This window comes from Aquibium sp. ELW1220, assembly GCF_030398385.1.
Lineage (GTDB): Bacteria > Pseudomonadota > Alphaproteobacteria > Rhizobiales > Rhizobiaceae > Aquibium.
Genome location: NZ_JAOAOQ010000037.1, coordinates 1 through 53888, shown reverse-complemented (window position 1 = coordinate 53888; position 53888 = coordinate 1). Strand labels below are relative to the sequence as shown.

The following is a 53888-nucleotide window of genomic DNA, read 5'->3' as shown; positions in this document are numbered from 1 at the left end:
CGCCTCGAGATGGGCACGCCCGTCCTTCGACAGAAAACCACCGCGAATCATGCACCCAGCAGAATCGCTCGCCAAACGATCGTCAACGCCATTTCTTCGGGGGTTCGGGGAGTCGGGGTATAACTGCCCCCGTATTTTTACCCCAGATCCACCGCCCTGCCCGTTCGGGCGCTCTCTTCGGCGGCGGCGCCGATGAGGACGGATTTCAGTCCGTCGTCGAGCGAGACTTCCGGGCGACCGCCGTGGCGGACGAGATCGAGGAATTTCTGGTGCTGGAAGAAGGTGGAGCCGTGGTGGTCGCCGGCGGCGAGGATGGTCTCGTCGACATGGATTTCCTCGCGCACGGGCTGCTTGGTGGTGCGGGGCGAGATCACCACTTCCGACATCCGTTCGCGGCCGTCGGGCGAGAAGCGGGCGGGGCCCGGCACGAAGGCCTCGATGCGGGCGGCGTCGCCGGTGACGGCGACCTGCTCCTGCCACCAGGAGCCTTCGGCGAACATGCACAGATCGAGCATGGCACGGACGCCGTTGGCGAAATCGACGACGACGAAGGCGTTGTCGAGGATGTCGGGGGTGCGGCCGTCGTAGCGTTCGTCGAGGAAGTTCACGTCCATGGCGCCTGAGGCGTAGACGCGGACGGCCTCGGACTGCGCGAGCAGCCGCATCAGGTCGAAGAAGTGGCAGCATTTCTCGACCAGCGTGCCGCCGGTGCGGGCGGAGAACCGGTTCCAGTCGCCGACCTTGTGCAGGAAGGGGAAGCGGTGCTCGCGGATGGAGATCATCTTCAGCCGGCCGGCCGTGCCGGCGGCGAGCTCGGCGCGCAGGCGCTCGACCGGCGGCATGTAGCGGTATTCCATCGCCACCCAGACCGGGGCGCCCCTGCCCTCGGCGAGCTTCAGGACCGCGCGGCAGTCGTCCACAGTGGCGCAGAGCGGCTTTTCGACCAGGATCGGCAGGTCCGTCGCCAGCACGTCGCGCAGGATGGCGGCATGGGTGTCGTTGGGGCTGGCGATGACCAGCGCGTCGCAGAGGCCCGACGCAAGCAGGTCGCGGTGGTCGGCGAAGGCGCGGCAGCGCTCGCCATAGGGACCGGCCGCAAGTTCGCGGCTTTCCAGATGCGGGTCGGAGACGGCGGTGATCTCGGTGCCTTCGAGCAGGCCGATGTTGCGCATGTGCTCGCGCCCCATCATGCCCGAACCGATGATGCCGTAGCGGATGGTCATCGGCCGCACGTCAGAGATCGAGGACGGGAAGGCCGAGCGATCGGGCAGCGGCGTCGAGAGCATTCCGGTGGTCTCCATAGGCGAGCGCCATGTGATGCTCGAGCGCCGCGCCCATGATGCGGTCGAGCAGGATCCTGGCCGGCGTGTCGAAGCGGACGACGCCGGAGGTTCCGGTGAAGGCCATCGGCCGCTTCAGCATCTCGCCGCCGCCTATGACCGCGACCGGACGGCCGCGCGCCTGGCTGATGCGGAAAAAGGTGACGCGGCCGGGCTTCAGCGGGAATTCGTAGAGCAGCGGCATCTTCCGGTTGGTGTGGATCGTGGCGCGGGCCAGGGCGTCGGGATCGGCCATCGAGACCGGGGCCTGGCCGCAGTGCCAGACGACGCCGGTGTCGTCGTCCGCGTCGAGGTCGACGAGGTCGGTCAGGAAGGCCGGCGCATCGGCGATTTTCTGGAGCAGCAGCGTCGTCAGCGCGCCGTAGACGTCGGCCTCGCAGGCGCAGGGTACCCGCGCCTCGCCCATCATCGACACCGGCCCGCACACCGCGCCGCCATATTCGGTGAAGGTCTCCGGCCAGCAGCGGATGGCGAAGGCGTCGTAGCGGCCCTCGGCCCGCAGCGCCTCGATGGCGGGTTTCAGGCGCAGCGAACGGTCGAGTTGAACCTGGTCGACGGCGTCGAGGCCGGCAAGGTCGGCGCTGGCCGCCGCGCGGGTCTGCGCGAGCGTCTCGGGGGAGACGGTGCCGGCGCGACCGAAGAGATCGGCGAGCTCGAGTTCGTCGACGGTGGCGCCAGCGAGCGCGGCGATGTCGGCTGCGTCGTAGGAGCAGGTCGGAAAGCCGTCGGGATGCATGCCGATGCGGGCGATGCGGGCGCCGCGTATCGACTGCGCGGCAGCGCGGCCGGCCGCATCGTCGCTGCTCGCCGCACGTGTCTCGACGGCGACGGACTGCCTGCCGCCGGAGAGCAGTTCGACAAGCGCCGTCCCGACATCGGGCGCGGCCGGCGCGGCATACAGGTGGCCGAAGGCGCGGTCGGCCAGGCCGAGGGCGTGGGCGGCAAGGTTCAGTCCGCAGAAGGAATTCAGCCGCAGCCGGCCGCCCGCGCGCGGCTCGGGGATCGACCAGATCGCCAGTGGCTGCGAGAAGGCGTTCGACGCCTCCGCCACCATGCCGGCATCGGTGAAGGTGACCTGCAGCACGAGCAGCCGGTCGATGCCCTCGCCTTTCAAGGCAGCGATTGCCGCGCGGGTGGCGTCGGCGTCGAACAGCAGCGTCCGTGGCCCGACCGTCTCGATGCCCGCGCCATCGAGCGCGGCGAGCATGGCGGCGAGGTTCGCCTCGGCGAAGGGCACGTCGAAGGTCGGCCGCCCGAGCGGCAGCAGCCCGACGCGCCCGATGGTCGCGCTTGCTTTACCCGGCATGACGGTCCCCTAGATGGTTCGGCATCGAGGCGCGGAGGCGACGAGGATGCGGTTGTGGTGGGCGGTTCTGGCGATGGGCCTCGTGCTCGCGGCCCCGGCGCGGGCCGAGGAAGCGGACAGGCGGCTTCTGGCGGAAGGCGGACGCACGGTGCTGATACGGCATGCGACGGCGCCCGGCACGGGCGACCCGGCCGGCTTCGACCTCGCCGACTGCGCCACGCAGCGCAACCTCTCGGACGAGGGCCGCGCCCAGGCGCGGCGCATCGGCGAGCGCTTCGCCGAATGGAGCGTTCGGGTGGACGCGGTGCTGTCGAGCCGCTGGTGCCGGTCGCTGGAAACGGCGCGGCTCGCCTTCGGCGCCGACCGGGTGGAGCCGTATCCGCCGATCGACTCCTTCTTCGGCGATCGCTCGACCGAGCCCGCGCAGACGGCGGCCGCGAAAGCGCGGATCGCCGGCTTCGACGGTGAAGGCGTGCAGGTGATGGTCACGCATCAGGTCAACATCACCGCGCTGACCGGAATCGTGCCGCGCCAGGGCGAGGCGATCGTCGTCGAGCCTTCCGGAAACGAGATTGCCGTCGTCGGCCGCATCCGCTTCGACCAGGCCGCCGCGGAGTGAGAAACGGGCCGCGGAAGCGGGTGCTTTGCTTCGGTTGCACTTTGCCTGTATCCAGACGTTCCAACCGGAGGATTCATGATCCGCACCATCCTTGCCGCAGCCCTGCTGCTGTTCGCGCTGCCGGGCTCGATGGCCCGGGCCACCGAGGCCGGCTGGGCGCTGCTGCGCGAAGGCGGCCACGTCATCCTGCTGCGGCATGCCTACACGCTCGGCACCACCGACGCGGAGGCCTTCGACTTCGAGGACTGCGCCACGCAGCGCAACCTCTCGGACCGCGGCAAGCTGCAGGCGCGCAAGATGGGCGCGCTCATGGCGGCGCGCGCCGCACCGGTGGAGAAGGTCTATTCGAGCAGGCTCTGTCGGGCCCTGACGACGGCCGAGCTCGCCTTCCAGCGGATCCCGATCGAAGTGTTCCCGCCTCTCGATCCACCCCTTGGCAATGCCGAATACGATGCCGGGTCGCGCGAAGCCGTCCTGGATATCGTGCGCAACTATCGTGGTTCGGACAACATCGTGATGGTGACCGATCTGCCCACCATCCAGGCGCTGACCGGCCGCGCGGCCCGCGAGGGCGAGGCGCTGATCGTCCGGCCCGGCAACGACATGCTGCCGGTGCAGGCGCGGATCATCTTCAACTGACGCCGGACGCCGTGCGGCGCGCGCCTGCCCTCGAACGGACTGCGTCTTCTGCGGCATCGGCCTAGAGCCCCATCCCGCCATAGACGTGCCGGAAGGACGCATCGGCGGGCCGGAAGCCGGCGCCGTCGGGTCCAAAGGCCGGGTGGCGGTACCAGGGGAGCGCTTCAGCATCGGTCAGGGCGTTGAGGTCGCGCATGTAGCCGACCGCGCCGCCTTCGAGCCCGGTGCGCATCGCCGGCCAGTCGGGAAAATGGCCGAAGGCTTCCAGCCAGATCGCGCGGCCGGCAAGATAGCCGGACGCGCCGGCCCTGTAGGCATGGGTGAGGATGTTGCGGAAATCGGCCTTGCCGGCACCGGCCGACAGCATCACCCAGGGCCGGCCGGCGAGCCTACCGAGTTCGTCGAAGACGGTCTGGACGTCCTCCCAGCCCTCGCCGCCGACGCCCGGCGCGTCGCCGGCATTGACCGGGCTCTCCAGCTTGAAGACGTCGACGCCGTAGTCGGGCCTGGCGAATTCCTCGACGGAGGCGAGCACGTCGTCGGCCTTCTTGCCCTTCATCTCGACATAGTCGGTCGTCTGGTGCGCGTCCTTTGCGAGCGGATAGACCAAAAGCTCGAAAAGGAAAGGAATGTCAAAGCGGTGGCAGGCCTCGCCGATGCGCCGCACGAAGTCCTTCTGATGTCGATTCACCGTGTCGCCGGCATCCGGGCGGTACCAGGCGAGCACCTTGACCGCGTCGGCGCCCATGCGCTTGATCTTCTCCACCGACCAGTCGTCGATTTCGGACGACAGGCGCCCCTCCCGCGTCTCGACGAAGATCGAATCCTCCAGCGTGACGATCAGGCCCTTCTGCGCGGACAGCCTGCCGATGCCGCGCGGGATGGCGTAATGCGGATCGAGCAGCATGGCAGAGGACTCGTCCTGCAGCGTCTCGATCAGCAGGGTCTTGAAGGCGGCGACATCCTCCCAGGGCGCGTCCTTGAGGCCGTAGTGGCGGGCGATCGGGTTCTTGATCGGCGGACGCTGGTCGACCGCCGTCATCTTGAAGCGGCCGGCGGCATCGGCCATGCGGCGCATGCCCCAGAGCTTGCCGGGCGAAAGGTCGATCATGTCCTGCTCCTCAGGAAGGCTTCGGCCTCGGCGCGGTCCGGTGTTCCGGTCCGGCCGCCGAAGCGCGTGCATTTGAGCGCGGCGACGGCGCTGGCGAAGCGGATGGCCGCGCGCGGGTCCTCCCCCTCGCCGAGAGCCAGCGCAAAGGCGCCGTGCCAGACGTCGCCGGCGCCGAGCGTGTCGACCACCTCGACCGCGAAGGCCGGCTCGTGGGCGAGCGTGCCGTGCTCGAAGAAGGTGACGCCGGCGGCACCGTCGGTGACGCAGACCCAGGCGCCGGTCTCGTCCCGCGCCGCCGCGAGCGCGGCGTCGAGGTTCTCGATCCCGGTCAGGTCGCGCAGGCCCTGTGCCGAGAAGGCGACGTGCGAGGCGAGCCGCAGCGCCTCCCCGGCCTCGCGCACTGGGGCCTCGGCGTCGAGGACGCCGGGGATGCCGCGATCGCGCGCCGCCGCCATGGCGACGGCCGCTCCCTGCGGCCAGCGGGTGTCGGCCAGAATCGCGTCGACACCGTCGGGGATGCGACCCTCGAGCCAGCCGCCGTCGAAGCTCAGCGCCAGGTCGCGGAAATTGACGATCTGCCGCTCGCCGGCGGCGTCGACGTAGATCGAGGAGAAGGACGAGCGCCCGGCGGCGATGCGGCGCACGAGGCCGCAATCGACACCTTCGGCCTCGAGGCCAGAGACGATCAGGTCGCCGATCCGGTCCTGCCCGGTCCGCGCGGCGAGCAGGGCCCGGCCGCCGAGGCGCGCGACCGCCGCCGCCGCATTGGCAGCACAGCCGCCGCCGACGATGGCGGCGTCGCGGGCGCGGTACTTCTCTGCTTTGCGGGGCAGCGCGTCGATCGACATGACGATGTCGATCACGGCGACCCCGACGGTGAGGATGGTGGTCATGTCGCCAGCCGAAGGATCACGGTCCGCCTCGCTGCGGACGGACGAAGGATACCGAGTCTTATATAAGTTACAAGACTTGACGTCACGCGGCGAGGAGCGATTTCGCCGGCGCGGTTCGCGTTCCGGTGGATGATTGGGACTTTGACTCCGCGGCAAAACGGATTAGAGAGCGCGACAGACCGTCCCCCCACACTCTTGAGGTACTCACACCGTGTCCACGACATTCGAAAAGGTGGCCGACATCATCGCCGACACGAGCGAGATGGACCGCGACACCATCACGCCCGAAAGCCATACGATCGACGATCTGGGCATCGACAGCCTCGACTTCCTCGACATCGTCTTCGCGATCGACAAGGAGTTCGGCATCAAGATCCCGCTCGAAAAGTGGACGCAGGAGGTCAACGACGGCAAGGCCTCGACCGAGGAGTACTTCGTGATGAAGAACCTCTGCGCCAAGATCGACGCCCTCGTGGCCGCCAAGTCGGCCTGATCCATCTGCGGGGCTGCCCGGTGAGGCAGGGGCTTCGCCGGCGTCACGCAGCCGGAACCGGCGGGCTTGACGCATGCGAGCCGCGACGTCACATGATCCGCGTATGAACCAGCACGACGCAATCATCACCGGCATCGGCATCGTCTCTTCGCTCGGCGAAGGACCCGAGGCGCATCTTTCCGCCCTTACCGCGCCGCAGCCCAGGCCGGTGCTCGATACCGAGCGCTTCGTGCCCTACACCGTCCATCCGCTACCCGAGATCGACTGGGGCAGCCAGATCGCCAAGCGCGGCGACCTGCGCCAGATGGAAGCCTGGCAGCGGCTGGGCACCTATGCCGCGGGGCTGGCGCTCGACGATGCCGGCCTGAAGGGCGACGAGGCGCTGTCGGCGACGATGGACATGATCGTGGCCGCTGGCGGCGGCGAACGCGACGTGGCGGTGGACGGCGACATCCTCGAGGCCTCGCTGCAGCGCAACGACCGCGGCGTGCTGATCAACGAGAAACTCACCACCGAACTGCGGCCGACGCTGTTTCTCGCGCAGCTGTCCAACCTGCTCGCCGGCAACATCTCCATCGTCCACAAGGTGACGGGCTCGTCGCGCACCTTCATGGGCGAGGAAGGCGCCGGTGTCTCGGCGATCGAGACGGCGGTGGCGCGCATCCACGCCGGGCAGTCGAGCCACCTGCTCGTCGGCGCCGCCTTCAATACCGAACACCCCGACCACCTGCTCGGCTACGAGGTGGGCGGCGCGCTGCACCGCGACGCCTGGGCGCCGGTGTGGTCGCGCGGCGGGATGCACGGCGGCGGCGTGGTGACGGGCTCCGGTGCGGCCTTCCTGGTGATCGAATCGCGCGCCCATGCGACCGGCCGCGGCCGGGCAGGCTACGCGGCGGTCGGCAAGGTCGCGTCGGGGCGGGCGCGGCGCGGCAGCGAGGATCTCGCCATGGCGATCGGTGCGATGATCGACGCGCTCGGCGGTTCCGCCCTGCCCGTCATGTCCGGTGCATCCGGCGCACATTCCGCAACCGCGGCGGAGAAGACGTCGCTCGACGGCCGCGGCCTGCAGTCGGTGCGGGGCTTTTCCACCCTGACGGGTCACCTGAAGGAAGCGCAGTTTCCCTTCGCGGTGGCGCTGGCGGCGATCGCGGTGCGCCACGGCGCGACGCTGGCTCCGTTCGACCCGGCGTTCGACGCGCCGGTGCAGGTACAGGACGGCGTGCTGGTGACGACAGTTGGCTCGCGCCGCTACGAGGGCGCGGCCGTCGTCTCGGCCGCTTGAGCGGGCTGGCGGAACCGACAAGGAGAATGCCATGCGCAGCATGACGGACAGTTTCGGACGGCCGATCGTGGTCGTCACCGGCATCGGCATCGTCACGTCGCTCGGCGTCGGCAAGGACGAGAACTGGGCCGCGCTGACGGCGGGGAAATCGGGCATCCACCCGATCACGCGCTTCCCGACCGACCACCTCAACACCCGCATCTCGGGCATGGTGGACTTCCTGGCCTCGAGCGGCCGCAGCGCCAGCGCGCTGACGCATGAGATGGCCGAGCTCGCCGGCCGAGAGGCGACCGGCCAGGCGGGCATCGGCGGCGATTTCGGGGGGCCGCTGTTTCTCGCCGCCCCGCCGGTGGAACTGGGCTGGAACCAGCGCTTCGATCTCTACAGGCGCGGCAGCGCCGATCAGCAGGGCTATGCGCGGCTGCTGGCCGCGGCGCATGCCGTGCCGGGCGAGGTCTACGAGGACGACACGCAGTTCGGCGCGGTGGTCGACCGGCTGGCCGACACCTTCGGCACGCGCGGCCTGCCGATCACCACGTCCACCGCCTGCGCGTCGGGCGCAACCGCGATCCAGCTCGGCGTCGAGGCGATCCGCCGCGGCGAGAGCGACCGGGCGCTGGCGATCGGCGCCGACGGCTCGGCTACGGCCGAGGCGCTGATCCGGTTTGCGCTGCTGTCGGCACTGTCGACCCAGAACGACCCGCCGCAGAAGGCGTCGAAGCCCTTCTCCAAGGACCGCGACGGCTTCGTGCTGGCCGAAGGCTCGGCGGCGCTGGTGCTGGAATCGCTGGAGGCGGCGACGGCGCGCGGCGCCACCATCCTCGGCGTCATGCGCGGCTGCGGCGAAAAGGCCGACGACTTCCACCGCACGCGCTCGAAGCCCGACGGCTCGCCGGCGATCGCGGCGGTGCGCGCCGCACTCGCCGACGCGGGCATGGCGGAAGACGAGATCGACTACGTCAACGCGCACGGCACCTCGACGCCCGAGAACGACAAGATGGAGCATCTGTCGCTGTCGACGGTGTTCGGCGAGCGCATCCGCTCGATCCCGGTGTCGTCGAACAAGTCGATGATCGGCCACACGCTGTCGGCGGCGGGCGCGATCGAGGCGGCGATCTCGCTGATGACGATGCGCGAAGGCGTCATTCCGCCGACGATCAATTACGACAATCCGGACCCGGCGATCGACCTCGACGTGGTGCCGAACGTCAGGCGCGAGCGCGCCGTCGCGAGCGTGCTGTCGAACTCCTTCGGCTTCGGCGGCCAGAACGCCTGCCTTGTCATGACCCGCGAACCGGTCTAAGCGGACCAGCCTTCCAACGGGGTCCGCCTTTTCCATGCGTGCACTGCAACTCGTCGACGAACGCCGCCTTGAGACCGTCGACCTGGCACCGCCGCCGCCGCCGGGCCTCGGCGAGGTGACGGTCGCGGTCCGGGTCGTGGCGCTGAACCACATCGACGTCTGGGGCTGGCGCGGCATGGCCTTCGCCAAGCGCAAGATGCCGCTGACGGTGGGCGCCGAGGCCTCCGGCGTGGTCGATTCCGTCGGTCCGGGCGTTTCGGGACTGCTGCCGGGACAGCTGGTGTCGATCTATGGCGCGCGGACCTGCGGGCTGTGCCGCCATTGCCGCGCCGGGCGCGACAACCTCTGCGAGAACGTGGCCGGCGTGCATGGCTTCCATCTCGACGGCTTCGCGCAGGAGAAGATCAACCTGCCGGCACGCCTCCTGGTGCCGGCCCCGCCCGGCGTCGACGACGTGGGCGCGGCGCTGGCCCCCGTGACCTTCGGTACCGTGGAACACATGCTGTTCGACAATGCGAAGCTCGAGCCAGGCGAGACCATCCTCGTCCATGCCGGCGGCTCGGGCATCGGCACGGCGGCGATCCAGCTCGCCAAGCGGATGGGCTGCACGGTGATCACCACCGTGGGCTCCGACGACAAGATCGACAAGGCGAAGGCGCTGGGCGCCGACCACGTGATCAACTATCGCACCGACCGCTTCGAGGGCGTGGTGCGCAAACTGACGAAAAAGAAGGGTGTCGACGTCGTCTTCGAGCATGTCGGCGCCGACACCTGGGCCGGCTCCATGCTGTGCCTGAAGCGCGGCGGACGGCTGGTGACCTGCGGCTCGACGTCGGGCGTATCGACGTCGATGAACCTGATGCAGCTGTTCCAGCAGCAGCTGAAGATCCTCGGCTCCTTCGGCTGCCGGATGGAGAACATGGCCGACGCCATGCAGAAGATGGCCCGCGGCATCGTCCATCCGGTGATCGACACCGAGATCGGCTTCGACGGCATCGGCACCGCGCTTGAGCGGATGGAAGGTCGCTCGGTCTTCGGCAAGATCGTGCTTCGCGTTTCGTCCTGATGCCGTCGCGGGGCGCTGGCAGGTTCAGGCCGCTCGCCGCGCGCGCGCTGCGCGTGATGCGACACCTCAATTACTGGATCGTGGCGCAGTTTGCGCTGACCGTGCTGCGGATCCTGCGCCTCCTGCCTGCGACCGCCTCGCTCAATTTCCTCGATCGCAACGCGCGGCGGATCGGCCCGCTGATGGGCCGCCATCGCGCCGCCCTTTCCAACCTGCGCGCCGCCTATCCGGAGAAGGACGAGGCGGAGATCCAGGCCATCGCGCTCGACATGTGGGGCAACATGGCGCGGCTGGTCGGCGAATATGTCTACATGGAGCAGCTGACGCAGGCCGATCCGGCGACGGGGCTGCCGGCCAACATCGAGATCGTCGGCGAGGATCTGTTCGTGCGGCTGCGCGAGGAGAAGGGACCGCACATCTTCTTCACCGGCCATCTCGGCAATTTCGAGATCCTGCCGACGGTGGCGGCGGCCTACGAGCTGGAAATCAGCGCGCTGTTTCGGGCGCCGAACAATCCGTTCCTGGCCGCGCAGCTGTTGGAAACGCGCAGCGAGAGCATGGGCGACCTCGTCGCGTCCGGCCGCGGCTCCGCCTTCACGCTGGCGCGCATCCTCGACAATGGCGGCAATATCGGCCTGCTGGTCGACCAGAAGTTCTCCGGCGGCATCCAGACGACCTTCTTCGGCCGGCCGTGCCAGACCAACCCGCTGCTGGCCAAGCTGGCGCGCCACTATGACTGCCCGGTCCATCCGGCCCGCTGCGTGCGGCTGCCCGACAACCGGTTCCGGCTTGAACTGCACGAGAAACTGGAGCTGCCGCGCACGGAGACCGGAACGGTCGACGTGAATGCGACGGCGCAGCTCCTCAACGACGTGGTCGAGGGCTGGATCCGCGAGGACCCCGGGCAGTGGATGTGGTTCCACCGCCGCTGGGAGATGCGGCTCAGGCAGCGCTTCCGCCGGCCGAAGCCGCGGGATCCCAAGCGCGGACGAGGCTAGTAGTAGTTCATCACCGCGTGCCGTGCCTCGGCAAAGAAGAGCCAGCGCTCGACGAGCAGCCCGGCGACGAAGCCGAGGCAGGCCAGCGCCGCGGCGACAGTGGCCGGCGTTCCCTGCGGTGCCGCGAGGAGCACGGCGAGCCCCGCCGCCGGAACCAGCAGGCCGAGGCCGAGCGCGATGCGCCAGAGCTTGGCGGCATGCTTGCGCGCGACTTTGAAGCCCATCTCGCGGGTCAGGTAGTTCTCCGTCATGTGCGGACGCTCGAGCAGCCGCACGGTGCCGATGGCGCCGAGGCCGGTCGCCGTCGCGGGCGTCGAGGCGGAGGCGAGCGCGGACTGGCGGCGCTTCCAGGCGCGCTTGAGGACCCACGCGACGGCGAGAAGCAGCAGGGCAGCAAGACCCGGCCCGCGCGGCGCACCGCCCCCGAGCGCTGCAAAGAGCGTCGCCAGCAGCGCCCCTCCGGCGAGCGAGAAGGCGACGTAGCAGGCGGGCGTCAGCGGCGTCGCCCAGGCTTCGACCGTGCGAAGCGAGGCATAGATCATGGCCGTGCAGTAGACCGTGGTGACCGCCATCGCGGCGCCGACAAGAGCGAGCGGCAGCCAGAACCGGTCGGCGAAGAGCGCCAGCGCGGCTGCGAGCGTCAGCGGCACGAAGGTCGCGACCGCCATGACGCCCTCGCGCGACAGCCAGCTCGAGCGCCATTGCGAGAATGCGCGCCAGGCGCGCTGCGGATTGCCGAGGTGGAGCGTCGACGACAGGAGCCCGCCGCCGATCAGGGCGAGAGCGAGGACATGCGCGAGCTTGGTGGCGAGGGCCGCGGGATCGAGCAGGCCAAGGCCCAGCATGACCGCGAGGCCGTAGCCGAGGCCCGAGCAGACCGTGAAGAGGATGATCGAGGGGGCCGGATGCATCAGGCGACTCCGGCACGCCGGTCGAACGGTGTGGCGCAAGGTTGCGGCAAGACGGTACGTATCACGTCAGATCCTGTCCAGCATGCCGTCGAGCCAGGCGAAGAAGCCCCGGGCGCCTTCGGTGTTTTCGGCGAGCGGCAGGGCGGCCATGCCGGCAAGCGGCTGGCGCGGCCGCGGCGGGAGGTACTTGTTGACGGGCCGGGTGCCCTGCTCCGGCATCAGGTCGATGCCGCCGCGCGCTTCGACCATGCGCGAGACATCGGAGGCCGGATCGGCGAAATTGCCGAAATGGCGGGCATTGGCCGGGCAGGTGCGCACGCAGGCTGGCACGCGGTCCACCTCCTCGAAGGTCTCGTTGTAGATGCGGTCGATGCAGAGCGTGCACTTCTTCATGACGCCCGCGGCCACGTCCATCTCGCGCGCGCCATAGGGACAGGCCCAGGCGCAGAGGCCGCAGCCGATGCACTTGTCCTCGTCGACGAGCACGATGCCGTCGGCGGCGCGCTTGTAGGAGGCGCCGGTCGGGCAGACGGTGACGCAGGGCGCGTCCTCGCAGTGCAGGCAGCTCTTCGGAAAATGGACGATGCGCGCATCGCCCGCCTCGCCGACGATCTCGCCGCCCTGCGGCACCACCTCGAACGTGTGGATGCGGTTCAGCCAGGCGCCGGAGACGTCGGCGCCGTAGGGCTGCTGGTCGGAGAGTGCCGCGCCATAGCCGCCGGTGTTCCACTCCTTGCAGCTGACCACGCAGGCATGGCAGCCGACGCAGACGTCGAGATCGATGACGAGGCCGAGTTTCTTCGGGGTGGGGAGGGAAGGCAGGGAGGTCATGCGGGCGTGGCCTTCCGGAGTGGGGAGTGCGGGATACCCCATGCCGGTTCAAACGCAGTGCGTGGGATATCCCCACGTTCTTCAAGCGCAGTGCATGGGATACCTCCACGCTCTTCAAGCGCAGTGCGTGGGATACCCCCACGCTCTTCAAGCGCAGTGCGTGGGATACCTCCACGCTCTTCAAGTGCAGTGCGTGGGATACCCCCACCCCTTACCCCTCCCCTCAAGGGGGAGGGGGAGCGCCGACGTCTCAGGTCCCCCTCCCCCTTGAGGGGAGGGGTGAGGGGTGGGGGTGTGCCGGGCGAATACCTGGCAATCGCCTGCTCTACCGCCGCCCGTCCGCCGCGCATAAACCTCCCGCTCACTTGCTCCACTCCTGCCCGTAGCGAAGCTCCGCCGGCCTCGTCCCGGGCGCAGCGACGGCTGAAAACTGCGGCTCGGCCTCCTCCCCCCGCTCGGCCTTCTCGATGCGGACGCGCAGATCGTACCAGGCGGCCTGGCCGGTGATCGGGTCGGAGTTCGACCAGCGCATGCCGTCGGACTTCGGCGGGAGCAGTTCGTTGATGAGGTGGTTGAGCAGGAAGCCGCGCTTCGCTTCGGGGGCGTCCGGCGACAGGCCCCAGGCGCCCTTGCGCTTGCCGATGGCGTTCCAGGTCCAGAGCGTGGCGCCGTTGACCGCTTCCATGCGGGCGACCTCGACCTTGATGCGGCCGTGCGGCGAGATCACCCAGGCCCAGTCGCCGTCGACGAGGCCAGCCGCGTCGCAGACGGCGCCGGGCACGTAGAGCGGGTTCCTCGTGTGGATCTGGCGCAGCCAGGCGTTCATCGAGCCCCAGGAATGGTACATCGCCGCCGGTCGCTGGGTGATGGCGTGCAACGGGAAGGCGTCGCGGTCGATCGCGGCCTCCTCCAGCGGGCGATACCATGAAGGCAGCGGGGAGAAGACGGCGAGGATGCGCGCGCGATGGGTTTGCGGCGCCACCGGCTCGCGCAGGCCCTGCGCCGACAGGCGGAACTTCTGCAGCGTCTCCTGGTAGAGCTGGAAGGTGACGGGCTGCGGCGTGTCGAAGAAGCCCATCTTCACCGCGAGATCCTGGTAGGCGCGGTTGGCGTGCTTGAAGAACAGCGCCTCGGGCGGCAGATGGTGGACGAAGAAGGAGCCGTTCTCGACATAGCGCTCGAGCTGGGCCGGGTTGGCCGCGCCGCGGCCGGTGCGGTCGCCGTCGGCGCCGCGGAAGCCGGCGAGCGGGCCGATGCCGGGGCGGCGCTCGTGGCGGACGATGTAGTCGGCATAATCGCGGTAGAGCGGCGTGCCGCGGCTGTCGGCAAAGCCCGGCAGACGCAGGCGCGCGCCGAGATCGAGCAGCACCGACTGGAAGCCGCGGACGTCGCGGTCGGGCTCGACGACCGGCCAGCGGATCGCGTCCTGCACGGCATCGGGCTCGGAGATCGGCCGGTCGAGCATCGAGATGCAGTCGTGCCGCTCGAGATAGGTCGTGTCCGGGAGGACGAGATCGGCATAGGCGACCATCTCCGACGAATAGGCGTCGGAGACGATGATCTTCGGGATGCGGTACTCGCCGGTTTCGGGATCTTTGTCCTCCAGCATGCGGATGACGCCGCCGGTGTTCATCGACGAGTTCCAGGCCATATTGGCCATGTAGAGGAACAGCACGTCGATCGGATACGGGTCGCCGGCATGGGCGTTGGAGATGACCATGTGCATCAGCCCGTGGGCCGAGATCGGCGCGTCCCAGGAGAAGGCCTTGTCGATGCGCGCCGGATTGCCCTCGGCGTCGACCAGCAGATCCTCCGGGCCGCGCGGAAAGCCGAGATGCGGGCCGGCGAGCGACTGCGAGGAGCCGAAATGCTCGGCCTTGCCGTGCGGGCGCGGATGCGCCTCGACGGGCTTGGGATAGGGCGGCTCGAAGCGGAAGCCGCCGGGGCAGTCGACGGCGCCGATCAGCACCTGCAGCATGTGCAGCGCGCGCGCGGTCTGGAAGCCGTTGGAATGGGCCGAGATGCCGCGCATGGCGTGGAAGGAGACCGGCCGGCCGACGAAATGCGTGTGCGTCTGCCCGCGCATGTCGGTCCAGGCCTGCTCGACCGTGATCGCCTCCTCGAAGGCGACACGGCCGATCTCGGCGGCCAGGCCGCGGATGGTGTCGGCGGCGACGCCGGTCTCGGCGGCGACGGCGTCGGGTGCGTAGCGCTCGTCGAGATAGGTTTCGGCCAGAAGCTGGAAGGACGGGACGGCGGCGCGGCCGTCGTCGAGGGTGAAGCGGCCGGAGAGCGCGGGGCGGATGCCGGGGCCGTCGGCCGCGGCCGTTCCTGTCGCGGTGTCCCAGACCAGCGCCCTGCCCTCGCCATCGCGGGCGAAGAGGCCGTGGTCGGCCGTGCCAGGCGCGTCGATGACCAGCCATGCGGCATTGGAGTAGCGGACGAGATAGTCGACGTCGATGAAGCGCGCCTTGAGCAGCTCGTGCACCAGCGACAGGATCAGGAGCCCGTCGGTGCCGGGCCGCACGCCGATCCAGTTGTCGGCGATCGAGGAATAGCCGGTGCGGACGGGATTGACCGAAACGAAGCGGGCGCCGCGGCTTTTGAGCTTGGAGATGCCGATCTTCAGCGGGTTCGAATCATGGTCTTCCGCGACGCCGAACATGACGAAGAGCTTCGTGCGGTCCCAGTCGGGCGCGCCGAACTCCCAGAAGGCGCCGCCGATGGTCATGATGCCGGCGGCGGCCATGTTGACGGAGCAGAAGCCGCCATGGGCGGCGTAATTGGGCGTGCCGAACTGCTGCGCCCAGAAGCTGGTGAGCGCCTGGCTCTGGTCGCGGCCGGTGAAGAAGGCGAGCTTCTTCGGGTCGGTGCGGCGCACCTCGCCCAGCCAGCCGGTGGCGATCTCGAAGGCTTCGTCCCAGCCGATGCGGCGGAATTCGCCCGAGCCGCGCGGCCCCGTCCGCAGCATAGGGCCGTCGAGCCTCGCCGGCGCGTGGTGCTGCATGATGCCGGCGGAACCCTTGGCGCAGAGCACGCCGCGGTTGACCGGGTGGTCGCGGTTGCCCTCGATGTAGCGGATCTTCCCGTCCTTGAGATGGACATTGATGCCGCAGCGGCAGGCGCACATGTAGCACGTGGTCTTGCGCAGCGTGTCGCCGACGGGTTCGGACAGCGCCAGGCGCGGTTCAACGGTCATGCAGGGCCCTCATGCGGTGAAGTCTTATACAAGACCGCGCCGCATGGGAATTGTCAGGTTCGGCTATTCGATCCCAGCCCTCACCGGATCGGTCTCCTGGACCAAAGAAAAGGCAGCCGCACGGAGGTCGCGCGCGGCCGCCGGTCCGCCTCGGGAGGAAGCGTTCAGTTGGTCACGACGATCTGCGCGTTGCCGGCGCCGACCTCCTTGACCAGGGCGTAGAGCCGGGCCGCGTTGGCGGTGTGCAGGCGGACGCAGCCATGCGAGGCCGGGCGGCCGAGCTGCTTGACGTAGTTGGTGCCATGGATGGCGTAGCCGCCGCGGAAGAAGATCGAATAGGGCATCGGCGACATGTCGTATTTGCGCGAATACCACATCTTGTGCATGCGGGTGGGCTTGTACTGGCCGCGCGGCGTGATGTAGCCGCTGCGGGCCGTCGAGACGGGCCAGGTGTAGAGCACGCGGCCGTGCTTCGAGACCGTCATGGTCTGGCTCGACACGTCGACCCGCGCAACCAGCGCGCTGGCGAAGCTTGCGGATGCGGCGGCGACCAGCATCGCCGCGGCGGCCGTAACCATCAATACGAACTTTCTCATGACGTAACCTTTTAATGTTGCCGATGACGCTACGGTACGTCGCCGGACGTGAACTGTAAGTGAACAGTTTTACACTGCCGCAACAGATCGTTACCGAGCGGTTTCCGGGCGGTTTGCGAGCGGTTTCAGGGCGGCGGGCGCTGCGCCACCATGCCGCTGCCGCTGGGCCAGCCGTTTCCACAGGCTTGCGCTTGCAAAGGGCGCGCCGGACCTGCTCAATTCGACCATCATGAATGAACAGCTCTTCCGCGCCATCGAGGCCCGCACCGACGACCTCGTCACCCTCACCTCGGACCTGATCCGCTTCCCGACCGTGAACCCGCCGGGCGACGCCTACACGCCGTGCGCCGAGTTCATCGGCGAACGCATGCGGCGGTCGGGCTTCGAGACGACGCTGATTCGCGGCGAAGGGGCGCCCGGCGATTCGGACCGCTACCCGCGCACCAACGTGATCGCGCGGCGCGAGGGCGGGAAGCCCGGCCCGACGGTGCACTTCAACTCGCACATCGACGTTGTGGAGGCCGGCGAAGGCTGGACCGTGGATCCGTTCGGCGGCGTGGTGAAGGACGGCCGCGTCTACGGGCGCGGCGCCTGCGACATGAAGGGCGGGCTCGCCGCGTCGATCATCGCGGTGGAGGCCTTCCTCGAGGTCAATCCGGACTATCCGGGCGCGATCGAGGTGTCGGGCACGGTGGACGAGGAGTCCGGCGGCTTCGGCGGCGTCGCCCATCTCGCCAAGCTCGGCTACTTCTCCAAGCCGCGCGTCGACCACGTCATCATTCCCGAGCCGCTGAACAAGGACCGGATCTGCCTTGGCCATCGCGGCGTGTGGTGGGCCGAGATCGAGACCAAGGGCACGATCGCGCATGGCTCGATGCCGTTCCTCGGCGATTCGGCGGTACGCCACATGGGCGCCGTGCTGCATGCCTTCGAAGAGGAGCTGTTCCCGGCGCTCGACCAGAAGCAGACCCGGACGCCGGTGGTGCCGGAAGGCGCGCGGCGCTCGACGATGAACATCAACTCCATCCATGGCGGCCAGACCGAGGACTTCTTCCCCGGACTGCCCTCCCCCAACGTGCCGGATTCCTGCCGCATCGTCATAGACCGGCGCTTCCTGCTGGAAGAGGACATCCAGACGGTGAAGGGCGAAGTGCTGTCGATCCTCGAGCGGCTGAAGCAGGACCGGCCGCGCTTCGACTACGTGGTCAAGGACCTGATGGAGGTTCTGCCGCTGATGACCGAGCGCGACGCGCCGGTGGCAGCGGCGATCGCGGCGGGCATCCGCGAGGTGCTGGGCAAGGAGCCGGACTATGTCGTGTCGCCGGGCACCTACGACCAGAAGCACATCGCGCGCATCGGTCATCTGCACGACTGCGTGGCCTATGGCCCCGGCATCCTCGACCTCGCCCATACGCCCGACGAGTGGGTGGGGATCGCCGACATGGTGGAGTCGGCCAAGGTCATGGCGATGAGCCTCGACAAGCTGCTGCGCGGCGGCTGAGCGCCAGTCACTGACGAAGATTTGAACGCATGTTGACTGGACCGAAACCTGTTTGTCGTTTGAACAGAAGCTCATACGGGCAAATGGGGGTCTCCATGAAACGCAACGCAATCGCGGCCACGCTGGTCTTCTGCGCCCTTGCCACGCTGGCGCCGATGGCAGCCGAAGCAGCCACGGTCGTGGCGCGGGTCAACATCGCCCAGCAGCAGATGACGGTGACCTACAACGGCCTGCCGATGCACACCTGGCCGGTCTCGACCGCCCGGCGCGGCAAGGTCACGCCGGTGGGAAGCTGGAAGGCGAAGTGGCTGTCGAAGAACCACAAATCCAGTATCTACGACAACGCGCCGATGCCGTTCTCGATCTTCTATAACGGCAACTACGCCGTCCACGGCACGACGAGCATCTCCAAGCTCGGCCAGCCGGCCTCGGCGGGATGCGTCAGGCTGCATCCCGACAATGCCGCGATCCTGTTCGAAATGGCCAAGCGCGAGGGGCTCGACAACGTGATGATCGTCGTCGAGCCGTGAGGGCGGCGGCGGGCGAGCCTCAGGTCTTCGAATAGCCGTAGGTGTCGCCGCCGCGCGCGATGGCGCGCTGGTAGGCCGGGCGGGCGCGAATCGCCTCCAGCCAGCGGTGCAGCACGGCGACGTCCTGGCCGTCGGCGATGCGGGTGAGACCTGCCTCGACCGGAAAGCTCATGGCGATGTCGGCGGCCGAGAAGGCACTGCCGGCGAAGTATCCATCGCGGGCGAGTTCCGACTTCCAGAGTGCCAGGTGGTCGGCGAGCTGCGGGTCGATCAGCTTGCCGTTGACGCCGCCGGAGATCATGCGCGCGATCGGGCGCAGGAAGAACGGCATCTGCGAGGGCAGCCGCGAGAAGATGAGCTTCATGACGAGAAGCGGCATCGCGGACCCTTCGGCATAGTGCATCCAGTAGGTGTAGCGCAGCCGCTCGTCGGTGCCGGCGGCGGGGCGAAGGCTCTCGCCGCCATATCTTTCCACGAGATATTCGGTGATCGCGCCGCTTTCTGCGACGACGCGGCCGTCGTCCTCGATCACCGGCGACTTGCCGAGCGGGTGGACGGCCTTCAGGCTCTCCGGCGCGCGGTACTCCCTGGTGCGGAGATAGGTCTTCACCTCGTAGTCGAGGCCGAGTTCCTCGAGCAGCCAGAGCGCGCGATGGGCGCGGGACTTTTCGAGGTAGTGGACGGTGATCATGACTGCGGTCCCGCGTGGCTGAAAGTCGCGGCCCTTCTACAGGATCGCCGCCGCTCGATCCATGCGTCCCGTGGCTCATGCGCCATCGGCAGTTGCCCGCAAAGGCGGCAGGACAGGAGGCGCGCGGCGAAAAATCGGCGACAGAGGGCTGGTCCAAGCGAAACGCGATTTACTCCCGCTAAAAATCGCGCTTTGATCGCGCACCGATCCGGCAACAATGGGAGCAAAAACAATGACTGCCTGGAAAAGCATACTGGCTGCGACGGCGCTCGCGCTGGCCTCGTCGACCGCGGCCTTCGCCGCACGCACCGACGTGGTGGTGGGCGTCGTGCTGGAGCCGCCGCATCTCGATCCGACGGCCGGCGCCGCGGCTGCCATCGACGAGGTGGTCTATGCCAACGTCTTCGAGGGCCTGACGAGCATCGGCCCCGCAGGCGAGGTCGAGCCCGCGCTGGCCGCGAGCTGGGAGATTTCGGACGACGGCAAGGTCTACACCTTCAAGCTGCACGAGGGCGTGAAATTCCACGACGGGTCGGACCTCACCGCCGAGGACGTGAAGTTCTCGCTCGACCGCGCCCGCGCCGAGGATTCCACCAATGCCCAGAAGGGCCTGTTCGCCCAGATCGATTCGGTCGAGGCCGTCGACCCGACCACGGTCAAGGTGACGCTGAAGCAGCCGCAGGGTTCGTTCCTCTACAATCTCGGCTGGGGCGACGCCGTGATCGTCGCGCCCGAGAGCGCCGAGGGCAACAAGGAAAAGCCGATCGGCACCGGCCCGTTCAAGTTCGACAACTGGGCCAAGGGCTCGTCGATCACCATCGTCAAGAACCCGGATTACTGGGGCGAGGCAGTGGCGCTGGACAAGGCCGAGTTCCGCATCATCCCGGATGCCGCGGCGGCCGTGCCTGCGCTTTTGTCGGGCGACGTGCACGCCTTCCCGAACATGCCGGCCGGCGACGCGCTGCCGCAGATCCAGTCCGATTCCCGCTTCGAGGTGGTGATCGGCGCGACGGAGGGCGAGACGGTTCTTGCGACGAACAACAAGAAGGCCCCCTTCGACAATCTGAAGGTGCGCCAGGCGATCGCGCATGCGCTCGACCGCGACGCCATCATGGCGGCCGGCTCGTCGGGCCTGGGTACGCCCATCGGCTCGCATTTCTCGCCCGCCAACGAGGCCTATGTCGACCTGACCGGCACCTACCCGCTCGACCTCGACAAGGCCAAGGCGCTGCTGAAGGAGGCCGGCTATCCGGACGGCTTCAAGGCGACGCTGAAGCTGCCGCCCCCGGCCTATGCCCGCGACGGCGGCCAGGTGATCGCCTCGCAGCTGCGCGAGATCGGCATCGAGCTCGAGATCATCCCGGTGGAATGGGCGCAGTGGCTGGAACAGGCCTTCAAGGGCAAGGACTACGACCTGACGATCGTCTCGCACACCGAGCCGAACGACATCGGGATCTATGCCCGCAAGGACTACTACTTCAACTACGACAACCCGGACTTCGACAAGGTGATCGCCGAGCTCGACGTCGCCTCCGACCAAGCCAAGCGCAACGAGCTGTTCAAGCAGGCGCAGGAGATCCTCGCCAAGGACGCGGTGAACGGCTTCCTGTTCCAGCTGCCGAAGGTCGGCGTCTGGGACGCCAAGCTCGAAGGCATGTGGGAAAACGCGCCGATTCAGGCCACGGACCTGACCGGGGTGAAGTGGGCGGATTGAGGACAGGCGTCCGCCCGCTCGCCGGCGGACGGACACCGGACCATCACGGAGGGCGGCCTCGCGCCGCCCTTCTTCGGTTGGACTGCCGAGCGCTTCCTGCGACATCCGTCTCCCCGCGTGCCGGAAGACGGAGATTTCCCGAAACGACATGATCGCCTTTCTCGCCAAACGCCTCTCGGTCGGCCTCGTGACGCTCATCGTCGCGTCCGTCGTCGTCTTCGCCGTGCTGGAAGTGCTGCCGGGGGATCCCGCGCAGCTGATGCTCGGCATGAACGCGACCGACGAGGCGGTGGCGACGCTTCGCGAGCAGATGGGGCTCGACCAGCCGCTGCTCGTCCGCTACGCGAGCTGGATCGGCGGGTTGCTGACGGGCGATTTCGGCCGCTCCTTCACCTATTCCTCGCCGGTTCTCGACCTCATCGCCGAGCGCGCCGTGGTGTCGCTGCCGCTGGCGCTGATCGCGCTGGCGATGTCCACCGCCATCGCCATTCCCGTCGGCCTGTTTGCCGCCGCGCGGCGCGGCAAGGCGGCCGACACGGTCACCATGGGTGCCGCGCAGATCGGCGTCGCCGTGCCGAACTTCTGGTTCGCGCTGATCCTGATCTACGTCTTCGCGGTCTGGCTGCGGCTGGTGCCGTCCGGCGGCTTCCCCGGCTGGGAGGCAGGGGTCTGGCCGGGCATCAAGGCGCTCCTGATGCCCGCCGTAGCGCTCGCCCTGCCGCAGGCCGCCATCCTGTCGCGCGTCACGCGCTCGGCGCTGCTCGAGGTGCTGGGCGAGGACTATATCCGCACGGCGCGCGCCAAGGGCATGCCGCGGCGGCACGTCCTGTGGCGGCATGCGCTGCGCAACGCCATGATCCCGGTGCTGACGATTCTCGGCCTGCAGTTCGCCTTCCTGCTCGCCGGCACGATCATCATCGAGAACGTGTTCTACCTGCCCGGCCTCGGCCGCCTCGTCTTCCAGGCGATCACGCAGCGCGACCTGATCGTTGTCGAGGGCGTGGTGATGCTGCTCGTCGCCTCCGTCATCCTGGTCAACATCGTGGTCGACATCTGCTACGCGCTGGTCGATCCGCGCCTGAGGTCGAACGCGTGAGCGCCGAACCGATTACGCCTGCGGCATCCGAAGGGTCCTTCCTGTCGGCAGCCCTCTCCAACCGTTCCTTCGTGGCGGGCCTCATCATCACCGGCCTGATCGCCGCGATGGCGATCGTTTCCTTCGTGTGGACGCCCTACGACATCACGCGCCTGGAAGTGGCCAACCGCATGCAGGGCTTGTCCTGGGAGCACCCGTTCGGGACCGACCATTTCGGCCGCGACATCCTGACCATGATCATGATCGGCTCGCGCAACTCGATCGCGGTGGCGATCGTGGCGGTGGGCATCGGCATGGGCATCGGCGTGCCGCTCGGCGCCTGGGCGGCGGCGCGGGGCGGGCTGGTCGACGAGGCGCTGATGCGCTTCAACGATCTCGTCTTCGCCTTCCCGGCGCTGCTCTCCGCGGTGCTGATCACGGCGATCTTCGGCCCGGGCGCGATCAACGCCATCATCGCCATCGGCATCTTCAACATCCCGGTGTTCGCCCGCGTGGCACGCGCCGGCGCGCTGGCGATCTGGCCGCGCGAGTACATCCTGGCGGCGCGTGCGGCCGGCAAGGGCAAGGCACGCATCACCATCGAGCACATCCTGCCCAACGTCGCGTCCATGCTGCTGGTCCAGGGCACGATCCAGTTCGCGCTCGGCATCCTGGCCGAAGCCGGCCTCTCCTATGTCGGGCTCGGCGCGCAGCCGCCGGCGCCGTCCTGGGGACGCATGCTGTTCGACGCGCAGACGCGGATGATGGTGGCGCCGCACCTGGCGCTGTTCCCGGGCTTTGCCATCGTCGTCACCGTGCTCGGGCTCAACCTGCTCGGCGACGGCCTGCGCGACGTGCTCGACCCCCGACTGAGGCGCGAACGCTGATGGCGCTGCTCGAGATCGAGAAGCTGTCGCTGTCGATCGGCCGCGTGCCGATCCTGAAGGCCGTCGACCTGTCGATCGGCGCCGGCGAGACCATGGGGCTGGTGGGCGAATCGGGCTCCGGCAAGTCGATGACGGCGCTGACGCTGATGCAGCTGCTGCCCGCCGCGGCGAAGGCCACCGGCCGCGTCACCTTCGACGGCATCGACATCCTGGCCGCTCCGGAGGCCGCGATGTGCCGGCTGCGCGGCAACGACATCGGCATGGTGTTCCAGGAACCGATGACGGCGCTGAACCCGGTGAAGACGATCGGCGAGCAGGTGGCCGAGGGCATCCGCTGGCACACCGGCGCCAGCCGCGCCGACGCCGAGGCTTCCGCCCGGCGCATGCTCGACCGCGTCGGCCTGCCGGAGGCGAAGTTCCCGCTGACGCGCTATCCGCACCAGCTGTCGGGCGGGCAGCGCCAGCGCGTCGTCATCGCCATCGCCTGCGCCCTGAAGCCGAAGCTGCTGGTGGCCGACGAGCCGACGACGGCGCTCGACGTCGTGCTGCAGAAGCAGATCCTCGACCTCCTGCGCGGGCTGGTGGCCGAGGACCGGATGGGGCTGCTCCTGATTTCCCACGACCTCGCCGTCGTCACCGACATGGCCGAGCGCATCACCGTGCTGCGGCACGGCGAGGTGATGGAGGAAGGCGAGACGGCGCCGACGCTGGCCGCCCAGGTGCATCCCTACACGCGCCAGCTGGCCGAAGCCTCCATGCACGTGCCGGCGCGGCCGAACCGCCATGCCGCGCACGCGGCGGGCGACAATCTGCTCGAGGTGGACGCGGTGGTGCGCGACTATCCCGGCCGGCGACGCTCGCTGTTTTCGCCAGCGGAGAAGTTCCGCGCGGTCGACCATGTGTCGTTTTCGATGAAGCCCGGCCAGTCGGTCGCCCTCGTCGGCCGCTCGGGCTGCGGCAAGTCGACGCTCGCACGGATGATTCTCGCGCTCGACCGGCCGACCGGCGGCGACATCCGCTTCCGCGGCACCTCGCTGACGGCAAAGAGCGAGGCGGAACTGAAGCCGTTCCGGCGCAACATGCAGGTGGTGTTCCAGGACCCCTACGGCTCGTTCAACCCGCGCCACACGGTGGAGCGGCTGGTGGCCGAGCCGCTGCATCTCCTCGACAGGCAGCCCTCGCCTGCCGAGCGGCGCGAGAGGGTGGCCGAGGCGCTGCACGAGGTGGGCCTGCGCCAGCCCGACATGGACAAGTATCCGCACGAATTCTCCGGCGGCCAGCGCCAGCGCATCTCGATCGCGCGCGCCATCATCACGCGGCCGAAGCTGGTGGTCGCCGACGAGCCGGTGTCGGCACTCGACGTGTCGATCCGCGCGCAGGTGCTCGACCTCTTCGCCGAACTCAACCAGAAGCTCGGCGTCGCCTATCTGTTCATCACCCACGACCTGACCGTGGCGCGCGCCATCACCGACGAGGTGATGGTGATGCATGACGGCAGGATCGTCGAGACCGGCCGTACCGACGCGGTGCTGGACGACCCGCAGTCCGACGCCGCGAAGGATCTGGTGGCCGCGGCACCCGACCTGAAGCGGGCGATCCGGCGGCGGATGGTGGAGCAGGGGTAGCGGAGAAGAGGCTGATCGCGGCGCCGCAGCCCTGTCGTCTGCGTGCGGCGGTCAATCCTCGTCTTCGCGATACAGGCGGTCGAAGTCTTTGGGTCTCATGCGACGCAAGCTCTTCGACCGTTCCGGATCGAAGCGCCGATCGTTGGGATCCATACCATTGCGATCGGAGGATTTGCGGCCGACCGCGGAGACGAACTGCGACAGCTCGGCATTCTGCAATGCGCGTTTCTCCGAAAGGTTCAGCCTGCGAGGCTTTTTTCGACCACATTGCCCCCCGCATCAACGCCGACGCCGCTGCACCGGCAAGTCGGTCCATGAACGACGTTCGAAACCGCGAAACCGCATTGCGCACCCTGTCCGGACTTGTCGCTCACGCGTTTCCGGCGACGATCTCCTTCGCATCGATGTCGAGCACTTCGAGCGTCCGCTTGAGCAGCCGGACCTCGTGCTCCGACAGGTCCTCGTCGGCCTTGGCGATCTCGGCGAGATGGCGGCCGAGCTGGATGCGGCGGTCGCGGTCGAGCGTCTGGAACAGGGCCAGCGCCTGGGCGCCGGTGGTCTCGTAGCCGTAGTCCTGCAGGTAGCGGATGACGCCGACGAGGCTCTCCCTGGGGATGCCGAAGGAGTCCGTGCAGATGCGCTTGAAGGTGGCGAGTTCCTTCTCCTCGACGGAACCGTCGGCGAGGATCATGCGGAAGAGCAACAGCAGCTCGGCGGTGAGCACCGGATCGTCGGCGACGCGGCGGATGCCGGGATCGCCTTCGAAGAGCTGCATGATCCGCGACAGGAATCCATCCGCCATCGTCGTCCCCTCTGGGTGTGTCCCGGCAGAGTAGCGGGATTCCGTCGAAGGGGGAACGGGCCGCTCGGGCGAGACGCGGGATGGCGGCTGACCCGTCCCATGCCCGCGTCATTGCGGAAGACGAAACGCGCGAAGCGCGGAGCGTCTGTCCGGAATCCATTCCGTGACGCCCGNCGGAAGACGAAACGCGCGAAGCGCGGAGCGTCTGTCCGGAATCCATTCCGTGACGCCCGAAGGGTCAAGCTCCTTCCCGCGGAGGTCACGGAATGGATTCCGGATCCGGTCGCCTTCGCTGCGCTCGGCAACCGGTCCGGAATGACGCGGCGGCCGGGAGGACATGCGGGGACAGTCCACCCGGTTCGTGGCCGTTGCGACAGGAATCCATCCGCCATCGTCGTCCCCTCTGGCTGTGTGCCGGCAGAGTAGCGGGATTCCCGCGGAGTGGGAACGGGGCGCTCGGGCGAGACGCGGGACGGCGGCTGCCCCGTCCCATGCCCGCGTCATTCCGGAAGACGAAACGCGCGAAGCGCGGAGCGTCTGTCCGGAATCCATTCCGTGACGCCCGAAGGGTCAGGCTCCTTCCCGCGGAGGTCACGGAATGGATTCCGGATCCGGTCGCCTTCGCTGCGCTCGGCAACCGGTCCGGAATGACGCGGCGGCCGGGAGGACATGCGGAGACAGTCCACCCGGTTCGTGGCCCTTGCGACAGGGAACCGGGCAGTATCGTCGACCCAAGTCGATTGTGCCCTTATGTCGTCTGCAGGCAGAGGGGGCGCGACGGAGTGCGGACGATGGGGGCGGAGGCGTTCGCTCCAGGAAGACGTGTCGGAACCTTTGCCGTCCCGGGCCGCCTGCCCTATCCTGCCGCCGACGGAGGTGAACGGGATGGATGGCGAGGCCGGGAAGAATTCGACGGTACCGGCCGGCTATGCGCCGGAGTTCCGCCGTCGCGCGGTGCGCGCGGAGCATCGCGGGCTGGTGGCGTCGATCGTCGGCTATCGCGAGACCGGCACCGGGCTGAGCGGCGCCGTGGAGATGGCGCCGCTGGTGGTGCCGCTGGTGATCTCCTTCGCGGATCCCTTCGAGATCGCCTTCGGCCGGGCGCCTTCCGCCGACGACCGCTACGGCAGCTTCACCTCCGGCCTGCATCCGGGCTTCGTGACGATCGGTTCGAAGGGCAGCGCGGAGTGCATCCAGGTGGATTTCACGCCGATCGGCGCCTTCCGCTTCTTTGCCCTGCCGATGCGCGCGATCGCCAGCCGGATGGTGACGCTCGACGACCTGTCCGACGGCGGCCTGCGCGACCTGCGGCTGCGGCTCGCGGACGAGCCGGACTGGGAGCGGCGGTTCGATTTAGTGGAGGGCTTCCTGTCCGCCCGGCTGGCGCGCGGGCCGCAGCCCGACCAGGCCGTCGCGCATGCCTACGGGCAGATCCTGTCGAGCGGCGGGACGATGCGCATCGGCGACGTCGCGCGCAGGCTCGACTGGAGCCGCAAGCACCTGAACCAGCGGTTCCGCGAGGAGATCGGGCTCGGGCCGAAGGCGGTGGCGCGGATGGCGCGGTTCAACCGCGTGCTGGCGCTGGCGAGAGCCGGTGCCTCGCGCGACTGGGCCGACATCGCGGCCGCCTGCGGCTATGCCGACCAGGCGCATCTGGTGCGCGAATTCCGAGACTTCGCAGGAGCCTCGCCGACCGCGGTTGCGCTGCCCGCCCGGGCGCCCGTGGTCGCCTGACGGCGGAATTCCGCCGAGGTACCATTTCTTCAAGACCGGGCATGGGCGCCGGTGCGACATGGCCGCGTCGGCTCCAACACAGGAAACCAGTTCATGACCGCCATCGAAGCCCCCCGCCTCTACCCTGCCCTGCGCTTCCGCGACGCCGAAAGGATGATCGCCTTCCTCTGCGACGCCTTCGGCTTCACCGTGCATGCGAAATACACGAACGACGCCGGCAAGGTGATCCATGCCGAGCTCGCCTTCGGCTCGTCGATGATCATGTGCGGCGACGAGAAGGACGACGCCTTCGGCGCCATGGTCGGCGCAGCCGACGGCCGGAGCGGCAAGGCGCTCTACCTCGCCGTCGACGATGCGGACGCCGCCTTCGAGCGGGCGCGGGCGGCGGGCGCCGAGATCCTGCAGGGGCTGGTCGAGCGCGACTATGGCAGCCGCGAGTTCATCTGCCGCGACCCGGAGGGCAACGTCTGGAGCTTCGGCACCTACTGGCCGAAGGCGCACGAGCCCGCCGGCTGATCGCGCCGGGCGATCGCGCAATCGCCGCGCCGCGCCCCGTATCCTTCCGCGCGCGGCCCCGCTATAGAGGCGCCATGAGCGACGAGAAGAAGAGCGGGACGCCGAAGGACAGCCATTACGCCAGGCTGCGGCGCACCCATCGTGACCAGAACGGCCCGGCCGGTGCGCCCGTGCGGCGCGCGGGACCGCCGATCGCCGGCGAGGCGCCGCCGGACGGGCTGGTGCGGCTCTACGGACTGCACACGGTGCGGGCGGCGCTCGACAATCCGAAGCGCCGCATCACCCGCCTGATGGCGACCAAGAACGCGCTCGACCGGCTGGGGGTCGGCGATCCGGACGCCCTGCCCTTTCCGGTCGAGATCGTCGAGCCGCGCGCCATCGACCGGCTGCTCGGCAGCGACGCCGTGCACCAGGGCGCGATGATCGAGGCGAAGCCGCTGAAGCCCAAGGCGCTGTCGGCGCTGTCGGACACGCCGCTGATCCTGGTGCTCGACCAGGTGACGGACCCGCACAATGTCGGCGCCATCCTGCGCTCGGCGGTGGCCTTCGGCGCCGGCGCTCTGGTGACGACGTCGCGCCACAGCCCGGCCGAATCGGGCGTGCTGGCCAAGGCGGCCTCGGGCGCGCTGGAGCACATCGACATGATCGAGGTGAAGAACCTCGCCGCCGCGCTGGACGAGATCCACGCCGCGGGCTTCACCAGCATCGGCCTCGATTCGGATGGACCTGCCGTGCTGGAAGGGACGCTCTCCGGCGACCGCCTGGCGCTGGTGCTCGGCGCCGAAGGCAAGGGCCTGCGCCAGAAGACGCGCGAGACCGTGACCGCGCTCGCCCGCCTCGACATGCCGGGCGCGATCCGCTCGCTCAACGTCTCCAATGCGGCGGCCGTGTCGCTCTACGCCGCCCGCAGGCACCTCGACGGCGCGGGCTGAACTGCCGCGACGGACGCGATTGCCACATTTCGGCAATGCGACGGCCTCAAATCCGAACAGTTTGTTACCCAAACTGTTAACCCTACGGAAGAGGAGGCAGACGCATGACCCTGCATGTCAGACAGTCCGACCGATCCCGCGCCCGCCCCACGCAATGGACGCCCTGGGGCGCCATGCCCGCGACGCGCGAACCCCTGTGGGACAGGGCGCTGGCCGACAAGGCCGCCGCGCGACCGCAGGCCCCTCGCCTTGTGACGATCCGTCCCTCGCGCGGCGCGGGCTCCCGCTCGGGCGGCTGAACCGGTGGTACGGACGACCGGGTCTCGCTGAAGCCGCGCCCCCTCACCGCCGTCATCCCGGGCGAAGCCGAAGCGAAGCGGAGGCGCAGACCCGGGATCCATGCCTCGGCATTCGTCGAAAAGCGAGACGACGGAGAAAGGTGCCGGCGGCTTGGAATCTCCGGCGCCGTCACGCTCGCCCGCGACGTCGAGGCATGGATCCCGGATACGTCGTCCTTCGCTGCGCTCGGACGCCGTTCCGGGATGACAAAGGTTAGTGGGCGTGGCGATGACGAAGGTGGGGGCGCGGCTTCGGCTGCGATCACCGCGGCAGGGCGCCCGCCACGCCCTCACCGTCGTCATCCCGGGCGAAGCCGGAGCGAAGCGGAGGCGCAGACCCGGGATCCATGCCTCGGCGTTCGTCGGAAGGCGAGACGACGGAGAAAAACCGCCGCCGCCGGGAATCTCCGGCGCCGTCATGCTCGCCCGCGACGTCGAGGCATGGATACCGGATACGTCGTCCTTCGCTCCGCTCGGACGCCGTTCCGGGATGACGAAGGTTAGTCCGCGCGGCGATGACGACGGTGGGGACGCGGCTTTGGCTGCGGTCCCCGCGGCAGGCGCCGTCCTCTCCGTGATCATTCCGGGGCCGCGCAAACTGCGGCCGGCAGCCTCGGAGCCGCCAGCCGGTCCGACTCCCCCTGCTGCCTCGCAGCCTACTCCGCCGCCGCCCCGTAGTCGACATTGCCGCCGCCGTAGCGGCGGACGCGGACATTGGCCTGTTCGGCGTGGCCGACGAAGCCTTCCAGCATCGACAGGCGCGAGGCGTAGCGACCGACGAGCGCGCTCGCCTCGTCGGTGACGACGCGCTGATACGTACACGTCTTCATGAACTTGCCGACCCAGAGGCCGCCGGTGTAGCGGCCGGCGCGCCTCGTCGGCAGGGTGTGGTTGGTGCCGATGACCTTGTCGCCATAGGCGACGTTGGTGCGCGGGCCGAGGAAGAGCGCGCCGTAATTGGTCATGTTGGCGAGGAACCAGTCGGGGTCGCGCGTCATCACCTGGACGTGCTCGGAAGCGATGCGGTCGGCCTCGGCCAGCATTTCGTCCTCGCTGTCGCAGACGATCACCTCGCCATAATCGCGCCAGGCCGCGCCCGCCACGTCGGCGGTGGGCAGCACGCCGAGCAGCCGCTCGATCTCGGCCATGGTGTCGCGGGCGAGCTTTTCCGAATTGGTCAGCAGGATGGCCGGCGAGGTCGGGCCGTGCTCGGCCTGGCCGAGCAGGTCGGTGGCGCAGATCTCGCCGTCGACGCTGTCGTCGGCGATGACCAGCGTCTCGGTCGGGCCGGCGAAGAGGTCGATGCCGACGCGGCCGTAGAGCTGGCGCTTGGCCTCGGCGACGAAGGCGTTGCCCGGGCCGACCAGCATGTCGACCGGAGCGATGGTCTCGGTGCCGAGCGCCATGGCGCCGATGGCCTGGACGCCGCCCAGCACGAGAATCTCGTCGGCCCCGGCAAGATGCATGGCGGCGACAATGGCCGGATGGGCACTGCCCTTGAAAGGCGGCGCGGAGGCGACGACGCGCTTGACGCCGGCAACCTTGGCGGTCAGCACGCTCATGTGGGCGGAGGCGACCATCGGATATTTGCCGCCAGGCACGTAGCAGCCGACGGCGTTGACGGGGATGTTGCGGTGGCCGAGGAAGACGCCCGGCAGGGTCTCGACCTCGATGTCCTTCAGCGCCGCCTTCTGGTGTTCGGCGAAGTTGCGCACCTGCGCCTGGGCGAAGCGGATGTCGTCGAGGTCGCGCTTCGAGAGCGCCGAGAGCGCCTTGTCGATGTCGGCATCGGACAGGCGGAAGCTCTCGGGCTCCCAGCGGTCGAAGGTGCGCGACAGGTCGCGCACCGCAGCGTCGCCGCGCGCCTCGATGTCGGCCAGGATGCCTTCCACCGTGACGCGGACCTTGCTGTCGGCCTCGGCGCGCTCGTCAGCGCCCCTTGCGGTCTTGAGATGGCGGATCATGGGTGTCTCCTCGAAAAGAAAAATGCCCCGGCACGCCGCGCCGGGGCGATGACGGAGGACGGTCTCGCGTCAGCCGATGTCGCTCGCCTCGCGGCCGCGCGTCAGCTGCGAGATGGTGACGGCGAGGATGAGGGCGCCGCCGTTGAACACGTTGGTCACCCAGAGCGGGATGCCGAGCATGGTGAGGCCGGTGATGCCGGTGGCGAGGAAATAGACGGCGACGATGGCGCCCCAGGGGTTGAAGCGGCCCGGCAGGATGGTGGTGGCGCCGAGGAAGGCCGCGGCGAAGGCCGGCAGCAGGAAGTTCAGCCCCGAATAGGGATCGGCCGAGCCGAGCACGCCGGCATAGAGCACGCCGGCGGCGGCGGCCAGAACGCCCGAGGTGACCAGCGCGCCGAGCCGGACGCGGTCGACGGCGATGCCGTTCAGCCGCGCCACCTCGCGGCCGCGGCCGACGAAGAGGAGCCGGCGCCCGAGCGGCGTGAAGTCGAAGACGTAGGACATCAGGATCGCCGCGGCGATGGCGTAGTAGAAGGCGTAGGGGACGCCGAGGAAGCGGCCGCCGACCACGGCCATGACCAGGCTGTTGTCGATGCCGCCGATGGTGGACGAGTTGGTCATCCACTGGACGAGGCCGGTGATGAGCGACGTGGTGCCCAGCGTCACGACCAGCGAGGGGATGCGCACGTAGATGATGAAGAAGGCGTTGACCAGCCCGACCGCGGCGCCGGCGCAGAGCGCCAGCGCGATCGCCAGCCCGATCGGCAGGCCCTGCCAGACATTGAGCACGCCGATGACGCAGGAGGACAGCGTCAGCGTCGCGCCGACCGAGAGGTCGTAGTCGCCGGCCGTGAGCGGCACGATGATGGCGAGCGCGAGCAGGGCGGCGGGCGCATAGGAGGCGAAGAGAATGGCGAAATTGCCCCAGTTCAGGAACGAGGTCGGCATGGCCGCCCCGAAGCCGCCGATCAGCAGCAGCCAGACGAGGATGAGCGCCACCCGTTCGAACAGGCGGGTGAGGTTGGCGCCGGAGCCTGCGGCGGAGGCGGTGGTAACGGGGGTATCGGTCATGACGGTGTTCCGTTGACGGGCGAGGACGCGGCGGCGCGATCGAGCGAGGCGTAGCAGGCTTCGGCGATGCTCTCCTTGGAGATCTGCTCGCCGACCAGTTCCTCGCAGACGGCGCCGCGGGCGAAGATCAGGACGCGATCGCAGATGTCGGCCAGTTGCTCGGCGTCGGAGCTGGCGCAGATGACCGACATGCCGCCGGCCGCCGCCTGGCGCAGCGCCGCGAAGATGTGCTGGCGGGTGCCGACGTCGACGCCCTGGGTGGGCTCGTCGAGCAGGAGCAGGCGCGGCCTGCGGTTCATCCAGCGCGCGATCAGCACCTTCTGGGCATTGCCGCCGGAGAGCGCCGACAGCTTGAGCAGCGGATCATTGGGTCGCACCTCGAAGGCCTCGCCGAGCTGGCGCGCCTCGCGCTTCATGCGGCCGTTGCGGAGCAGGCCGCCGGTGAAGAACCGGCCGAGATCGGGCAGGAACATGTTGTCGACGATGGGCAGCGAATCGACGCCGCTGGCGCCCTGCCGGTCACCCGGAAGCAAAGCGAGGTCGAGGTCGATCGCCCGGCGCGGCGTCAGATCGGCCAGCGCCGTGGCCGGGCCGTCGTCGAGGGCGAGCGTGCCGCCGGTGACCCGCCGGGCGCCGAAGGCGAGATAGGGCAGTTCCTCGTAGCCGGAGCCTATGAGGCCGGTGAGGCCGACGATCTCGCCCTCCCCCACGGTCAGGCTGGTCGGCCGCAGCGTCCGGCTGGCGACACCATCGAGGCGCACGCGCGGCCTGGCATGGGCGGCATGGACGGCGCGGACGGGTGCTGCGCGGGCGAGCTTGCGGCCGACGATCATCTCGACCATCTGCTCGTGGGTGGCCTCGCGCGTGACGAGGCTGCCGGCGACATCGCCGTCGCGCAGCACGGTGGCGCGGTCGGTGATGGTCATCACCTCGTCGATGTCGTGCGAGATGAAGACGACGCTCGATCCGTGCGCGGCGATGCTGCGCACCAGGGTGAAGAGCTTCTCGACGCCTTCGCGCGGCAGGAAGGGCGTCGGCTCGTCGAGCAGCACGAGACCGGGGCGGCCGGTAGCCTCGCGGGCGACGCGGACCTCCTCGAAGGCGCGCACGATGGCCAGGAGCGCGCGGTCGACGGCCGAGAGCCGGTCGATGCGCTCCTCGGGATCGAGCGGCACGTCGAAGCGGGCGAGCGCATCGCGCGCGGCGCGCCATTCGGCCGACCAGTTGATGACGCCGCGACCGATGGCGGTGAGGTCGGACAGGCGCAGGTTTTCCAGCACCGTCAGCGAGGGAATGAGGCCGAGATTCTGGTGGACGAAGCTCATGCCGAGGCGGCGGAAGTCGCCCGGTCTCAGCGGAAGCGAGACGGGCTCGCCGTTGAACTCCATGACGCCGCCCGGATCGGGCGCGTGGAAGCCGGCGAGGATCTTGACGAGTGTGGACTTGCCCGAGCCGTTCTTACCGAGCAGCCCGTGCACCTCGCCGGGCGCGACCTCGAAGGACACGCCCTTGAGGGCGCGGGCGCCGCCGAAGGTCTTGGCGATGCCGTCGAGGCGCAGAACCGGCGGCGCAGGCTGCGCCGCCGGGGTTTCATGTGTGGTCATGTCCGGCCCTTCTTCGAGCAGGCGCCCGCTTACTTGTCGAGGCCCCAGAGCTTGCGGAAGCCTGAGACGTAGGCGTCGCCATAGCCGGTGTCGAACTGCGCCGGCGTGCCGGCGTCGGCGACGTTGTCCTTGTCGAAGATGTAGAAGGGCACGTTCAGCGCCTTGGGGCTCTCCATGCCGCAGGCGTCGCGCAGATGGCCGTCGACGGTGGCATAGGCGATCCAGTCGAGGCTCTCGCCGATGTTCATGTCGACGAGGCCCTGGGCGATGAAGTCGAGCACGAAGGGCGTACCGTTGAAGGTCGCGACCTTCACCTGGCCGACCTTGCCGGTGAGGCGGGTGGCCGGGACGACGAACTGCGACATCGAGTCATAGATCGGGATGATGACGTTGATGTCCGGGTTGGCCTGGAGGGCCGCCTGCACGGCGGGCTGGATCTTGGTGGCCCATTCGGTGACGCCGACATTGATCTCCTGCACGATCTTGCAATCGGGGCAGTTGGCCGCGAGCATCTCGTCGATGCCGGCCGTGAGCGGGATGGTCGGCGGCACTTCGCGCGAGACGATGGTGAGGATGTTGGCCTTGCCGTCGGTGTTGGCGATGGCCCAGTTGGCGAGGATCTTGCCGACTTCGTTGAACCCGATGGTGAGCGACGACGACACGTCCGGATGCTGGTCGAAGGACGGATCGTAGAAATGCGACGTCATCACCTTCACGCCCGCATCCTTGGCGGCCTTGACCTGCGGCGCCACCGTGCCCGGATCGATGCCCGAGATCAGGTCGATGATGTCGAAGCCGTCGCGGATGGCGAATTCGAAGCCCTGCACCCACTGGCTGGGCTGGCCCTGGTTCTCCCATTCGACGACTTCGAGGCCGAGCTCGCCGCCGACCTTCTTCATGCGGTCGATGATGCCCTTCAGGAACGGGTTGGCGCTCGAGTTCGGGATCGACAACATCTTCTTGCCGGCCGCGCAGGCCTTGGCGTCGAAGGGCTCGCCGGGTGCCGTGAAGACCGGCTTCGACAGATAGGGCTCGAGGAACGTCTTGGCGGCGGCCACGCCGGAAGCGTCCTGGGCGGAGGCTGCCCCTGCGCCCAGAGCGACGGAGGCCAGCAATACGAGCGGATAGAGGCGTCTCAGCATGTTCTACTCCCGTTGAACGGACACGAGCCGGTTCCCGATGGCGCGGTCCATTTATGAATACGCATTCAAATGTTGCGCATCAGCCAATCCGAGTCAATCATGATCCGCGCGCGGGGCGATTGAATCGGCAGCCGATAGGGATTACCGATCATCACCCCCGATGGGCGGAGCGACATGATCATGCGACAGATGAATACGGTCGAAAGATGAGCGAGACCGCGGACCTCCCCCTGCCCGTTCCGGACCCGGCATCGGCCTCGGCACGGCGGGTGCAGTCGCGGACGACGTCGTTCGACGTGGCGGCACTGGCCGGTGTCTCGCAGTCGGCCGTCTCGCGGGCCTTCACGCCCGGATCGAGCATCGCGCCGGCCAAGCGGCAGCGGATTCTCGAGGCTGCGCGCAAGCTGAACTACGTGCCGAACTCGATCGCCAGCAGCCTGACGACGAAACGCACCAACATCGTCGCGCTCATCCTGGGCAACCTGGCCAATCCGTTCTACGTCGAGGTGCTGCGGACCTTCATCGACCGGCTGCAGGCGCAGGGCCGGCAGATCCTGACCTTCACGGTGGAAAACGGCGCCGACAGCGACGAGGCCATCCTGCGCGTGCTGCGCTATCAGGTGGACGGCGTCGTGCTGACCTCGGCGCAGCTGTCGACGCGCATGACCAGCATGTGCCACGACCGCGGCATCCCGATCGTGCTGTTCAACCGCTACATTCCGGGCAGCGACGCGTCGGGCGTGCGCTGCGACAATGCCGGCGGCGGGCGGCTGATGGCGGAGGCCTTCCTGGCCGCCGGCGCGCGCAGCTTCGCCATGATCAAGGGCGATCCGAAGGGCACGACCAGCCAGGACCGCGCCCGCGGCTTCACCGAACGCCTGCTTGAGGCGGGCGTGGCGCGCAGCGCGATCCGCGAGATCGAGGGCGCCTCGACCTATGACGGCGCATTCAGCGCGGTGCTGGCGGCCTATCGGCGCGAGCCGGACCGGCTGCCGGACGCCATCTTCGGCATCAACGACATCATGGCGATGGGCGCGATGGACGCGCTGCGCCAGCGCATGGGGCTGAAGATCCCGCAGGACGTGATGATCGGCGGCTTCGACGACATCCCCGAAAGCCGGCGCCACCCCTACCAGCTGACGACCGTGCGCCAGCCGGTGGAGAGGATGGTGGACGAGGCGCTGGCGATCCTGCATCTCGACGAGCCGGCGCTGCCGATCGAACCGGGCATCGACCGGCAGGTGCCGGGCCGGCTGGTCTGGCGTGGGACGATTCCCGCTCCGGCGCTGCCGGGGGCCTGAGGCCGACGGCGGGCGCTGTGACCCTCGACGGACGACGCACGCTCAACCGAAGCGCCATCGCGGCAGATCCCCGCACCGCGAGCGGTGCGAGGCAGCACCCCCTCTCCGTCTCGGGCTTCGCCCGAGCCACCTCTCCCCCTGCCCGGGGGAGAGGACAGGCGCGCACGTCGCGGCCGGCAAAAGGCGGATGATCGGCGTGTATCGGATTGCCGGGGCAAATCGTCCTTCAGGCCAATGATCTGCAGCCGATGCCGATCCGTCGAAGAAGGACACGGCGCCCATCCAGGCTGGTATCCTCTCCCCCGGGCAGGGGGGTCCGCAGGACGGGCGAGACAGGCGGCTCGCCCCGGCAAGGTGGCCCGAAGGGCCGGTGAGGGGGTGCTGCCTCGCGCCGCGCAGCGGGGCGAGGATGCGGCCGGCCCCGATCGCGGGGTGCCTTTCGCCCCGCCCTACTCCGCAGCCTGCGGGAAGTAGCCGAAGCTGAAGGGTTCGGGGGCGCCGCGCACGGCGTGCTGCTCGGTGCGGAGCTTTTCCGTGGCGGCCGGTTCGACCCGGTTGTCGGGCGTGAGCACGACGCCGTACTTCTCGGCCGCCGCTTCGGCCGAGACCAGATCGTAGCGCACGTCGCGCGCGACGTGTTCGGCCGGGCGGTCGAGCGGGTCGCCCCAGCCGCCGGCGCCAGCCGTGCGGAACAGGATCCGGTCGCCGGCTTCCACCGCCAGATTGTCGATCTTGGAGGGGATGCGGGTCGGCTCGGTCTCGCCCTTCTTCACCAGCCACTTGGACGAGGTGCCGCCGTAGAGGCCGCCATTGATGCCCCAGGGCGGCACCACCTCGCGGTCGTCGTGGATGGAGACCTTGCCGGTCTCAAGCACGCGGTAGATCTTCTCGATGCCAGCGCCGCCGCGATGCAGGCCGGCACCGCCGGAATCGCGGATCGGCCGGTAGCCCTCGACCAGGACCGGATAGTAGTTCTCGATGTATTCGATGGGCGTCGCCGAAAAGAGCGGCCACCAGGCGTGGCCGTCGAGGCCGTCGCCGCGCGGACGGCCCGGCACGCCGCCGAAGAGCAGCTCCATCAGCTGGAAATACTTGCCGTCCTTGTCGTGGCCGGTGAAGATGAAGTGCGGGCTGGTGCCGTAACCCGCCGCCATCGACAGATGCGGCGCGCGCTGGCCGAGCGCGCCGGCCTGGCAGTCGAAGAAGCGGGTGTGGGTGTTGAGGCGGTTGGAGAGTGCCGCCGGGAACTTCGGGTTGAGCAGGCTGCCCTCGGGAAGCACCACCTCGAACAGGTCGTAGAAGCCCTCGTTGAAGAGCACCGACGGGTCGAAGGCCATGATCATGTAGACGCCGAAGAACAGCTTGCAGAGCCCTTCGTGGATGTGGAAGTTGATCGGGCCCGGCGCCTGCGGGTCGGTTCCCGTCCAGTCGAAGACGGCGATGTCGCCGCGACGGTAGATCGACAGCGTCATCTTGAAGGGGCCGTTGCCGAGGCCGTCGTCGTCGACATAGTCGGTGAAGGTGACGGGCTCTTCGGAGATGTACTTGTCGATCAGCACCTTCATCGCCTCGCGGGTGCGGTCGAGCAGCATGTCGCAGGCGGTGGTGTAGGTGTCGCGGCCGAAGCGGTCGCAAAGCTCGCGCACCCGCACCGAGGCCGTGCGGCAGCCGGCGATCAGCGCCATCAGGTCGGCGCGGTTCATGTCGGGCGTGCGCGAATTGTTGAGCATGATGTCGAGCACGCCCTTGTTGAGCACGCCCCTGTCGTAGATGCGCACCGGCGGCACGCGCAGGCCTTCCTCCCAGATCGTGTGGGCATCGGCCGGCATGGAGCCCGGCACCTTGCCGCCGACATCGACCATGTGGCCGAAGATCGAGGAGAAGCCGACGAGCACCTCCTCGTGGAAGATCGGCATCATCACGCACCAGTCGTTGTTGTGGGAGATCGAGCCCTTGCAGGCGTAGGGATCGTTCCAGACGAAGACGTCGCCTTCGTTGATGTCGCCCTCGAACTTCTCGACGATGGCCGGGATGTAGGAGCCGAACTGGCCGACGATCATGCGGCCGCGGGCGTCGCAGATCATCGGGAACTCGTCGTGCTGCTCGCGGATGACGGGCGAGAGCGAGATGCGCACCACGACGCCGTCCATCTCGAAGCGGGCGTTCTTCAGGGCGTTCTCGATGATGTCGAGGGTGATGGGATCGACTTTGGTCGCCATGATATCAATTCCCCTTCGAAACGGGCCAGATCAGCAGGTTGCCGTGGATATCCACTTCGACGAAGTGGCGCGGCAGGAGCACGGTCGTGGTGTCGTACTGGCGGATGATCGCCGGCCCCTCGACACGGGCGCCGACGGAGAGCCGGTTGCGGTCGTAATGCGGGATGTCGCTCCAGGCGCCGTCGAAATAGGCCGGGTGCGTCTCCATCACCGCATCCTTCGGATCGGCATTGGCAACCACCGGCGGATGCTCGTCGACCGGCGGCGTGGCGCCGGTGGCGACGACGCGCAGGGCGACGAGCTCGACCGGGACGTGGAAGCGCACGCCATAGAGCCGCTCATGCACGGTGTGGAACCGGTCGAGCACGCTGTCGAGCGCACCGCCGCCGTCGACGAGTTCGGCCGGAACGTCGACGCTGACCTCGAAGCCCTGCTGCTCGTAGCGCAGGTCGAGCGAATAGCTGATGCCGCGATCGGCCGCCTCGACCTCCTGCTCGTCGAGCCAGGCGACCGCCTTGGCGCGCAGCTCGGCAAAGCGCGACCAGACGTCGGCCGCGACGATGCCCCGGGTGGAGCGGATGAAGGTCTGCACGAACTCGTTCTTGAACTCGGCCTCGAGGAAGCCGAGCGCCGACAGCACGCCCGGATTGGCCGGGACGACGACGGGATAGCAGCCGAGGAGCTCGGCCAGCGCATTGGCATGCAGCGGACCGGCGCCGCCGAAGGCCACCATGCCGAAATCGCGCGGATCAAGCCCGCGCTGGACGGTGATGACGCGCAGCGCGCCCAGCATCACCTCGTTGGCGATGTCGAGAATGCCCTTGGCCGCATCCTCGACCGACAGGCCGATGGCCTGGCCGATGCCGGCCACGGCCTTGCGCGCACCCTCGACGTCGAGCGTCATGTCGCCGCCGAGCAGGACCGGCGGCAGGTAGCCGAGCACGACGTTGGCGTCGCTGACGGCCGGCTCCGTGCCGCCGCGGCCGTAGGAGACCGGCCCCGGCCGGGCGCCGGCCGAGCGCGGGCCGACGCGCAGCGATTTGGTGAGATCCGACACCTCGGCAATGGAGCCGCCGCCGGCGCCGACGGAGCGGACGTCGAGCGTCGGCACCTTGGCGGGGAAATAGCCGACCTCGGTGGAGCGCGAGATGGTGGGCTCGCCGTCGATGATGACCGAGACGTCGGTGGAGGTGCCGCCCATGTCGAAGGCGAGCAGCTTGCTCAGCCCGGTGCGCCGCGCGATCATCACCGTCGAGGTGACACCGCCGGCCGGGCCGGAGAGAACGGTGTGGACCGGTCGGTCCGAGGCTGCCTGGGCGCTCATCAGCCCGCCGTCGGAGCGCACGATGTGCAGCTTGGCGGCGACGTTTTCTTCCTTCAGACGGTCCTCGATGCGCGAGAGGTAGCGCTTCATGATCGGCCGCACATAGTCGTTCATCACCGTGGTGATGGTGCGGTCGTATTCGCGGAATTCCGGCAGGATGTCGGAGGACAGCGAGACCGGGATGTCGGGCCAGCGCTTCGACACGATGGCGAGCAGGGCGCGCTCGTGGGCCGGATTTGCATAGGAATGCATGAGCGAGATCGTCAGCGCCTCGATGCCCGAGCCGCAGAGATCGTCGATCAGCCTGGTCGCGGTCTCGACGTCGAGTTCGCGCACGACCTCGCCGCGGGCGTTGACGCGCTCGGGGATGCCGCGGGTGTCGGCCAGCGAGGCGAGAGGATCGGGCTTGTCCATGACGATCCAGCCGAAAAGCGGGCCGGGCGTCCAGGACTTGGCCAGATGCAGCGTGTATTCGAAGCCTTCGGTGACGAGCAGGCCGACGCGGGCGCCCTTCCCTTCCAGCACCGCATTGGTGGCGACGGTGGTGCCGTGCAGCACCAGCGCGAGGTCGGAGGGCGAGATGCCCGCCTTTTCGCAGATCAGCCGCACGCCGGCGGCGACGCCGATCGACTGGTCTTCCGGCGTGGACGGCGTCTTGGCCTGCCACGTGCGCTGCGTCGCCTCATCGTGCAGCAAGAGATCGGTGAAGGTCCCTCCGACATCGACTCCCAGTCTCATGCAAACTCCCTTTCGGTTCGAAAACCAGCCTTGCGGGCCTACTCTTGAATGCGTATTCATTGCAGCATAGATTGCCTTCGAGGACATTCGCAAGAGGGTAGGGAAACGGAACTGGCGGACACGCCTGCGACGTTCCGCCCTCGCCACCGGCAGGACACCATCGGCACATGACCGGACGCACGCTCTACGACAAGGTGTGGGACAGCCACGCGGTGAAGACCTACGAGGACGGCTCGACGCTGCTCTATGTCGACCGCCATCTGGTGCAGGAGGTTTCGAGCCCGCAAGCCTTCGACGGCCTCAAGGCCATGGGCCGCGCCCTGCGCCGGCCCGACGCGCATGTGGCGGTGGCCGACCACGCCGTGCCGACGCGGATGCGCGACAAGCCGCTGCCCGACGGGCTCGCCGCGCGGCAGGTGTCGCGCCTCGTCGACAATGCCAGGGCCTTCGGCGTGCCCTACATCCCGATGAACGACCGCAGGCACGGCATCGTGCACGTGATCGGGCCGGAACTCGGCTTCACCCTGCCCGGCGCCACGCTGGTGTGCGGCGACAGCCACACCTGCACGCACGGCGCCTTCGGAGCGATCGCCTTCGGCATCGGCGCAAGCGAATGCGAGACGGTGTTCGCCACCCAGACCATCCGCCAGACCAAGCAGAAGCGCATGCGCGTGCGGCTGCTTGGCGCGCCCGGGCCCGGCGTGACCGTGAAGGACATCATCCTGGCGCTGATCGCGAAGGTCGGCACCGGCGGCGGCTTCGGCCACGCCATCGAATATGCCGGGCCGGCGATCGCGGCGCTGTCGATGGAGGCGCGCATGACGCTGTGCAACATGTCGATCGAGGCCGGCAGCCGGGTGGGCATGGTGGCGCCCGACGAGACCACCTTCGCCTACCTTCAAGGGCGGCCGCTGGCGCCGGCGGGCGCGCTGTGGGACCGCGCGGTGGCCGAGTGGCGGACGCTCGCCAGCGACGCCGATGCCGTGTTCGACCGCGAGGTGGAGCTCGACGTCTCGGCGATCGCGCCGCACGTCTCCTGGGGCACGACGCCGGAGGAGACGCTGCCGGTGACCGGCGCCGTGCCCGACCCCGCCGCCGAGCCCGACCCGGCGCGGCGCGCGCGGCTGCAGAAGAGCCTCGACTACATGGGGCTCACCCCCGGCATGCCGCTGAAGGAGATCGCCATCGACCGCGTGTTCATCGGCTCGTGCACCAACGGCCGGATCGAGGATCTGCGCCGCGCCGCGGGCGTTTTGTCGGGCCGCCGCATCGCGCCCTCCGTGCAGGGCATCGTGGTGCCGGGCTCGGCCGGCGTGCGCAGCCAGGCCGAGGCGGAAGGGCTCGACCGCATCTTCCGCGACGCCGGTTTCGAGTGGCGGGCGTCCGGCTGCTCGATGTGCGTGGCGATGAACGACGATCGGCTCGCCGAGGGCGAGCGCTGCGCCTCCACCTCCAACCGCAATTTCGAGGGCCGCCAGGGCAAGGGCGGCCGCACACACCTGATGAGCCCGGAAATGGCGGCGGCCGCGGCCGTGGCCGGACGGCTTTCCGACGTGCGCGACCTGGGACGCTGACCATGGAAAAATTCGCCACCCTCACCAGCATCGCAGCCCCCCTGCCCGAGACGCATCTCGACACGGACGTGATCTTTCCGGCGCGCTTCCTGCTCTTGCCCGACAAGAAGGGGCTCGGCGAACAGCTGTTCAACGAGCGGCGCAGCAACCGCGACGGCGACGGGCCGCGCTTCGTGCTCGACACGCCGCCGTGGAACCAGGCCCGCATCCTCGTGACCGGCCGCGCCTTCGGCACCGGCTCGAGCCGCGAGCAGGCGGTGTGGTCGCTGGCCGACTTCGGCATCCGCTGCGTGATCGCGCCGAGCTTCGGCGAGATCTTCTTTTCCAACTGCTTCAAGAACGGCGTGCTGCCGATCGTGCTCGACGAGGCGGCGCATGGCGCGGTGATGGCTGCGGCCGATGCGGCGCAGCCGCTGACGATCGACCTCGAGGCGCAGGCCATCCGCTTCCAGGACGGCCGCACCCTCCCCTTCGCCATCGACCCGCACCGCAAGCGCACGCTGCTCGAAGGCCTCGACGAGATCGGCCTGATCCTCGCCGACGACCTCGCCGACATTTCGGGCTTCGAGGCACGGCAGCGGCAGGAGCGGCCCTGGCTGCACCTGACGCGGGAGCAGCTGGGGTATCTGGACGATGTCGGGGAGGAACTGCGGTAGGGGGGAGACGGAACACGCAGGCCCCTTCCCTGCCGGCTCAGCCTCCCGTCACCGGGAAGCACGATTGCCCCGTCATGACGATCTCGTCGGGGAAGACGATGTCGACGGGCGAGAGGAACCTGTAGGAAACGGTGACGATGGCGAAGCCGCCGATACCGGCGCATTCGCCGTTCTCGTCGATCGCGACCAGTTCCGGATCGAGCAGGACGCCCAGCCCCTCCGCGGCGGCGACGGCGTAGGATCGGGCCTGCCCGGCGTCGAAGGCGCCGCCGGGAGCGCATTCGGGCTGCAAGATGCCGATGCAGCGGGCGACGGAGGTCGCCACGTCCTGCACGGCCTGGCTGGTCCAGTAGGCTCTCCCGCCTTCGACGGTTCCAAACAGCAAGAGGAACATCGGCAGCGCCAGGATCGCGATCTCGACGGCGCTGGACCCGTCGCGGCACCCGAGGAAGCGGCTGACCATGCGTCTCAAGGCACGCTCACCATGGAATTGACCGAGATGGCATCGCCGGAGGAGGCGAACCCGAAGCCGCCGAACTTCGGCTCGTAGCTGCGCGACACGTCGATCTGCACGTATCGGGACGCGTAGCCGCCCGAACCACAGGTCCGGCCGCATTCGAGCGCGCTCCCGAAGGACATCGACGCGCCCGACCCTGACGCGCAGAAGCACTGAGCCGCGGAAGCGGCGCTACCCGTGGTCGAGAAGCTTCCGTCCCGATTGACCACCGTCAGGTCGCCGTTGACGACAATCCGCACGACCCCTCCGCGAGGCAGCCTGTTTGCGGCGACGGCGGCCGTCTGACGCGCGACCTCTTCGGGGGCTTCAGCCACGCGGCTGGCATTGACCAGAAGAAAGTTCGATCCCGCCGACACGGCGGCGCTGATGTCGGAGCGGGAGACCAGCAGGTCGCCCACGTCGGCTATTCCAGCCATGATGACGATGAGCACCGGCGCGATCAAAGCGAACTCGACGCTCGAGACGCCCTTTTCGCACGCGCGGGCACGATCGAGGCAGTGCCTCAGGCGGGCGCAGAGGGAAGCCCGGGAGCCGCTCAACGCACGATCCTCACGGCCACGGTTTCCTGCGAGCCGCCGCTATCGCCGCTCATTTCGCAGTTCGAAGCCCCGGTGGTTCCGCCGGTGAGCGTCACCCGGGAGGCGACGACCTGGAAGCAGCCTCCTGTCCCGCCACCGACGCCCGCTCCGCCTGCCATGTCCAGGGGACCGTTCGGGAAATAGAAGGCACCGGAAATCTGCGCGCTCGATGCACCGGCCGCGAACGAGGCTCCGTTGCGGATGGTCGAGACCTGCGGCCCGATCAGCGCGACGTTGGCGTTCGCGCCCGTCGTCGGTGCGGACAGCGTGACATTTCTGTAGCCGGCCGTTGCGCAGAAGGCGGCGTCGCCGCACGACCCCGACGACTTCACGTCCTTGCCGGAGACGACCAGAGTGACGTCCTGGCCAAGCAGGCTCACCTCCTGGCCGAAGCAGCTCACGCCGCCGCCGCCGCCGGCCCCGAGCTGGAAGCCGCCGTTCACCGTCCACGTGCCCGCGCCGAGCCGGATGCCGCCCGAGAGCGACATCTGTCCGTCGACGTCGCTGTGCGCGGCCCGGCCGAACCAGGCGCAGGTTCCACCGGACGTCTTCACGCTGCCCTTGATCCGGAAGCCGTCGCTCGCCGCCACGTCGCCCGTCCTGAGCCGGCTGCTGCCCTCCAGGGACAGGGCGGTGCCGCCGCTGTTGCCGATGTGGTAGTAATTGCCGCTGCCGCCGCCGAGCTCGACCCTGGCGCTGCCCTCGAGCCTGATGCCGTATCCGAGGTTGAACGTCGACGCGTCGCCGAAGACAAGGCTGCCGCTTCCCTGCGCGCAGATGCTCGGCTGGTTGCTTCCGCAGGTGAACTTGCCGTTGCCGATCAGGAAGCTGCCCGCGCCGAACGTCGCGGTCGCCGATCCCTGGATGCGCAGCCCCTGGCGAATGGTCCAGCTGCCGCCGCCGAACCTGAACTCACCGGACGATCCCGTTTCGATGCCGCCATTGACGTGATAGGTTCGCCCGGTGAGACCGGGGTCGATGTCGAGCGTCACGCCGCCGGCGACGGTGATGTGCCCGAACCTGATCTCCTGGCCTGCCTGCACGCCCGAGCAGTCGACGGTCCATCTGGGCGCGTTCCACGCCGCGCTGCAGCCATGGGGCATCTTCGCCTTCACCGCCGCGGCGGTGGACTGGTTCCATCCGCCCTCGAAATGGACGTCCGTGCCGCTCAGGGCCGTCGGCATGAGCGGCCATTGCATGGCGTTGACGCTGGACAGGCGGGCCCATGCGGCTGCGATGCCCGAATGCCCGGCAAGCGGATCGGTGACGGATTGCCGGGCCACCGTTTCCCTAACGTTGTTGTCCCAGATGCAATTGGCGAGGGTGGATCCGTAGGTGACCCTCAGCGCCGAGATCCTGGTCCCGCAGGGCGCACCGATGGCAGCGTTGGAGGCGATGGCGCAGTCCGGCGCGTTCAGCGTCGTGCCGCCGGAAAGGGTGATGCCGGATTGCGAAGCGTCCAGCGCCACGACGCAGGCGCCGCCTTCCTCCTCCTCGGCACGGCCGAGGATGGCGGTCGATCCGGAGCTGACGGGGATGGCGACGACATCGTTGAGGATGGCGGACAGGAAGGCCGGCTGGACGCCCGCCATATCGACCCTGACGGCAAGAGCGGCGGGATCGAGCGGCGAGGCGACGAGACTGACGCTGGCATCCGCCGGGTTGCCGCCGTTGAGGGCGACGACCGCGAGGGCTGCCGCCCGCATGCGTTCCTCGGACTCTTCCTTCGAATAGGCGACCGCCCCGGCATAGGCCGCGAGGTCGGAGATGCGCTGGTTCTCGGCACGCAGGCCGACGGCAGAGCCATATTCGACCGCCAGCCCGGCGCAGCCGATGACGACCGGCATCGACACGGCCGAAAGAACGAGCATGTTGCCCGACGCGTCGGCGGCGAACCGCCGCATTGCCCTGTCCAGTGCCGCCAACATCGTCACTGCGACCCACTCCACGGTTCTCGATTGACACGAAATGCATGCGCCATTTCTGCACGCATCGTTTGCAGGATCATGCCCTACACAACCTTCGTGAACTTGCAGTTGCAATGCCTGGTTAAGAAACCGCCAACGTCTTCGGATCGGGCCGGAGACAGGCCTGACGTTCGATCTGGACGAATATCGGAGTAAGGCCTTTGGACAACCGCGTTCTCGACCCGCACCGCATGCACAGCCGCCGGAGAGGCTCGACGGGGTCGGCGCGATCAGGGGTTGCGGGGCGAGGCAGCGGCAGGAGCGGCGGCATCCGACGCGGAGCAGCTGGGGGATCTGGACGATGTGGGGGTGGAGCTGAGGCGGATTCAGCGCGGCGGCCCCCCAACATCGGAATGGGCTCCTGTGAAGAAAGTGCTTGCGAGCTGTCAGTTGTACCCCATGCGTTGAGTGGGAATGCCCGCAGGGGCTAATCAACCACGAAGAATGCTGCGGAACTCGCAATTGTGCCCACAAGCAGACTCCGATCGAGGAAGACATTCCGTTGCTCGCAGCTCGTTTCGGCGATCAATAGACAACCGTGGCATGCCGCACCGTGGAGGGCCCGGTCTTCTGATGCGTTTGTAGGGTCATGATCAGCGCAGATCGGATCTCCGGAGCAGAGACCGAGACGCTCCAGTGCCGATGCCAGGACTGTCGGGAAGCGACGTGTCACCTCGACCAAGCCACCTAGCGTCCCCTGATTGCCGGCGCTGGCGGTATAGATGAGGATGCCGCATTCCTTCGGCTGACCCGGCAAGCCCGGAAGGAGATAGAGGCGCTCTTTCAGCGAGCTTGCGGGATAGCCGCAATCAATGGCAACCTCGTTGATCAGCGCGTGAGAGAGGCTGTGCGCCATCGTATATTCGATGTGTTCGCCTTCCCAGGCCATCTTGTCCGAGGCGCCGCGGTCGCGTCGGGATTTCTTCCAGGCTTTTAAGCCGCCATTCAAGATGGATCGCCGCAACTGGACATCTGTTCGCGTCGCCCAGGCCATCAGCACGTTGGGATCAAGGCGGATGAAAAAGCCTTCGCCATATTGTTCGATGGCAGGGAGCCAGTCCGGGGTCTCACCCAGCGGCGCGCCGTTCACGGCGAGACCGACATCCTCCACCCCGTCATCGGCAAGCGGAGCCGGTTCGAAACGCGTGAATCCATAGAGGCAGGAGACCTCCCGAAGTCTGTGCACCGCGACCAGATCTTTGATCCCTGACAGCATAGGCAGACGTATCGGGTCCCAAAGGTCACGGTCGAGCGTTTCAGCGTGCAGCCGGGCGTCTGGCCTGTTCTCGCCAATCAGCTTCCGTCCGCTCGCGAGCAACTGGAACTCGGCGATACGAGGATTCAGCTGCCCTTCCTGCCCTGCAGATTCTGCCCCGGCCGACCGCCTTGCCTCGATGCGTGCCAGAACGACATCGTCCAAAAACGGTGCCAAATTGGCGTTGATAGCTGGATTTGCCCTCCGAGCCATCGCCACTTCCGACGTGGAAGCGCACCAATTGACGCTCGACCAGACCGTATCGAGCGCCTTATCAAGCGCGTCGTTTGATTCCGGAAGTGAGATCACGCGAACGATCTGGGGGAAATAGGTGTTTGTCGCGCTGCGGGTGAGAAGCCTGAGGGACTTGTCGCAGCCGTCCGGATCGTCCGAACCGATCCAGGGCCGCTTGCCGCTGCACGGACCAAGTCGGCCGGGCTGGAACAGCTCTTCGAGCGAAAGCCGCGCGCCGCACTCGCAGACGATGCGCGTGTCCCGAGGGTCGGCGCTGGTGCCGGAATCCTCGAGCCACATCGCCCGACGGCAGGCACCGCCTTCGCCGCGCGTCTCTCCGAAGCGGCCCGCATGCACCACGCGCCTCCACTCGATATCCTGCAGGTGGCCCTTCTCGCAGCCGCAGACGAAGCGCAGCGGCGATGCGTGGCGCTTCTTGCCATCATCGCCCTTCCAGTCGAGCCGCTTGGGTACCTCAAGCTCGCTGAAGCGCACGATCCGGCGGCGGTTCGGCGGATCGCCGGCGACGGAATCGCAGGCGAACCACTCCGGAAATACCCGTGCCTTGATAGCCGGAGACGGTAGCCGTGGATTGCCCGGATCGATCGGCGGCGTCCGGAAGCTCAGCGGCTTGTCGGAGGAGATGCGCTTGTCGTCGCCGCCTGCGAGTCTGCGCTCCAACAGCTGTGCGAGCCGTGGCTCTTCGATTGGCTGGAATGCTTGGGGTCCAAAGGATTCCCAGTGGTCGAGACCCATCACAAGGACGGAACGGTCAGGCAGGTCCATCATCGCGCCCGGGCCGAAGAGCCCGACCACCTGGCCCATGCGGATCTGGTCTTTTGCCATGGTGGTCCTCAGTTCAGCGTGTTGCCGAAGTTGTCGATGATCTTCAGGGCCGAGGAATGCTCCACATCGCGCATGGAGCGACCTGCCTTGAAGGCTTTGAGGTCGGGGTCGAGCGTCCCCAGCAAGGGGTCGAGCGGCTGGTGCAGGAGCGCCTGCGGGCCAGGATAGCCGTAGTAGAGCTTCTCCGCGTTTCCACGCCGGTCGTCTGCGATGCGCCGCCAGGTGTCGAGCAAGCCCTCGACAATTGCCTTCAGCGCCGCGTGCCCGCCGACAACCGCATCCGCGGGCGCGCGGGAGAGGATCACGTCGACAATCTCCTGCGCCCGCACATGGTCGGGCATTTCCACCGCATCGCGTTCGTCCGTCAGTTCCGGATGCAGATGCCGTACGCAGGCCACCACGACGGCTGCGAGCGCGCGGTCGATCGCCCGCGCTGCCCATGGTGTCACGCTGGTCGGTTCGACGACGCGGTAGAAGGCGGCGTGGAACTGGCGGAAGCGCTCGAAGTGCAAGCGGTCGCGCGGTTTCTGAGCGTTGAGGAGGGTCACCACCAGGCCGGGCCTGTCGGGGAGACGTCCGACGCGGCTTGATGCCTGGATGTACTCCGATGCGGATTTTGGCTGGCCTTGCATTAGCATTAGCCCCAGACGGCCGATATCGAGGCCGACGGAGATCATGTTGGTGGCGAGCGCCACGTCGACGCCCGCCTTGTCGGCTGCGACAACGGCGAGGGAATCCTTCGCGGCGGCCACCTTGTCGGTGCTTTCGCGGGAGGTGAGTTCCAGCACGTCGCGCAGGCGACGGCTCGCAAAGGGCTGGTCGTGCGGCGCGATGCGACGCCGCTTGTCCCCATAGTCGGAGAGATAGCTGCGCACCTCGTCCTCGACGATGCGGCGCGCACCGCCGAGTTCGCGCAGTGCGTTGAAGTAGCCGAGCGCCGTCATGTAGGGGTCAGCGTCGTTGCCATCGTCTGCCTCCTTCTGCGAGGCGGCGAGCAAGGTGGTGAGCGTGCGGAGGAAGACGAGCTTCGGGCCCTTTCCGGGGGCGGCGAGTCCTAGATAGAGACGTGCCGGACGCTCGGTCGGGGGCACGGTCTTTGCAAAGAAGCTGTCGCGTCGGTCCGGGCCGGGCGGAGGGAATATCTCCGTCGTCTCGCGATCGAACAGCGCCTTGATCTGCGCCGAGGCGCGCCGGACAGTCGCCGTCGAGGCAACGATCTTGGGTCGCACGCGGCGTCCCATCACCGTGCGGGTGGCAAGGCGGTCGAGGGCGACCTCGTAGAGGGCCGCAACCGTCCCCAGCGGGCCGCTGATCAGGTGCAACTCGTCCTGAATGATGAGGTCCGGCGGGTCGAGCGTGTAGCCGTTGTCAAGCGGACTTCCGTTTGCCGCCTTGTCGTTCGCCCCGTAGAAGCCCCACTCGTCTGTCCGGTTCACGTGGCCGAAGAAGGCGCCGGCCTCGCCAAGCCAGGGCAGTCCGGCGAACTTGTCGACAGTGGCGATGACGAAGGCCGGAAGGCGGCGGTAGATCGCCTCGTCGACAGTGAGGATCGGCAGCGCACGCGCACCAGTGAATTCACAGTCGGCATTGGTGCAGCGGATCTCCATGTTCTTCGGCGCTATGGCATTCGGCGTGCAGGCGAAGCTGTCGGCTGTGAAAGGCTCGGCGCACCATGGGCAGGCCTTGATCGGCGCGGGCGCTTCCCGCCCCGAGGTCTTGAAGCGCTTGACGCGGATGACCGCGGTATCGGGATTCGCATTGCCCTTGCCGCCGAGGCGGTTCGGCGAGGCGGCGGAACCGACCCAGAGGCCAATCTCGATCGGCCATTCACCGAGCAGGCGCTTCGTCCCTTCCATCCAGGCGGATTCGCCGCGCATCAGCTCGAGCGCGCAGACGACGCCTGCCGCGCGCGACAGCTGGTCGAGAGTCAGAAGGCGCAGCGTGTAGCGCATCAGCACCGAGACGCCCGCGCCGAGCTTCCCGCTGGCGGTCAGGCGGCGATGCGCGATCGTCCAGGCGGCGAGGCCGAGATAGGCTTCCGTCTTGCCGCCGCCCGTGGGGAAGAACAGCAGGTCGACAAGCTCACGGTCGTCATGCAGCTTGTCGTTCAGGCCGGGAAGGTTGAGCAGCACGAAGGCGAGCTGGAACGGCCGCCAGGTCGGCTGCTTCTGCGCCGCCGGATCGCCGCCACGGCCCGCCGTGCGCTGCCGAGCGGCGCGGGCGACGGCCTCGTTCATCGCCAGGAAGGCAAGCCGCGCCCACTTGTCCTTCTTCAGAAGCGCTATTCCCGCCTCGATCCGGCCCTGTGCCCTGCGGGCCGCATCGAGCAAGCGCTCAGCAGTCCTGCGCCGCGGCTCCCCATGGATTTCGCTAATGCCGCCTGCCTGGATTTTAATCCAGTTCGCATACTCAGCCGGGAGGCCCGATAGCGCTGCCACCAGCACGTCCGGATCGCCTGCCGCAAGCTTCGCCAGATCCTCCATGCCGAAGGTCGCGCCTATCTCCTCGTTCGGCTCGACGCGCTCCACCTCGGCCATCGGCAGAAAGTCGGTCTGCGCTGCGCGTACGAGGTGGTCCTCGTCGGGCGCCCAACTCGCCGAGGTAGCGTTGCCGACGGCATATTCGGCCACATCGCGGTAATGCAGATCCGAAGTCGCGGCGTCCGGATCGGCGGAACCGAAGCCGGTCATGTCGATGCGCGGATGAAGCGGCAGTTCGCTCCGCACCTCGAGCTTCACCTGGAAGGCGAAGGTTACGTCGGCGAAGCGGCGGCGCGCCGGGTCTCGGCGGTTCACCAGCATGATCGTCAGCGCTACCACCTCGGCCTTGCTCCCGTCCGGCTGAGGCAGGCTGTAGGGTCGCGCGAAGGCTTCAACCACGAGCCCGCCGCCAGGCCGCTGGTGTCCGGCCGAGCCTTCAAGGGTGCGCTTTACGCGTTCGCCGGGCTTCGGCACCGCAATGGTGACGCTTGCCCGTCCGGGAATGCGCTTCCACACGACATCCTTGTGCTTCGGGTCGTAAGCGGCGGCTTCGTCGATGAACACCTCAGGCGGCAGCGGCGGCTCGGTCACGTAGTCGCCCCAGGTGGCGGTGACATTGACGCTCTGGGTGCGTGCGTCGACCAGGACGGTCAGTCCGCAGGCCGAGGGTGCGAGCGGTCGGCGCGGCGCAGGGTCGTCGGGCGCGGCATCGTCAGCTGCACGGGCCGGACCGGTCTCCGGGTCGCTCTGCTCCTCGCCGTCCGTCGCGGTGTCGCCGGTCTCTTCGAGCTGTTCATCCTCGTCGACGCCGTCCACCGGGGCCGGCACCAGGAATCCCGTCAGATACCAGCGCGAAGGATTCGTTTCGAGCGTCTCGTCGGCGAGGTCGGTGTCGCGCGGGTCGGGACCGATCAGGTCGCGCCGCAGCGTCTCGACGAGCCGGCCGCGCACGGCGGTGGGTGATTTCGGGTCGGTCGTCATGCTTCCACTTTCTCGGTCTCGTCGGCCTGTGGCGGTACCGGCATCCTACTCGTAGACGGTTTCCCGCCCTTCCTGGTAATCGCCCACCACCCAGATGAAGCTCTGGATGTCGATCCGGTCGCGCGGGCGCATGTCGGCCAGTTCCCGTTCGGTCTTGGCAACGAGATCGAGCAGGCTTTCGTAGACGGGCAGGTGCAGCCGTGCCTCGTAGTCATCGGCGAAGCGATGACCGACGCGGGCGGCGAAGTCCTTGGTGGCTTCCGGCTTCAGGAACATGTGTGTGTCGGGCCGCCAGAGATAGGGCAAGTACGTCGCGACGGTCCACTTCGCGTTGTCATGTGGTTTCAGCGCCTGCTCCATCGCCAGAAGATGGGGCTTGCTGGCATCCAGCGTGAAGCGGGCGGCGGCCCGGACGAAGTCGTCAGCGTGGGGACCGCGCAGCACGTCCTGCAGACGCGTCTTCTCGAACGGCGAAAGCATGTTCGTGGCGCGGAACACAGCAAGCACCGCTTCGCCAAATCCTGTCCCGTCGACCGCCTTCTCGAGCGGCGCGGTCTCGTCGAGCTTCGCCTTCGCCGCAAGCTTGTAGTCACGCTCCTGGGACGCGTATCCGTCGGAATGGAAGCCGTTCGGGAAGAAGGTCAGGAAGCGCTTCCGAGCCCCGTCGAAGCCGAAGTACTTTGGATCGCTCTTGCCCGCGTCGTCGTGCAGCTGCCGCCAGACGTCGTCGGCATTCTCTCCTTCGACGCAGCGGACACCATCGGCAAGCCCAAAGAAACGGCCGTTCATCCGGACGAGACGAAGCTCTTTCTTGCCAAGCTTGGCGGAGCGGACGGTTTCAGCCTTGCTCACTTCCCCGGCTCCAGGTTTGAAACACTCGTAAGCCTCGCAGCCATGCGCTCCTCGAAGTCCAGGCGCCATTCGCCGTCGAGCGTACACCACTGCGACTTCTGACCGCGCACCATGACGAACTCGTTGATGATCGGCTTGGTAAGTGCGTTGGTTACAATTGCGATCCTGTAATGCGCGCTCGGATTGCGGTCCCTCTGGTAATCCTTGAGGTAGTTGAACTCGTTCACAGTCAGCTCCGCGCTGACGTCGCTTCCGGATCGACCTTTGACTTCGACGTGCAGAACCTCGTCGTTACGAGTGGCGACCAGATCGTAGCCTAAATTATCCTTCTCCACCGATTTAATATCGAAGCCGAGGCTTTCGAGTTTAGTGCCAACCGCCAGGACAGCCGCTTCTTCGATCCTCCGGCGTCTTTCAACATCCACTTGCCAACTGGAGCGCCCGGCCTTCGGCTTTCGAGTGGCGGGGGTGGCATTCGGTCCCTGTTTAGGATCGAGGTCCTCGAGAATCCTGTTCAGCAGTTTCAGAGCAGGCGACCCCGGCCTGGGATAGAAGACCTTTTGCTGGCCGGGCCACGACTCACCATTTCGCGGCTGGCCCGGCCGGACGAAGATCGGGCGTGTGTCAGGCACCAGGAGCACGCAGTTCTCTGCCTTCGCCGTACAGAGATAGCTGGCCGCTTCTCCGTCGAACAACCGCCTGCGAGCAAGCTTGCCTTTGGGATGCTGGACCTCGCGAAAGACCGTTGCATCGCGCCAGAAGCCGACGACAGCGCGGCCGCCCTGTTCCGGATGCGGGGCAGTCCATACGACGGTCACGCCTTCGAGCCTTTCCGCCTGTCGCGGCACATCGAAATGCTTCTCCAGATGCAGGTTCCCGGTGGGCGGCACGTATCCGTAGCATGTGCCGTCGATGTCTCGAAAATTGAACATCTCACCGCCGGAGCCGTTTTCGGCAACATACTTAAACCCACCAGCACTCAAGCTGGCACGGTCGCCATCATACTTGGCCATCCACGCCGTATGAAAAACAATGATATCAGGCATCTTGGTCCTCCCCGCTTTTCGCCTCGTCATCTTCTCCCTCGTCCGCTGCCATCAATCCAGCGGCGCGCTCTTCGGCGGCGCGTTCCGCGTTCAGTGCCAGAAGGCGGGCGAGGACCTCGTCCTTGAATTCCGATGGCCAGTCGAGGCGGGTCTTGGGTGTCTTGCCCTCGTCCGCTTCCTGCTCGATAAACTCCGGCGCTGCGCGATCGGCCAGGTCGTTCCACCCATAGGAACGCAGCACGGCGACATCCATCTCGTGATGGAGCGCTCGCAGACGAGCGATGTCCGCGCCGTTTTCCCCGCGCGCGTGGAAGCGATTGTAGGTCTTCGTGAGGCCCTCGTTGCAGGCGATCATGAGTTCGGCGCGAAAGGCGTAGTAGGCCTCGCCTGCCACTTCGAGAGTAGCGTCGGTTTCGAAATTGAGGGGGAATGGGAAGGTCTCAAAGCAATCCGTCGGGGTATAAACGGGATCGTCTTTCATGGTTGACCCCTCATGAATCCCCTCATTTCACGAACGACTCACTTTTGCCGCTAGCGCTCGGGAAACCGCTTGTCGACGAATCGGTCGAAGGGATGGCGGAGCGATGCGGGCGAGTGCGCAACGAGC

At 68.1% G+C, this 53888-nt stretch carries 45 protein-coding genes; 20 read left to right on the top strand and 25 right to left on the bottom strand.

Translation table 11 applies throughout. The annotated features are described in order from the left end of the window. Positions 1-137: 137 nt before the first annotated feature. Together N1F91_RS24465 and N1F91_RS24460 are read right to left on the bottom strand one after the other, a co-directional pair. A complete protein-coding gene (locus tag N1F91_RS24465; protein ID WP_354670559.1) occupies positions 138-1286 on the bottom strand; it encodes a Gfo/Idh/MocA family oxidoreductase in 1149 nt (382 codons plus the stop codon). Continuing rightward, positions 1234-2646 (bottom strand): hypothetical protein, encoded by a 1413-nt coding sequence (locus tag N1F91_RS24460; protein ID WP_289996089.1) that lies wholly within the window; start codon positions 2644-2646, stop codon positions 1234-1236. The genes N1F91_RS24465 and N1F91_RS24460 overlap by 53 nt, the downstream gene beginning before the upstream one ends. Positions 2647-2692: 46 nt before the next feature. Here N1F91_RS24460 and N1F91_RS24455 point away from each other — a divergent pair, with 46 nt between their 5' ends. Further along, positions 2693-3265 (top strand): histidine phosphatase family protein, encoded by a 573-nt coding sequence (locus N1F91_RS24455; RefSeq protein ID WP_289996088.1) that lies wholly within the window; start codon positions 2693-2695, stop codon positions 3263-3265. Positions 3266-3340: 75 nt separating this feature from the next. Continuing rightward, a complete protein-coding gene (locus N1F91_RS24450) occupies positions 3341-3904 on the top strand; it encodes a histidine phosphatase family protein (protein ID WP_289996086.1) in 564 nt (187 codons plus the stop codon). A gap of 61 nt (positions 3905-3965) precedes the next feature. Here N1F91_RS24450 and N1F91_RS24445 read toward each other — a convergent pair whose 3' ends face one another. Continuing rightward, positions 3966-5015, bottom strand: a complete 1050-nt coding sequence (locus tag N1F91_RS24445) for a tagatose 1,6-diphosphate aldolase (protein ID WP_289996085.1) — start codon at positions 5013-5015, stop codon at positions 3966-3968. Beyond that, complete coding sequence (locus tag N1F91_RS24440; RefSeq protein WP_289996084.1) at positions 5012-5908, bottom strand: PfkB family carbohydrate kinase; 897 nt, start codon at positions 5906-5908, stop codon at positions 5012-5014. The genes N1F91_RS24445 and N1F91_RS24440 overlap by 4 nt, the downstream gene beginning before the upstream one ends. A gap of 211 nt (positions 5909-6119) precedes the next feature. On the opposite strand from N1F91_RS24440, the gene N1F91_RS24435 reads away from it, so the two are divergent. From N1F91_RS24435 to N1F91_RS24415, 5 genes are all read left to right on the top strand, one after another. Next, positions 6120-6401, top strand: a complete 282-nt coding sequence (locus N1F91_RS24435) for an acyl carrier protein (RefSeq protein WP_126702456.1) — start codon at positions 6120-6122, stop codon at positions 6399-6401. 103 nt (positions 6402-6504) lie between these two features. Then, positions 6505-7683, top strand: a complete 1179-nt coding sequence (locus tag N1F91_RS24430; RefSeq protein WP_289996082.1) for a beta-ketoacyl-ACP synthase — start codon at positions 6505-6507, stop codon at positions 7681-7683. Between the two features lie 31 nt (positions 7684-7714). Next, complete coding sequence (locus N1F91_RS24425; protein WP_289996080.1) at positions 7715-8986, top strand: beta-ketoacyl-ACP synthase; 1272 nt, start codon at positions 7715-7717, stop codon at positions 8984-8986. Between the two features lie 34 nt (positions 8987-9020). After that, positions 9021-10052, top strand: a complete 1032-nt coding sequence (locus N1F91_RS24420) for a zinc-binding dehydrogenase (protein WP_289996079.1) — start codon at positions 9021-9023, stop codon at positions 10050-10052. Further along, positions 10052-11050 (top strand): lipid A biosynthesis lauroyl acyltransferase, encoded by a 999-nt coding sequence (locus N1F91_RS24415; protein ID WP_289996077.1) that lies wholly within the window; start codon positions 10052-10054, stop codon positions 11048-11050. The genes N1F91_RS24420 and N1F91_RS24415 overlap by 1 nt, the downstream gene beginning before the upstream one ends. Here N1F91_RS24415 and N1F91_RS24410 read toward each other — a convergent pair. The 4 genes from N1F91_RS24410 to N1F91_RS24395 form a co-directional block, all read right to left on the bottom strand. Beyond that, positions 11047-11961 (bottom strand): DmsC/YnfH family molybdoenzyme membrane anchor subunit, encoded by a 915-nt coding sequence (locus N1F91_RS24410; RefSeq protein WP_289996076.1) that lies wholly within the window; start codon positions 11959-11961, stop codon positions 11047-11049. The two genes, N1F91_RS24415 and N1F91_RS24410, sit on opposite strands and share 4 nt — an antisense overlap. A gap of 66 nt (positions 11962-12027) precedes the next feature. Continuing rightward, positions 12028-12792, bottom strand: a complete 765-nt coding sequence (locus tag N1F91_RS24405; RefSeq protein ID WP_289996075.1) for a 4Fe-4S dicluster domain-containing protein — start codon at positions 12790-12792, stop codon at positions 12028-12030. Positions 12793-13153: 361 nt separating this feature from the next. Next, the gene (locus N1F91_RS24400) at positions 13154-15991 is read right to left on the bottom strand and encodes a molybdopterin oxidoreductase family protein (protein WP_289996074.1); all 2838 of its coding nucleotides are present in this window, start codon (positions 15989-15991) and stop codon (positions 13154-13156) included. A 164-nt stretch (positions 15992-16155) separates the two neighbouring features. Continuing rightward, on the bottom strand, positions 16156-16587 hold the full coding sequence (locus N1F91_RS24395; protein ID WP_289996071.1) for a L,D-transpeptidase: 432 nt from the start codon (positions 16585-16587) through the stop codon (positions 16156-16158). Between the two features lie 229 nt (positions 16588-16816). On the opposite strand from N1F91_RS24395, the gene N1F91_RS24390 reads away from it, so the two are divergent. Both N1F91_RS24390 and N1F91_RS24385 read left to right on the top strand, forming a co-directional pair. Continuing rightward, positions 16817-18088, top strand: coding sequence for an acetylornithine deacetylase/succinyl-diaminopimelate desuccinylase family protein (locus N1F91_RS24390; RefSeq protein ID WP_289996070.1), 1272 nt, complete (start codon positions 16817-16819; stop codon positions 18086-18088). Positions 18089-18183: 95 nt separating this feature from the next. Further along, entirely contained in the window at positions 18184-18618 is a 435-nt protein-coding gene (locus N1F91_RS24385) for a L,D-transpeptidase (RefSeq protein WP_289996068.1), read from the top strand. A 19-nt stretch (positions 18619-18637) separates the two neighbouring features. Here N1F91_RS24385 and N1F91_RS24380 read toward each other — a convergent pair whose 3' ends face one another. Further along, positions 18638-19309 carry a glutathione S-transferase gene (locus N1F91_RS24380; protein WP_289996067.1) on the bottom strand — a complete coding sequence of 224 codons (672 nt, stop codon included), beginning with the start codon at positions 19307-19309 and terminating at the stop codon, positions 18638-18640. A 232-nt stretch (positions 19310-19541) separates the two neighbouring features. On the opposite strand from N1F91_RS24380, the gene N1F91_RS24375 reads away from it, so the two are divergent. From N1F91_RS24375 to N1F91_RS24360, 4 genes are all read left to right on the top strand, one after another. Next, positions 19542-21023 (top strand): ABC transporter substrate-binding protein, encoded by a 1482-nt coding sequence (locus N1F91_RS24375; protein WP_289996066.1) that lies wholly within the window; start codon positions 19542-19544, stop codon positions 21021-21023. Positions 21024-21171: 148 nt separating this feature from the next. Beyond that, positions 21172-22119 (top strand): ABC transporter permease, encoded by a 948-nt coding sequence (locus tag N1F91_RS24370; protein ID WP_289996065.1) that lies wholly within the window; start codon positions 21172-21174, stop codon positions 22117-22119. Continuing rightward, the gene (locus tag N1F91_RS24365) at positions 22116-22985 is read left to right on the top strand and encodes an ABC transporter permease (RefSeq protein WP_289996063.1); all 870 of its coding nucleotides are present in this window, start codon (positions 22116-22118) and stop codon (positions 22983-22985) included. Before N1F91_RS24370 ends, N1F91_RS24365 begins: the two co-directional genes overlap by 4 nt. After that, positions 22985-24610: a dipeptide ABC transporter ATP-binding protein gene (locus tag N1F91_RS24360; protein WP_289996062.1), complete on the top strand. Its 1626-nt coding sequence runs from the start codon at positions 22985-22987 to the stop codon at positions 24608-24610. Before N1F91_RS24365 ends, N1F91_RS24360 begins: the two co-directional genes overlap by 1 nt. 51 nt (positions 24611-24661) lie before the next feature. On the opposite strand, the gene N1F91_RS24355 is transcribed toward N1F91_RS24360, so the two are convergent. Together N1F91_RS24355 and N1F91_RS24350 are read right to left on the bottom strand one after the other, a co-directional pair. Beyond that, positions 24662-24829 (bottom strand): hypothetical protein, encoded by a 168-nt coding sequence (locus N1F91_RS24355; RefSeq protein WP_289996061.1) that lies wholly within the window; start codon positions 24827-24829, stop codon positions 24662-24664. A gap of 151 nt (positions 24830-24980) precedes the next feature. After that, a complete protein-coding gene (locus N1F91_RS24350) occupies positions 24981-25412 on the bottom strand; it encodes a TerB family tellurite resistance protein (RefSeq protein WP_289996060.1) in 432 nt (143 codons plus the stop codon). A gap of 885 nt (positions 25413-26297) precedes the next feature. Here N1F91_RS24350 and N1F91_RS24345 point away from each other — a divergent pair. The 4 genes from N1F91_RS24345 to N1F91_RS24330 all read left to right on the top strand — a co-directional run bounded on the left by N1F91_RS24345 (position 26298) and on the right by N1F91_RS24330 (position 28893). Continuing rightward, the gene (locus N1F91_RS24345) at positions 26298-27146 is read left to right on the top strand and encodes a helix-turn-helix domain-containing protein (RefSeq protein WP_289996059.1); all 849 of its coding nucleotides are present in this window, start codon (positions 26298-26300) and stop codon (positions 27144-27146) included. A gap of 93 nt (positions 27147-27239) precedes the next feature. Further along, on the top strand, positions 27240-27662 hold the full coding sequence (locus tag N1F91_RS24340) for a VOC family protein (RefSeq protein WP_289996058.1): 423 nt from the start codon (positions 27240-27242) through the stop codon (positions 27660-27662). 74 nt (positions 27663-27736) lie between these two features. Continuing rightward, positions 27737-28594 (top strand): RNA methyltransferase, encoded by an 858-nt coding sequence (locus N1F91_RS24335; protein ID WP_289996057.1) that lies wholly within the window; start codon positions 27737-27739, stop codon positions 28592-28594. 104 nt (positions 28595-28698) lie between these two features. Continuing rightward, complete coding sequence (locus N1F91_RS24330; RefSeq protein ID WP_289996056.1) at positions 28699-28893, top strand: hypothetical protein; 195 nt, start codon at positions 28699-28701, stop codon at positions 28891-28893. Between the two features lie 695 nt (positions 28894-29588). Here N1F91_RS24330 and hisD read toward each other — a convergent pair. The 4 genes from hisD to N1F91_RS24310 all read right to left on the bottom strand — a co-directional run bounded on the left by hisD (position 29589) and on the right by N1F91_RS24310 (position 34713). After that, the gene (hisD, locus tag N1F91_RS24325; RefSeq protein WP_289996055.1) at positions 29589-30896 is read right to left on the bottom strand and encodes a histidinol dehydrogenase; all 1308 of its coding nucleotides are present in this window, start codon (positions 30894-30896) and stop codon (positions 29589-29591) included. 69 nt (positions 30897-30965) lie between these two features. Continuing rightward, entirely contained in the window at positions 30966-31967 is a 1002-nt protein-coding gene (locus tag N1F91_RS24320) for an ABC transporter permease (RefSeq protein ID WP_289996053.1), read from the bottom strand. Then, the gene (locus N1F91_RS24315) at positions 31964-33571 is read right to left on the bottom strand and encodes a sugar ABC transporter ATP-binding protein (protein WP_289996051.1); all 1608 of its coding nucleotides are present in this window, start codon (positions 33569-33571) and stop codon (positions 31964-31966) included. The genes N1F91_RS24320 and N1F91_RS24315 overlap by 4 nt, the downstream gene beginning before the upstream one ends. A 29-nt stretch (positions 33572-33600) precedes the next feature. Next, positions 33601-34713: a sugar ABC transporter substrate-binding protein gene (locus N1F91_RS24310; protein WP_289996050.1), complete on the bottom strand. Its 1113-nt coding sequence runs from the start codon at positions 34711-34713 to the stop codon at positions 33601-33603. Between the two features lie 206 nt (positions 34714-34919). Here N1F91_RS24310 and N1F91_RS24305 point away from each other — a divergent pair, with 206 nt between their 5' ends. Next, the gene (locus tag N1F91_RS24305; RefSeq protein ID WP_289996049.1) at positions 34920-36014 is read left to right on the top strand and encodes a LacI family DNA-binding transcriptional regulator; all 1095 of its coding nucleotides are present in this window, start codon (positions 34920-34922) and stop codon (positions 36012-36014) included. A gap of 449 nt (positions 36015-36463) precedes the next feature. Here the strand turns inward: N1F91_RS24305 and N1F91_RS24300 are convergent, their stop codons facing one another. Continuing rightward, complete coding sequence (locus N1F91_RS24300; RefSeq protein WP_289996048.1) at positions 36464-38233, bottom strand: hydantoinase B/oxoprolinase family protein; 1770 nt, start codon at positions 38231-38233, stop codon at positions 36464-36466. A 4-nt stretch (positions 38234-38237) separates the two neighbouring features. Further along, complete coding sequence (locus N1F91_RS24295) at positions 38238-40295, bottom strand: hydantoinase/oxoprolinase family protein (protein ID WP_289996047.1); 2058 nt, start codon at positions 40293-40295, stop codon at positions 38238-38240. Positions 40296-40462: 167 nt separating this feature from the next. Here N1F91_RS24295 and leuC point away from each other — a divergent pair, with 167 nt between their 5' ends. Both leuC and leuD read left to right on the top strand, forming a co-directional pair. Beyond that, complete coding sequence (gene leuC / locus N1F91_RS24290) at positions 40463-41869, top strand: 3-isopropylmalate dehydratase large subunit (RefSeq protein WP_289996046.1); 1407 nt, start codon at positions 40463-40465, stop codon at positions 41867-41869. Between the two features lie 2 nt (positions 41870-41871). Beyond that, entirely contained in the window at positions 41872-42525 is a 654-nt protein-coding gene (gene leuD, locus N1F91_RS24285) for a 3-isopropylmalate dehydratase small subunit (RefSeq protein ID WP_289996045.1), read from the top strand. Between the two features lie 37 nt (positions 42526-42562). On the opposite strand, the gene N1F91_RS24280 is transcribed toward leuD, so the two are convergent. From N1F91_RS24280 to N1F91_RS24245, 8 genes are all read right to left on the bottom strand, one after another. Further along, a complete protein-coding gene (locus tag N1F91_RS24280; RefSeq protein WP_289996090.1) occupies positions 42563-42988 on the bottom strand; it encodes a TadE/TadG family type IV pilus assembly protein in 426 nt (141 codons plus the stop codon). Positions 42989-42993: 5 nt separating this feature from the next. Further along, on the bottom strand, positions 42994-43581 hold the full coding sequence (locus N1F91_RS24275) for a TadE/TadG family type IV pilus assembly protein (protein WP_289996044.1): 588 nt from the start codon (positions 43579-43581) through the stop codon (positions 42994-42996). Further along, on the bottom strand, positions 43578-45524 hold the full coding sequence (locus N1F91_RS24270; RefSeq protein WP_289996043.1) for a Tad domain-containing protein: 1947 nt from the start codon (positions 45522-45524) through the stop codon (positions 43578-43580). The genes N1F91_RS24275 and N1F91_RS24270 overlap by 4 nt, the downstream gene beginning before the upstream one ends. A gap of 490 nt (positions 45525-46014) precedes the next feature. Next, positions 46015-47922, bottom strand: coding sequence for a DUF1998 domain-containing protein (locus tag N1F91_RS24265; protein ID WP_289996042.1), 1908 nt, complete (start codon positions 47920-47922; stop codon positions 46015-46017). Between the two features lie 8 nt (positions 47923-47930). Next, on the bottom strand, positions 47931-51383 hold the full coding sequence (drmA, locus tag N1F91_RS24260) for a DISARM system helicase DrmA (protein ID WP_289996040.1): 3453 nt from the start codon (positions 51381-51383) through the stop codon (positions 47931-47933). A gap of 45 nt (positions 51384-51428) precedes the next feature. Beyond that, positions 51429-52235 carry a hypothetical protein gene (locus tag N1F91_RS24255; RefSeq protein WP_289996038.1) on the bottom strand — a complete coding sequence of 269 codons (807 nt, stop codon included), beginning with the start codon at positions 52233-52235 and terminating at the stop codon, positions 51429-51431. Continuing rightward, positions 52232-53281 carry a DUF3883 domain-containing protein gene (locus N1F91_RS24250; protein WP_289996036.1) on the bottom strand — a complete coding sequence of 350 codons (1050 nt, stop codon included), beginning with the start codon at positions 53279-53281 and terminating at the stop codon, positions 52232-52234. Before N1F91_RS24250 ends, N1F91_RS24255 begins: the two co-directional genes overlap by 4 nt. Next, entirely contained in the window at positions 53274-53762 is a 489-nt protein-coding gene (locus N1F91_RS24245) for a hypothetical protein (RefSeq protein WP_289996034.1), read from the bottom strand. Before N1F91_RS24245 ends, N1F91_RS24250 begins: the two co-directional genes overlap by 8 nt. Positions 53763-53888 lie beyond the last annotated feature (126 nt).

Coding starts and splice junctions, on each gene's coding strand:
- N1F91_RS24455 (WP_289996088.1), top strand. CDS start 2,693: ATGCGGTTGTGGTGGGCGGTTCTGGCGATGGGCCTCGTGCTCGCGGCC.
- N1F91_RS24375 (WP_289996066.1), top strand. CDS start 19,542: ATGACTGCCTGGAAAAGCATACTGGCTGCGACGGCGCTCGCGCTGGCC.
- N1F91_RS24400 (WP_289996074.1), bottom strand. CDS start 15,991: ATGACCGTTGAACCGCGCCTGGCGCTGTCCGAACCCGTCGGCGACACG.
- leuD (WP_289996045.1), top strand. CDS start 41,872: ATGGAAAAATTCGCCACCCTCACCAGCATCGCAGCCCCCCTGCCCGAG.
- N1F91_RS24440 (WP_289996084.1), bottom strand. CDS start 5,908: ATGACCACCATCCTCACCGTCGGGGTCGCCGTGATCGACATCGTCATG.
- N1F91_RS24340 (WP_289996058.1), top strand. CDS start 27,240: ATGACCGCCATCGAAGCCCCCCGCCTCTACCCTGCCCTGCGCTTCCGC.
- N1F91_RS24250 (WP_289996036.1), bottom strand. CDS start 53,281: ATGCCTGATATCATTGTTTTTCATACGGCGTGGATGGCCAAGTATGAT.
- N1F91_RS24310 (WP_289996050.1), bottom strand. CDS start 34,713: ATGCTGAGACGCCTCTATCCGCTCGTATTGCTGGCCTCCGTCGCTCTG.
- N1F91_RS24460 (WP_289996089.1), bottom strand. CDS start 2,646: ATGCCGGGTAAAGCAAGCGCGACCATCGGGCGCGTCGGGCTGCTGCCG.
- N1F91_RS24265 (WP_289996042.1), bottom strand. CDS start 47,922: ATGGCAAAAGACCAGATCCGCATGGGCCAGGTGGTCGGGCTCTTCGGC.
- N1F91_RS24380 (WP_289996067.1), bottom strand. CDS start 19,309: ATGATCACCGTCCACTACCTCGAAAAGTCCCGCGCCCATCGCGCGCTC.
- N1F91_RS24410 (WP_289996076.1), bottom strand. CDS start 11,961: ATGCATCCGGCCCCCTCGATCATCCTCTTCACGGTCTGCTCGGGCCTC.
- hisD (WP_289996055.1), bottom strand. CDS start 30,896: ATGATCCGCCATCTCAAGACCGCAAGGGGCGCTGACGAGCGCGCCGAG.
- N1F91_RS24335 (WP_289996057.1), top strand. CDS start 27,737: ATGAGCGACGAGAAGAAGAGCGGGACGCCGAAGGACAGCCATTACGCC.
- N1F91_RS24450 (WP_289996086.1), top strand. CDS start 3,341: ATGATCCGCACCATCCTTGCCGCAGCCCTGCTGCTGTTCGCGCTGCCG.
- N1F91_RS24395 (WP_289996071.1), bottom strand. CDS start 16,587: ATGAGAAAGTTCGTATTGATGGTTACGGCCGCCGCGGCGATGCTGGTC.
- N1F91_RS24295 (WP_289996047.1), bottom strand. CDS start 40,295: ATGAGACTGGGAGTCGATGTCGGAGGGACCTTCACCGATCTCTTGCTG.
- N1F91_RS24405 (WP_289996075.1), bottom strand. CDS start 12,792: ATGACCTCCCTGCCTTCCCTCCCCACCCCGAAGAAACTCGGCCTCGTC.
- N1F91_RS24445 (WP_289996085.1), bottom strand. CDS start 5,015: ATGATCGACCTTTCGCCCGGCAAGCTCTGGGGCATGCGCCGCATGGCC.
- N1F91_RS24345 (WP_289996059.1), top strand. CDS start 26,298: ATGGATGGCGAGGCCGGGAAGAATTCGACGGTACCGGCCGGCTATGCG.
- N1F91_RS24420 (WP_289996079.1), top strand. CDS start 9,021: ATGCGTGCACTGCAACTCGTCGACGAACGCCGCCTTGAGACCGTCGAC.
- N1F91_RS24270 (WP_289996043.1), bottom strand. CDS start 45,524: ATGCGGCGGTTCGCCGCCGACGCGTCGGGCAACATGCTCGTTCTTTCG.
- N1F91_RS24415 (WP_289996077.1), top strand. CDS start 10,052: ATGCCGTCGCGGGGCGCTGGCAGGTTCAGGCCGCTCGCCGCGCGCGCG.
- N1F91_RS24465 (WP_354670559.1), bottom strand. CDS start 1,286: ATGCTCTCGACGCCGCTGCCCGATCGCTCGGCCTTCCCGTCCTCGATC.
- N1F91_RS24350 (WP_289996060.1), bottom strand. CDS start 25,412: ATGGCGGATGGATTCCTGTCGCGGATCATGCAGCTCTTCGAAGGCGAT.
- N1F91_RS24315 (WP_289996051.1), bottom strand. CDS start 33,571: ATGACCACACATGAAACCCCGGCGGCGCAGCCTGCGCCGCCGGTTCTG.
- leuC (WP_289996046.1), top strand. CDS start 40,463: ATGACCGGACGCACGCTCTACGACAAGGTGTGGGACAGCCACGCGGTG.
- N1F91_RS24330 (WP_289996056.1), top strand. CDS start 28,699: ATGACCCTGCATGTCAGACAGTCCGACCGATCCCGCGCCCGCCCCACG.
- N1F91_RS24385 (WP_289996068.1), top strand. CDS start 18,184: ATGAAACGCAACGCAATCGCGGCCACGCTGGTCTTCTGCGCCCTTGCC.
- drmA (WP_289996040.1), bottom strand. CDS start 51,383: ATGACGACCGACCCGAAATCACCCACCGCCGTGCGCGGCCGGCTCGTC.
- N1F91_RS24245 (WP_289996034.1), bottom strand. CDS start 53,762: ATGAAAGACGATCCCGTTTATACCCCGACGGATTGCTTTGAGACCTTC.
- N1F91_RS24370 (WP_289996065.1), top strand. CDS start 21,172: ATGATCGCCTTTCTCGCCAAACGCCTCTCGGTCGGCCTCGTGACGCTC.
- N1F91_RS24320 (WP_289996053.1), bottom strand. CDS start 31,967: ATGACCGATACCCCCGTTACCACCGCCTCCGCCGCAGGCTCCGGCGCC.
- N1F91_RS24300 (WP_289996048.1), bottom strand. CDS start 38,233: ATGGCGACCAAAGTCGATCCCATCACCCTCGACATCATCGAGAACGCC.
- N1F91_RS24430 (WP_289996082.1), top strand. CDS start 6,505: ATGAACCAGCACGACGCAATCATCACCGGCATCGGCATCGTCTCTTCG.
- N1F91_RS24390 (WP_289996070.1), top strand. CDS start 16,817: ATGAATGAACAGCTCTTCCGCGCCATCGAGGCCCGCACCGACGACCTC.
- N1F91_RS24425 (WP_289996080.1), top strand. CDS start 7,715: ATGCGCAGCATGACGGACAGTTTCGGACGGCCGATCGTGGTCGTCACC.
- N1F91_RS24280 (WP_289996090.1), bottom strand. CDS start 42,988: ATGGTCAGCCGCTTCCTCGGGTGCCGCGACGGGTCCAGCGCCGTCGAG.
- N1F91_RS24360 (WP_289996062.1), top strand. CDS start 22,985: ATGGCGCTGCTCGAGATCGAGAAGCTGTCGCTGTCGATCGGCCGCGTG.
- N1F91_RS24305 (WP_289996049.1), top strand. CDS start 34,920: ATGAGCGAGACCGCGGACCTCCCCCTGCCCGTTCCGGACCCGGCATCG.